Below are 55,033 nucleotides of genomic sequence, written 5' to 3' on the forward strand. Positions count from 1 at the left end.
GTGCCCTCGAAGTCGGTGTGCGGCGTGACCGAACCCGGCTTGACGATGACCTGACCGCGCTCGACGTCTTCACGCTTGGTACCGCGGAGCAGCAGACCACAGTTCTCGCCGGCCCAGGCCTCGTCGAGCTGCTTGTGGAACATCTCGATACCCGTGACCGTGGTCTTGACGGTCGGACGGAGTCCGACGATCTCGACCTCGGAGTTGATGGCCAGCGTGCCACGCTCGGCGCGACCCGTGACGACGGTTCCACGGCCGGTGATCGTGAAGACGTCCTCGACGGGCATCAGGAACGGCTTGTCGCGGTCACGCTCCGGGTCCGGAACGCTGTCGTCGACGGCCTGCATCAGGTCCAGGATCGCCTGGACCCACTTCTCGTCGCCCTCGAGGGCCTTGAGAGCGGAGACGCGGACGACAGGAGCGTCCTCGTCGAAGCCCTGGCCGGCGAGCAGCTCGCGGACCTCGAGCTCGACGAGCTCCAGGATCTCCTCGTCGTCGACCATGTCGGACTTGTTCAGCGCGACGAGCAGGTAGGGAACGCCGACCTGCTTGGCGAGCAGCACGTGCTCACGCGTCTGAGCCATCGGGCCGTCGGTGGCGGCGACCACGAGGATCGCGCCGTCCATCTGAGCCGCACCGGTGATCATGTTCTTGACGTAGTCGGCGTGGCCGGGAGCGTCGACGTGCGCGTAGTGGCGCTTCGGGGTCTCGTACTCGATGTGCGAGATGTTGATGGTGATACCACGCTGGCGCTCTTCCGGCGCCGAGTCGATGGAAGCGAAGTCACGCTGCACGTTGGTGTCGGACGGGTACTTGTCAGCAAGCACCTTCGAGATCGCTGCGGAGAGCGTGGTCTTGCCGTGGTCGACGTGACCGATCGTTCCGATGTTGACGTGCGGCTTGGTCCGCTCGAACTTGGCCTTAGCCACTGGGTCCTCCTCAGGACGTCGTTGTAGAGGTGACCGGGCACTGGTTTGCGACCGGTTCTCTACGGGTTAGGTTCTCAGTTTAGTAGAGAGGGAATGTGAAGTTGTAGGTGACCTGGGAACCCCGCGGCGCTTCGCCGTGCTCGGCGCCGCGGGGAACCCAGAAGGGTGATTACTCGCCCTTGGTCTTCTGGACGATCTCGTCCGCCACCGCGCGGGGAACCTCAGCGTAGCTGTGGAACTCCATCGAGTAGACGGCGCGGCCCGAGGTCTTCGAGCGCAGGTCGCCGATGTAGCCGAACATCTCGGACAGCGGCACCTGAGCGCGGACGACCTTGACGCCGGCGGCGTCTTCCATCGACTGGATCTGGCCACGGCGCGAGTTCAGGTCACCGATGACGTCGCCCATGTACTCCTCCGGAGTACGGACCTCGACGGCCATCAGCGGCTCGAGCAGCACGGGGTTGGCACGGCGAGCGGCCTCCTTGAAGCCCATGGAGCCCGCGATCTTGAACGCCATCTCCGAGGAGTCGACGTCGTGCGCTGCACCATCGACGATGGTCGCCTTGACGCCGACCATCGGGTAGCCCGCGAGCACACCGACGTTCATCGCGTCCTGGAAACCAGCATCGATCGAGCCGATGTACTCACGGGGGATGCGACCACCGGTGACGGCGTTCACGAACTCGTAAGTCGTCTCGGAGTCAAGCTCGAGCGGCTCGATGTTGAACTGGATCTTCGCGAACTGTCCAGAACCACCGGTCTGCTTCTTGTGCGTGTAGTCGTGCTTCTCGACGGTCTTGCGGATCGTCTCACGGTACGCGACCTGCGGCTTGCCGACGTTCGCCTCGACGCGGAACTCGCGCTTCATGCGGTCGACGAGGATGTCGAGGTGCAGCTCGCCCATGCCCTTGATGGTCGTCTGACCGGTCTCGGGGTTGAGCTCCGTGCGGAAGGTCGGGTCCTCCTCAGCGAGCTTCTGGATCGCGAGACCCAGCTTCTCCTGGTCGGCCTTGGTCTTCGGCTCGATCGCGACCTCGATCACGGGCTCCGGGAACGTCATCGACTCGAGGACGACCGGAGCTGCCGGGTCGGCGAGGGTGTCACCGGTGGTGGTGTCCTTCAGGCCGATGACCGCGTAGATGTTGCCGGCGGTCAGCGAGTCGACCGGGTTCTCCTTGTTGGCGTGCATCTGGAAGATCTTCCCGATGCGCTCCTTCTTGCCCTTGGTCGAGTTGACCACGGCGGAGCCCGAGTCGAGGTGACCCGAGTAGACGCGCACGTAGGTGAGGCGACCGAAGAACGGGTGCACGGCGACCTTGAAGGCCAGCGCCGAGAACGGGTCGTTGGCGTCGGGGTGACGCTCGATGATCGTGTCGTAGTCCTTCGGGTCGTGCGCCTCGATGGCACCGACGTCGAGGGGGTTCGGCAGGAAGTCGACGACCGCGTCGAGCATCGGCTGGACACCGCGGTTCTTGAACGCGGAGCCGCAGAGCACCGGGTAGATCTCGCTGGCGACGGTCAGCTTGCGGATCGCGCCCTTGATCTCGGCGACCGTGAGCTCCTCGCCGCCGAAGAACTTCTCGAGCAGCGCGTCGTCGGTCTCGGCGACGACCTCGAGGAGCTGCTGACGGTACTCGTCCGCCTTCTCCTTGAGGTCGGCGGGGATCTCCTGGACTTCGTACTTGGCGCCCATGGTGACATCACCCTTGGAGTCGCCGGGCCAGACCAGTGCACGCATCTCGATCAGGTCGATGACACCGATGAAGTCGTTCTCCGCACCGATGGGCAGCTGGATGACCAGCGGCTTGGCGCCGAGGCGGCTGACGATCGTGTCGACCGTGAAGTAGAAGTCGGCACCGAGCTTGTCCATCTTGTTGACGAAGCAGATGCGCGGCACGTTGTACTTGTCGGCCTGACGCCACACGGTCTCGGACTGGGGCTCGACGCCCTCCTTGCCGTCGAACACGGCGACAGCACCGTCGAGGACGCGGAGCGAGCGCTCCACCTCGACCGTGAAGTCCACGTGACCGGGGGTGTCGATGATGTTGATCTGGTTCTTGTTCCAGAAGCAGGTCACGGCGGCAGACGTGATCGTGATGCCGCGCTCCTTCTCCTGCTCCATCCAGTCGGTGGTCGAGGCGCCGTCGTGCGTCTCGCCGAGCTTGTGGTTGACGCCCGTGTAGAACAGGATGCGCTCGGTCGTCGTGGTCTTGCCGGCATCGATGTGCGCCATGATGCCGATGTTGCGGACCTTGCTCAGGTCCGTGAGCACGTCTTGTGCCACAGGAGTGTCCTTATCTTTTGGAGCAGTCTTACTGCGAAGAGGGGGTGCCCGTCCCCCGACGGGAGGCCGGGGGACGGGCGAAGCTGTTTACCAGCGGTAGTGAGCGAACGCGCGGTTCGACTCGGCCATCTTGTGCGTGTCCTCGCGGCGCTTGACCGCGGCACCCAGGCCGTTGGACGCGTCGAGGATCTCGTTCTGGAGACGCTCGGTCATCGTCTTCTCACGACGGCCCTTCGCGTAGCTCACGAGCCAGCGCAGAGCGAGCGTGTTGGCGCGGTGAGGCTTGACCTCGACCGGCACCTGGTAGGTCGAACCACCGACGCGGCGGCTGCGGACCTCGAGGGTCGGGCGCACGTTGTCGAGCGCCTTCTTGAGCGTGGCGACGGCGTCCTGGCCGTTCTTCGCCTCGACACCGCGGAGGGCGCCGTAGACGATCGACTCGGCCAGCGACTTCTTGCCGTCGACGAGGATCTTGTTCACCAGCGAGGTGACGATCGGTGCGCCGTATACCGGGTCGTTGACGACGGGGCGCTTCGGGGCGGGTCCCTTACGAGGCATCTAACTCAACCCTTCTTCGCGCCGTAGCGGGAACGAGCCTGCTTACGGTTCTTGACTGCCTGGGTGTCCAGGGCGCCACGGACGATCTTGTAACGCACACCGGGAAGGTCCTTGACTCGACCGCCGCGCACGAGCACGAGCGAGTGCTCCTGCAGGTTGTGGCCCTCACCGGGGATGTACGCGGTGACCTCGGTGCCGTTGCGGAGCTTCACACGAGCGACCTTGCGCATCGCCGAGTTCGGCTTCTTCGGGGTGGTGGTGTAGACGCGGGTGCAGACCCCGGCCTGCTGCGGGTTCGACTTGAGCGCCGGCGCCTTGGTCTTGGTGACCTTGGGCGAGCGACCCTTGCGAACCAACTGCTGAATGGTTGGCACGTTCTCTCCTCATAGTGCTGCACGGTGACAGCGTGATGGGTTTCACATCATGACCCACCGGCACGCCGGAATCGACGAGCTTTTGGTGTGGTGGGTATGCCGTGGGGGCGGACCGGCATGGTGCCGACGCCCAGCGCGCACGTCGAGACGTGCACACACCTGGTCAAGTGTAATGCCGCGTAACGTGGCGGTCAAATGAGTGTGCGTCCGCGAACCGTCGCGAGGATCAGGGGATGTCGGGATCGAAGGGCGAGTCCAGCGACTCGGTCAACTCCGCCAGCAGCGCCTCGATCTGAGGCTCGACATGCTGGGAGATCGCCGCCTGGATGACGATCCGGTGCCCGAGCAGCATGTTGCAGATCTCCCGGCCGACCATGTTGGCGTACTCGTCGGCGAGGGCGACTTCTTGGCGGAGGGCGATCTTCGCCTCCTCCGTGAGCGGCGGCAGCGCCGGGAGCTCTGCGGCGGAGTCGTCGGCGAGGCCGGCGATCGTGAACAGGAACGGTGCTCCGGGTACCGGCTCCGGATCGAGCGGGAGCCCGTCGAACTCGGGGTCGAGGTCTTCGGCCGGTCGGTAGCTGCGGGCGCGATTGCGTGCGGCCTGCTGGTCGAGCTCTCGCTGCAGCATCGGGAGGTTCTGCGCCGTGTACTCGGCGACCGCGTGGTCGACGATGGTCTTGATCCGGGTCGAGAGCCCATGCTGCACGCCGTGGGGCGCGTTCGCTCCGATCCCGGCGGCGGCGAGGATCGGAGACCCCAGACAACGGCGGCAGGGCGCGACGCGGCCTCGATGGGTCGCCGGCTCCCAGCGCGGCACCCAGCGCAACCAGGCCTCGACGGCTTGGTCCACCTGCGTCTCCAGTGAGCGCTCCACCCCACCAGCGTACGGCGCGTCGCCCTTCACCGCGTCGATTTCCCCTTCCGCGGCGGGGCGTGGAAGGTCACTCGTCCTCGTCGCGCTCCCAAGGCCAACGCGGATGCTCAGCACGAGTGCGTCGGAGAGCGACGCCACCCCACGCGGCGATCAGCGCCGCCACGAGCAGCACCGCGCTCACTCCACCCCGGACGAGGTCCCCGGCGACCGCCGTGGCGATCACGACGTCCGACGTTCCGAGGAGAACGGCGAACCACACGACCACGAGATGCGCGAGGACAGTGACGAGCGCGATCGTGATCGTGGAGACGAAGGACGGACGCCGGGTCCGGAGGGTCACCCCCAGGAGCACCGCGAAGGCGACGACCGCGGCGAGCATCCCCACCACCCCCGGAGCCTGACCGAGGTCGGGGGTCGAGATGATGTCGGTGTCGGTCGCCACGCTCAGGGCACCGAGCCCGAACACCGCGAGCGCGAAGAAGCTGATGGTGGCGAGCACCACCGCCAAGACAGCCGAAACCCCCGCGGACTCGGGCCCGCGGGGGTTCGGCGTGGTGGAGTTCGTGACTACCTCGACAGCGTCGGACCGGCTTCGAGGGTGCGCTCATACTCGCGCTGCGCCTCGGCGTTCAGCTCGGTCTTGCGCGCACCGCTGCGGGACACCCATGCGCCGAACCAGATGGTCAGCTCACGGGCGAACACGAACGCGGCGATCGCCAACGGCGCCAGCAGCTGTTCCCCGACGAGGTCGAGTCCCTGCGAGGCGGTGAGCTTCCAGAACGGCGCCTCGAACAGCTGCCCGAGGATATGGCCGGCGTACGCGATGACGCCGACGAGGAGACCGAACACGACCCAGAGGCCCCAGCGTCCGCGGTTGATGATCGCGCCGAGCAGCCAGAACCCGAGGAAGAACACGACGACGGGAGTCCAGTATCCCCACGTGAGCAGAGGCGCGAGCGCCGCTTCACCGATGTTCTCGCCCGTGACATCCCCGGCGACCGCGCCGAATCCCAGCGCCGCGCCCAGGTAGAGCACGGCGAAGACGAGGGTCGCGAGCAGACCGATGAGCCCGGCGGTTCCGCGGTTGCCGCGATCACGCGGCGGCTCCGGAGCCTGCACGAAGATCGGCTGCGGCTGGGCCGCGGCCGCACCCGCGCTCGCGGCGACCAGCGGCTCCGACGGGACGACACGGGTGTCGGCCTCATCGCCATACTGCGCGTAGGCACCCCCGGCCATGCCGGACTGTTCGTGGCCGAACGGTGCGGGCTCGGCCACGACCGGTTCAGGGAAGAAGGAAGCACTGTCGGCGTCGGCCTCAGAGCGGACATCGCGCACGTCGGGGTTCGAGGCGGCGGCCGGCGTCGCTGTCGCGGCGGGGGGCGGAGGAGCGAACGTGCCGGGGTGGTCCCGCTCGGCCTCTTCGAAGGCGGCGAGGTCGGGGTCGACGGGCGCGGCGACGGGGTCGACGGGACCGTCGTCCACGCTGTCGTTCGCGCCGGGAACATCCGCGCCCGCGGCGGCGGCGTCTGCGAGACCGGCGTTCGCGCTGCCGACGACGTCGTCGACGTCAGCCGGCTTCTCGGGCTGGGGGCCGTCGGGATCACTCATGGGGTGCGCCTCTCATCGGATATGTGCATTGCGAGGGTACCGCCGCGTGAACGGCCGCTCACGCAGGCGTGCCGACGTGTCGCCATGCGGGTGAAGACGGGCCGGTCGCCACCGCTCAGGGGAGGGCGGTGCGCAGGGCGTCGCCCGCGAACGCGGCCAGCACGGGAAGGATCGGGAGGGACAGCCAGACGAGCGCCCCGATGATCGCGGCACACACGACACCGGCGAACCAGCTCATCGCGATGCTGCGCCCAGCCACTCGTGCCATATCCTCACGCTACGACGGGCGGGGCGAACTCGCGGGCCGCAACGCCGAGCGATGACGCGGTCGCTGCACGGTCTCACGCGGCGGTGCGCCCCCGCAGCCTCCAGAGCAGCCAGAGGCCCGATGCGGGGATGAGGAGGAAGCCGAAGAGGAGCAGGAGGTGCCAGATGCTGAGACTCGGCACCAGCGGATTGTTCGTGACGTCGTCCGGCCCGGGACCGGACCCGGAGGAGCTTCCCGAGGAGGCGAACTCCACGAAGCTCATGAACTGCAGGAGCAGCAGCGACAGGGCGCCGAACACGAATGGCACGACGATCGAGACGACCTTCTCCCACGTCTTCCACAGGGCGCTCAGCGAGACGAGCACCGCTCCGACGAACCACCCGAGTACCGGGACGATGAATCCGCCGAAACTCAACGTCAGTGCCGCCGTGATCGCGAACCCTCGCGTCGACGTCGATGGGCGGCGCGGCGCCGGCGGGGCGGAGACCGGGGCGGCGACCACGATCCTCGGGCTGTCCGGGACTTCGTCCTGGGCCTCGCGCGCGATCGCGGCCGGATCCCCCAGCCGCGCGATCCGTGCGGCCATCGCTTCGGCGTCGAGCCCCTCGAGCTCTTCGACGATGCCGCCGCGGATGTCGGAGGCGACGCCGTGCGGGAGGTCTCGCATGGCCTCATCGAGCCGCGCGAGGTAGTCGTCGCGCAGTGCGTGTGCGTCTGTCTGTGTCATGGTCGTCCCTCTCCGACGATGCCCGTGACGACACGGGCGAACGGTGTCCATTGGGCGCGGAAGCGCTCGAGCTGCTGCACACCCGCCTCCGTGAGCCGGTAGTACTTGCGCACCGGACCGCTCTCGGACGGCTGGTCGAACGTGCTGACCCAGTCGGCGTCACGCAGCCGCCCCAGAAGCGGATACAACGTGCCGATGCTGGCGATCAGTCCGGCGCGTGTGAGTGCGTCCGCCAGCTGCCAGCCGTACATCGGCTCGCGCGCGAGCAGGCCGAGCACGCAGTACTCGACGACCCCCTTGCGCATCTGGGCGCCGACATCAGCTGTCATGCATCACAAGATAGCATGCGACACAAGCTACCGCGACCGGCGGATACGCGAGGCGGGCCGAAGGAGGTCAGCCCTTGGTCGCGCCCGCGGTCAGTCCGCCGACGATGTACTTCTGCAGGAACAGGAACAGGATCATCACCGGGATCGCCGCCATCACGGCACCGGCGGAGAACGCCGACCAATCCGCGTAGCGCGGGTTGGCCACGAGCTTGGTGAGCCCGACGACCAGGGTCTGCTGGTCGACGTCGACGAGCATCACACTCGCGATCACGTATTCGTTGACGGTGCCGATGAAGGACAGCAGCCCGACGACGGCGAGGATCGGCGCGACCAGGCGAAGGATGATCGTGAAGAAGATCCGGGCATGTCCGGCGCCGTCGATGCGGGCGGCCTCGTCGATCTCCTTGGGGATCGTATTGAAGAAGCCGTACATCAGATACGTGTTCACACCGAGCGCGCCCCCGAGGTACACCAGGATGAGTCCCGTGTGGGTGTTGAGCCCGATCGCCGGGAACCAGTCCCCCAGCGTCGACATGAGCAGGAAGATCGCGACGACGGCGAGCAGCTGCGGGAACATCTGCACCACGACGATCGTGACGAGTCCGACGCGGCGCCCGGCGAATCGCATGCGGGAGAACGCATATGCGGCGCACGCGCCGATGAAGACCGTGACGGCGCCCGTGACGACCGCGATGAGCAAGGTGTTCAGGAACCAGGTGCCGTAGGGGTTCTGCGGATCACTCAGGATGCGCACGTAGCTGTCGATCCCGATCGCCGAGAACAGCTGATTCGATCCGGTGAGCGTCCCCTTCGGGTTCAGCGAGGCCGACACGACGTACAGGAGGGGGAACAGGGCGAACACGCTGACGACGATCGCGACGAGGTGGCGCCACCCGGTGTCGGCGAACCAGGCGCCGAGAGTGCGTCGGCGCGCGGCGGGGGCGTGTGCGTCGGTGGCGGGACTGGCGGTGCTCATGTCAGTTCAGCTCCTCGAGGGCCTTGGTCTTGCGGAAGCTGATGATCGAGATGGTCGCGACCACGATGAAGATCAGGATGGTGAAGGCGGAGGCGAGGCCGTAGTCGCGCGTCTGCCCGGTGAAGGCCACCTTGTACACCATCGAGATCAGGATGTCGGTGTGTCCCACGGGGATCGACACGTCGCTGAATCGCGGCCCGCCCTTGGTGAGCATGTAGATCAGGTTGAAGTTGTTGAAGTTGAACGCGAAGGACGAGATCAGCAATGGCGCGACCGTGACGAGCAGCAGCGGGAGCTTGATGCGCCGGAACACCTGCCAGGGGTTCGCGCCGTCCATGACGGCCGCCTCGTTCACATCCTCCGGGATGCCCTGGAGGGCACCCATGCACACCAGGAACATGTACGGGAAGCCGAGCCACAGGTTGACCAGCAGGACCGACACCTTCGCGAGCGTCGGATCCGTCAGCCACGGGATCGCCGCACCTCCGAAGAGGACCTGGTTGATGAACCCGAAGCTCTCGTTCATCATCCCGGCCCAGACGAGTGCGGAGAGGAAGGCGGGGAACGCGTACGGCAGGATCAGGATGATCCGGTATCCGTTGCGGAAGCGCATCCGGGTGTTGTTGAACACCAGCGCGAGCAGGAGCCCGAGGAAGAACGTCGACGCGACCGAGATCACCGCGAACGCGAACGTCCACAGGGTGACCGAGATCAACGGCCCACGGATCGAGGAGTCGGTGACGGCACGGACGAAGTTGTCGAAGCCGACGGTCGTCTGCCACCCGGGCAGTAGCTGCTCCCCGTCCGCCGCGGTGAAGGCTCCGTCACCCTCGTCGGAGTAGACGGTGCCGGTGGTGGTGTCCGTGATCGTGTCGGCAGCCGCGTCGTACTCGAGCGTCGAGACGTACAGATACCCCTTCTGGCCGTCCGGAGCCCGCAGGCTGCCGTCGTTGGGGTCATCGCTGAACGGGACCGAGAGCTGCTCGAGCTCTTCCGAGAGTGTGAAGACGGTCGCGAGCGGGAGCGTCGTCCAGCCGTCGACGGCGATGGCCTGACCGCCCGCGAACTCGGCGTCGACCTCTTCGAGCGGCTGCTCGGACGTGCCGAGGAGGGCGTCGCCGGACTCCGGGTCCGTCACGAGGAACCCGTAGGTCCCGAACTGCTCGACGACGGTGACGGGGTAGGTGGGCGAGTCCTCGACCCGCTCCTGTGCCGAGGCGAGGAGCGAGGAGATCGCCTGCTCCTTGGTGCCGTTGTGGCCGGTGCCGTAGTTGGTGAAGCCGATGTACCCGGTGTAGAGGAGCGTGAACACCTGGAAGACGACCAGGAAGATGATGCCGGGGGTGAGGTACTTCGCTGCGATGCGCTTGCGCGAGAAGTAGATGTAGTTGACGAGGACGGCGACCGCGACGACGATGCCGAGGATCAGCCACTCCTGGTTCGCGAAGAGCACGAACGCGGCGTAGAGCGCGATCGCATCGACCACCGCCAGCAGGAGGATCTTCAGCAGCATCCAGCCGATCGGTCCGGATGCGGCCTCCGCGATCTTCGCGGCCTGGCGCTGACGTCGGGTCGGAGGAGCCGTGCGCTCGTCGGTGTCTGTCATGTCGTCCTCGTCATGATCCTGCCGGGGCGGGCGGTGGTCGCCGTCCGCCCCGGCAGGGCCCGTGTGATGGCTGTTACTTGATCGCTGCGGTGACGTCGTCGACGAGCTTCTGCCACGTCGTCGTCGGGTCCGCACCGTTGATGATCGCCGCCTCGGCGACACCCCAGAACTGCCAGACCGAGCCCATGGCCGGGATGGCCGGCATCGGGACGGCGTCGGCACCGACGGCCTGGAAGCCGGCGATGATCGGGTCGGATGCCGCCGTGTCGGCGGCCGCGGTGAGCGCGGGCAGGACGTTGCCGGCCTTGAACAGTTCGAGCTGGACGTCTTCCGTGCCGAGGTAGTTGACCAGGAAGTCGTTCGCCGCGACCTTGTTCTTGGACTCGGAGCTCACGAAGAAGCCCTTGACGCCGGCGAACGGCGATGCGGTCTCACCGGTCGGGCTCGGGATCGGGTCGATCGCGACGTTGATGCCGGCGTCGGTGGCCGCCCCCACGTTCCAGGGACCGGTCAGCCAGAAGGCCGCGGTGCCGTCGAGGAACTGCTGCTTGGCGATCTCACCGTCGATGTCGGTGTTCAGCACGCCGGCCGTGCCCTGCGCGCCGAGCCAGTCGGCGAAGGCGAAACCGCCCTCGCTGCCGAGCTGCAGGTCGGTGGCGTCGTAGCTGCCCGTGTCGTCCGTGCCGAAGACCGGAGCGCCGAAAGCCGTCTGGAAGGGGTACAGGTGGTACGGGTTGCCCTCGGCGCCCTGCTCCACGACGAACGTGCCCTGGGCGATCATGTCGTCGAAGCTGCTCGGGGCGGTCGGGACCAGGTCGGCGTTGCGCAGCACGGCGATGTTCTCGACGGCGTAGGGAAGCATGTAGACGGTGCCGTCATACGTCGCGGCCTGCAGCGCCACCGAGAGGTAGTCCCCCGCGCTGTCACCGAGCTCGATCGGAGCGACGACGCCGTTCGTCGACAGCTCCCCGAGCCAGTCGTGCGCGCCCATGACCACATCGGGTCCCTTGCCGGTCGGCACCTGCTGGATGAAGTCGTCCTTCATGTCGTCGACGGACTTGCCCAACAGCTCCACCGTGACCCCGGTCTTGTCCTCGTACGCGTCCGCCGCCCCCTGCAGGGCGTCGACGCGCTCGGCGTCGACCCAGACGACGAGCGTGCCGCTGTCCTCGGAGCCGGAGGTGTCATCGCCGCTGGTCCCCGTGGAGCAGCCGGCGAGCGTCAGAGTCGAAACGATGGCGATCGCGCCCGCGGCGGCGATGCTCCTCTTGTTCACCTTCATTGGTGTGTGCCTCTCTCAGTGCTGGGTGGCCTGCACAGACTGCAAGCGCTTACAGTATGCATCGAAGCAAGGGCGATTTGCAACGAAGATAGCGGGTGATATCAACCTGTGACCGGGGCGAACTCGCAATATCGGAGTGAAAACGCTTCCACGACGGCAGGAAACTGGGAGGTAGCGGCACGACGCGATACCGTCGAGAGATGCGGAAAATCCGACGCTCGTGGCTGCTCGGCGGTATCGGACTGATCTCGTGCGGCATCGTCGGCATCGCACGGAGCTCCGTATTGGGTGCTCCCGGAGCGGACGTCGTCCTCGCGCTCCTCAGCGACCTGCTCTGGGCCGGCGCGATCCTCCTCCTGTCCATCGGCCTGAGTCGCGAGGCGAGCGTCGTCGCACGAAGACCCTTGGGACTGACCGCCTCCGCGGTCGTCGCCCTCTGGCCGGTGACGGCCACAGTCCTCGGCCCGCTCGTCCTCCCCCAGGAGCCGACGGCGACGGAAGCATGGCAGACCTGGTCGTATCTGTCGGTGCTGATCCCGCTCATCTCCGGGGTGATCGCCGCGATGCAGGTGGCCCGCGCGCGTACGGTCCCGGCGCCCTGGAACGGGGCTCCGCTCTGGGCGCTCGGCGTTCAGACGATCGTCTGGGTGGTTCCGCAGGCCGTCGGCGCGAGCTCCCCGCGCGCGCTCATCGAGATGGCTGCCGTTCTTCCCGCGCTCGGGCTCCTCGGCTTCTTGGCAAGCACTCTCGGGCTCGGCATCGTGGCGGTGACGCTCGCCGGCCACCGTCGGGTCAACACCGTGCGTGTGTTCGAATCAGCGGGTCCCGACACACCCGTTGCCTAGAATTGCAGAATGGCAAACGACTCTAGCTTTGACATCGTCTCGAAAGTGGATCACCAGGAGGCTGAGAACGCCGTGAACCAGGCCCGCAAGGAGGTCGAGCAGCGCTACGACTTCAAGGGCACCGGAGCGTCGATCGCCTGGAGCGGCGAGCAGATCCTGATCACCGCGAACACCGAGGAGCGGGCGAAGGCCGTGCTCGACGTGTTCCAGTCCAAGCTCATCAAGCGCGGCATCTCCCTGAAGAGCCTCGAGTCGGGCGACCCCTTCGCCAGCGGCAAGGAGTTCCGCATCGTATCGACGCTCAAGGACGGCATCTCCTCGGAGAACGCGAAGAAGATCGGCAAGATCATCCGCGAAGAGGGCCCCAAGGGTGTCAAGAGCCAGATCCAGGGCGACGAGCTGCGCGTCCAGTCGAAGAGCCGCGACGACCTCCAGGAGGTCATCGCGCTTCTCAAGGGTGCCGATCTCGACCTCGATCTGCAGTTCATCAACTACCGGTAATCACCCCGTCTGACCAGGGGTTTCTAGGTGGGAGTCCGCGAGGAGTCCGCAGAACCTAGAACAGCACCCATGAATGTGGCCGTCGCGGAGCGCGTCTTGTCCTCCGCAGACGGCCACAAGTGGCTGTAGACGTTCAGGGTGATCGACGGCTGCGAGTGCCCCAACGCCCTCTGCACCGTCACGACATCGCACCCGGACGCGATCAGGTTCGACGCGAACGTGTGACGGAGCGTGTGAAGCGTCACGTCTTCACCGAGGCCCGCCGCCTTCCGAATGCGACGCCACTCCTCCCCCGCGCTGTTCCGGTTGTACAAGTGCCCCAACGGCGTGCGAAACAGGAACTGATCAGGTGTCAGATTCTTGACAGGTGTGTCAATTGCCACACCTGTCAACAGATCGACGAGCTCCGCCGGTACGAAGATCTCTCGCTCCGACCCTGCCTTCGGCGGGACGATCTTCGTCGTGGGAATCGACGTGCCCTGAACCTGCCGACGCACGAAGATCGTGTTTATATCCCGGTGTATGTCACCGGCTTGCAGTCCCGCCGCTTCTCCGAGCCGAAGTCCTGCGAAGACGCACACCTCGACGAATGGCCGGAAGTCGCCGGCGACCTCGAGCGCGGCGTTGACCTGTTCCGCGGTGAGGATCTTCATCGTCGCTTCACGCTTGCGGATCCGCGGTGTCTTTACACGCGATGCCGGGTTGCGAGAGATCACCTGGTTGTCGACGGCGGCGCGGAAAGCCATCTGCACATAGTTCAGCCGGGTACGGATCGTTGACGCCGCGAGGCCGCGCTCAGACTCCTTCGTGACCCACGTCTGCACATCACCGTGCTTCACGTCACGTATGGCCTTCAGACGCCACGGGACGGACTCTACAGCCGTCGTCGCCGCCGTCGCCGTCCCGTCTGCCCAGACCTGCATCGCGACCCAGCGAGACACCCACTCATCCCACGTGATGCGGCCAGCACCGGGGTCCGCCCACTGGCCGGTGACGATCGCGGCGGTCTGCTCATCAAGCCACTTCTGAGCCGCGCGCTTCGTCTTCTCGTGCTTGGTGTGCTCCTTGCCGTTCTGATCCCGGTAGCGAGCACGCCAGACGCCGTTAGCCCTCTGTTTGACGCTCGCCATCGCGTTCCCGTGCGGGTGTGTAGCGCGCAATCTCAGCACGCCAGAAGTCGATGAAGGCGTCGTACTCGGCGGAGTTGTCAAGCTCGTCTGATTCTTCCGGCTCGTCCACCTGATCAGAGGTTCTTCGCCAAGCGTCATGCTTTTCGATTGCTTCCACCATTCCGCTCCACGCCGAACGCAACGGCGAGTCTCGCAGCGAAAGGCGGCGCATCTCGTCGTCAAGGAGATGCGCCGCGAGCATCGCCATGTTCTTCTGCTCGCGGAACGCCTCTGCGGTCAGCGCCTCGATCTCATCAAGCGGGTCTCGCACCGCCCGGAAGAGCATCGTGAGGTCAAATCCCTCGCCGCTGGCAACCAGCATGTTGACACTCTCACCGAGAACCTCAGCGACCGCCTCGGCTTCAGTCAGTCGAAGGGGCCGCTCCCCCTTCTCGACACCCCAGACCGTTGCCTGCGACCACCGGAACCCACGCTTCCGCATCGCATCCGCGAGGTCTTTCTGGCTCAGATCGCCGCGGAGCTCCACGAGATTCTTGCCGATCTGTTCGTCGCTAGTCATACAAGAAACCCTAGTGGATCTCGACTACACATTCCTGAAGAATTCTCACTTCTAGTCGCGCACGACAAGAAAACCGTGTTACCTTGGCACTGTCGAACCGAGTCGTCCACGACTAGAAAAGGAAGTCACCAATGTCGATCACCGCCCCGCAGGCAGCCGCCATCAGCCTGCTCACCGTCGATGAGGTCGCCGAGCGCCTTCGTCGCACACCGACGTCCGTCCGTCACCTGATCGCGAGTGAGCAGCTCAAGTCGGGTCGTGTCGGCGGACGCCGGATGGTCCGCGAATCGGACCTGAACGAGTTCATCGAGGCCGCCTTCGCGGAGGCGTCCTGATGTCCACCCGTAAAGAAAAAGCCCCCGACGCCGGCCAGGGCGTCGAGGGGATCAGCTCCAGAAAGGAACTAGTAGATATGTCCATGATTGCACACCCCACAGGATGCGCAACCCTCTACGAAGCGGACGCGCACGGCTGGAGCCTCCAGGTCAGAACGAGCCGCACGGGGAAGAAGATGCACGTCGGCCGCTCTCAGAACGGGATCCTCGTGACGTTCTACTGCGCGCTCACCATCACGCCGGCAAGGAAGCACCTCGAGGTGATGATGTACGACGACACCCCGATCAGCCGGATCATGAAGACTATCCGGCTCGCTCACGCACTCGCTCTGCGCGACGGCGAGTGGCCCGGAACGGATTGGGGCCGCGGGCGGGAGAGCAACGGAGACGAGTGGCTGAGCATCAAGCTCGGTGACGAAGTTGACATCGACGAGGCGTTCGCACAGCTCACCGAGCACATTGACCTCAGCTCGGAGGTGACCGCATGACTGCCGAGACGATCACCGAGCTGTCCTGGGCCAAGGAGAACGCCGAAGAGCACGTCGTTCTCCTCTTCGACCCGGAGACCGGCGAGCAGCACTGCTTGGCAATCCTCGAGGACGGGATCCCCGTGCTCACCGACATCGACAAGAACTTCGCGCTCTCCCTCGCCGCGCGTCTCGTCGAGCTCGCGATTGAGCTCCCGGAGTCTCGCGTCATCCTGCCCGTGACGACCTTGCCACCAGAGGAGCGCCGCACCGTACGCCGGCTTAGCGCCGTTGACGATCATCTGCGAGCGCTTGACGACTGAAAGACCCGGTGGTGCCCGCCCCGGCCGGTGGGCACCACCGCTTCCAACTTCATACCGAAAGGGGGTGACACATGGTCACCACTGACGGATTCGTACGACTGCCGAACTGGTTGATCGACGACAGCAGCCTGTCACTGCACGAGATGGCCGTGTACACCGTCCTGCTCCGCTTCCGGGATCACAAGACAGGCAAGTGCTACCCCGGCATGGCGACGATCGCGGACTGCGCGCGTGTCTCTAGGGACACGGTGAAGCGAACCATTCCGACGCTTGAGGCCAAGGGAATGATCCGGGTCACTCGTCGGCGTGAGGGAACGAAGAATCTCCCGAACGTCTACGAGGTCGCGTTGGCTGCGGAGAACCCGGAGTTCGTGTGGGAGAAGAGCCAGCGCGGCCAGCGCATCCCGAAGCGGTCCAAGGGTAGGCGCTCCGAGCACCCACCTAGGGAGGCAGGGTCCAAGGGTAGGCGCTCCGAGCACCCAGGGTCGGTGCTGGGAGCTTCGAAAGTGGGTGCTCCCAGCACCTCGAACAAGACCTACAAGAACAAGAACCAAGAACAAGCTGTAACACCCACTTTCTCCGAAAGCGGGTCGGACCAATTCACTTTCGACGCTTCGGGAGACGACGGAGCCACCGAGAACCAGGTGGCCTATCTCAAGGATCTCGCCATCCACCTGGGGTACGAGAGCGGCGGCGGAGTACCGGACGATCTGCAGGTACAGCGGTGGCGGAAGCTCACCCGCGACGAAGCCGACACCAGGATCCGCGGATACCTCAAGGCGCTCGGTCGGCCCGACGAGATCGTGTACCCGCAAGCCGGCGATCCCGCGTTCCAGGCGCTCAGCACCAAGGGGAAGCACTTCGCCCAGTCGGCCGGCGACCCGGCGAGCGTCACAAAGAAGCGAGTAGGGGCAGGAAATCCATACCCCTAAATCACCTAATCCGAATTCACGATCACCAGATCAGGAATCCCAATACGTCGAAAGGAGTACCCCGTGATCGCACCACCACCCCTCAACCTCGCCGAGATGGCTGACGCCTGGTCCGACCCGATCGCGTTCGCCGCACAACTACAGACGTACTACACGCAATTGGAACGGGAGGGCTACCGACTCCCGACACCCGACATCACCACAGAACGGACACCCCAATGACTCAGGAGCTCTACCACCGTGCAGCGCAAGGCGTTGCCGCATGTTCTGAACACGGGCACCTCAATGACACCGAGTTCGCGGCAGTTGTCCGCGCGGCCGTCAAGCAAGCCCACATCAAGCAGAGCGCACCCGTGCTCCTGCTCCCCGCACACATGACCAAGGAGATCCAGTGACCGAAGACATCACCACCTACCGCGACCAGCTCGCCACCGAACGCGGCATCAGCGACGAAGACCGCGACCTGCTCATGACCGGCACCGACGAAGACACCCTCCTGCGGCAAGCGAACCTGCTCGAGCCCCTGCCCACCCTTACGGGCGGCAACATCGCCCGCAAGGAGGGCCAACACGTCACCGGGCGCACAGACGACAACCAGACCATGCGTGAGTTCGCCAAGGAACTCTTCGACCGCGCAGACGACTAAGGAGACAACCCCCATGACCAGCATGAGAAACCCGAACCTGACCTTCATCGTGAACGCGATCAAGGCGGCAGGCGGAAAGACCCCGAAGGCGATCACCGAAGCCGTCGACGCACAGGCCCGCATCCTCGAAGAAGCACGCAAAGCACGTGGCACAGTCCAGGGATACGAGGCGCTCGCGCTCGCATGGGCAAACGCCGTCCTCGAAGGACGAGACCCCGCCGACGACCGAGACGTGTTCCGCGCCATGCTCTCCAACTCCCTCGCAGACGGAGACATCGAGTACGCCGCGACGAACGCGGTCACCGCCCGGGCGATCGAAGGAATCACCAACTCCCAAGACGAGATCCTGGCTCTACTCAAGAAAGCCTTCGACGAAGCCGGTCGCACCCTGACGAACGCACACAGCATCCTCGGTGCCATCAGCCTCGACAACACCACCGCGATCTTCCAGCTCGGACCCGTCGCCGTACAGGCCTACCAGGACGCACAGGAAGCCCGACGCATCACCCGCCTCATCGACAACGGTTGGACCGGGATGAACAACATCACCCAGTTCGCCGGCTCATGCGAACACGTCACACGTTGGGCAGACACCGGCATCACCACCTGGGAACGGATGCGGCGAAGCAAAGACACATGGGACATGACCGTCGCCGGAGCCACCCTCAACCTCGCCATCGATCGCGCAACCATCCACCAGCGAACAGCACGCATCGCCAACGAACGAGAAGAGCGAGACACCGCACCCGAACGCACCGAGCGAGCCAAGCGCATCAACTACCTGACCGGCACAGCACTCAGCTGACACCGACGACAGGCAACACAACAGTGAGGGTTCCACGCACACACAACGTGGAGCCCTCACGCGCACACAAGGAGAGACACGATGACCAACCCGACAACGAACAGCGCATCAGCGACCAGGGGGACCGCCCCCCATGCCAGTTGCCTCACGGGTCTCCGGGGCTATGGACCGTCTCTCTCCGCTAAAAAAACGCTTGTCCTGAAAGGGGGCGGGGAATGGGTAAGAGCTTGCTGGAGGCGGCCCAGGAGGGCCGTACGGAGCTATTGAAAGCGGCGCGCGATCGTCTCGCTGAGGAGATCGACAAGGGCGTCCCAGCTCACGCGCTGCGGAATCTGATCGCAGAGCTGACACGGATCGATATCGAGTTGCGCGGGCAGTCCGACGACGACGAAGAGATCCCACTGGAAGACGGGCCATTCGACCCGTCGACGATTTAGGAGAAGACAGACATGCCAATTGATATTGATGCGTTGATCGCAGGCCAGAAGGCCTACTTGGAGAGCATCCAGCCGGTGGATGTGCCGGTGGCGGTCGGTGAGAAGAACCTGGTTGTCCGGGTGCCGTTCCTGATGCCGACCGAGTTCAGCAATCTCGCCGCGTTGCATCCGCCTCGGCCGGGCGTGGCCGCGGATCTCTCGCTGTGGTTCTCCCTGGATCGTCTGACCAGGGCGATGCCGAACATCACCCTGATCGACGGCGACGAGACCGACGACTTGTTCCGTCTGCGGGACAAGGAGGCGGTGTACGTGTGGTCGGAGATCTATGACGCGCTCGAGCCGGAGGACGCGCAGAACGTGCGCATGGCGGTGTGGGCGCTGCACATCTGGGAGCCGGAGCAGCGCCGCGCGGCGGTGCTGGAGAAGAAGGCGAAGAAGGAGGCCGACAATGGCTGATCGTGTGGTGAAGGTCCGCCTGTCGGCGGTCGTATCGGACTATGAGAAGTCGATGATGGATGCCGCCCGTGCGACAGCGACGGTCGGCACCGAAGCGGAGAAGCTGGCGCAGAAGAAACAAGCGTTTCAGCAACTCGGGACCACCGGGCTCGCGATGGGTGCCCTGCTCTCGGCGGGACTCGCCGTCGCCACGAAAGCGAGCATGGATTTCGACGCGGCGATGTCGAACGTGCAGGCGGCGACGCATGAATCCGCCGCGAACATGGACCTGCTCCGCCAGGCGGCGTTGGATGCGGGTGAGTCGACCGTGTTCTCCGCCACCGAGTCCGCGCAGGCAATCGAGGAGCTCGCGAAGGCGGGTGTCTCCACGTCCGACATTCTCGGCGGTGGTCTCACGGGTGCTCTCGACCTCGCTGCCGCGGGTGAGCTGGACGTCGCCACGGCGGCAGGAATCGCGGCGACCGCGCTGAAGCAGTTCAACCTCACCGGTTCCGACATGGCGCATGTTGCCGATCTCCTCGCTGCCGGCGCGGGCAAGGCGATGGGTGATGTGACGGATCTGTCGCAGGCGTTGAACCAGTCGGCGCTGGTGGCGAAGCAGACGGGTCTCTCGATCGAGGAGACCACCGCGGGACTGTCCGCGTTCGCCGCGTCCGGTCTGCTCGGCTCCGACGCCGGAACCAGCTTCAAGACCATGCTGCAGTCCCTCAACCCGACATCGGCGCAGGCCGCCGAGCTCATGCAGAAGTACAACCTCGAGGCGTATGACGCGCAGGGGAACTTCGTGGGATTGGCCGAGTACGCCGGCAAGCTCAAGACGGGCCTGTCGGGGCTGAGCACCGAGCAGCAGAACGCGACTCTGAAGACGATCTTCGGTGCCGACGCCGTGCGCGCGGCGACCGTGCTGTACCAGCAGGGGGCCGAGGGGATCAACGAGTGGACGCAGGCCGTCGATGACCAGGGCTACGCGGCCCAGACTGCCCGTCTGCGCCTCGATAACCTCAAGGGTGACGTGGAAGCCCTCGGAGGGGCGTTTGAGACCGCTCTGATCGACACAGGGTCCGCGGCGAACGACACGCTCCGCACGATGGTGCAGGCACTCACCGGCCTCATCGGCATGTACAACGATCTCCCTGCCCCGGTGCAGGGGACCGTGATGGCTCTCGGTGGTGCTGCCGCCGCGGTCGCTCTCACGGGTGGGGCCGCGTTCCTCGCCGTCCCGAAGTGGTTGGAGTTCAAGGCCACGGTGGAGGCGTCGACGTGGACGATGAAGGGGATCGGGTTCGCCGCGGGCGGGGCCGCTCTCGCACTCGGTGGCCTGTTCATGATCGTCGGGGAGCTCGCCGCACGCCACCAGCAGGCGCAGCAGCGGGCGCAGGCGTACGCGGACGCGATCGAGGACGGCACGAACAAGCTGACCGAGGCGGCACGGGCCACCGCGATCGACGAGCTGCAGAAGGGCGGGGAACTGCTCTCGTTTAACTGGCAGTCCGCCTACGATGCCGCCGAGAAGCTCGGTGTCGGCGCGGATGTCGTCACCGACGCGGCGCTCAAGAACGCCGACGCGATCGACCAGCTCAGCGCATACTACGGTGCCCTCAGCGGTGACCAGGAAGCGTTCAACCGCATCCAGGCCGAGACCGGGATGAACGCCTACGAGACACGCCTCGCACTGGAGGCGATGATCGGTGGCATCCAGGCGCAGAACGCCGCCATCGACGACGGGATCAAGCTCAAGGGCCAGGAGACCGAAGCGAACTCCACCGCCACGGCACAGTCCCAGGGAGCCGCCGAGGCATACCAGGAGCAGGCTGACGCCGTGCAGGATCTCAGCTCGCAGCTCGCCAGTCTCATCGACAGCATCAACGCCGCGAACGGTGTGGCCGTCGATGCGATCACCGCGAACGCGAACTACCTGTCCGCGATGGACGGCCTCGCCGCGCAGGCCGAGAAGCTCGGTGTATCCCTGGATGAGACCAGTGTGTCCGGGTCGGCGAACGCCGCCGCGATGGGCGAGATCGCCGAGAAGGCCCGTGCCGCCGCGGAAGCACAACTGCAGCAGGACATCACGACGATGAGTGCGGACGAGTCGGCGAAGAAGTACTCGGCCACGCTCGCCGCGCAAAAGCAGGCGTTCATCGACTCCGCGATCAGCGCCGGCTACAACGCCGACCAGGTGAAAGCCCTCGCCGACCGGATCTTCCAGATGCCGACCGAGAAAGAGTTCCAAGCACTCGTCGAGACCGCCACCGCACAGCTTCAGATCGACCAGTTCGTCACCCTCAACAACGGCCGCCGCGTGAAGGTGTTCGTCGACGCGGAAGGCGGCCAGTCCTACCGGGTGGGTTCCAAGACGATCGCCCCCGGCATGTCGACCGGTGGACCCGTCCACGGCCCCGGCCCGAAGGGCATCGACTCCGAGATCCGCAAACTCGCCCCCGGCGAACACGTCATCCCCGCCAACGAGGTCGACGCGGCCGGAGGACACAGCGCCATCGAAGCATGGCGGTCAATGCTCGCCGGCAACCACCCGGCCGCGTCCCTCGTGGATGCGGGGCGCACCGCCGAGGTGTTCGATGAGGTCATGGTCGAGGGAGGGTCTTTCGACTGGATCCGCGAGGCGGTGGAGGCCTGATGTCGCTCCTGATGTTCATCTGCCTCGATGACGCCGTGCAGGTCATCACCGACACCTTGGTGAGCGACGGGGAGACCCGCGAACCGGTCATGTACCACCACAAGGTCCGCGCGTTCCCCCAGCTCGACATGCTCGCCGTCGTCACCGGATTCGCCAACTTCGGAGATCACTGGTTCACCCGGCTCGGTCAGATCCCCGGCCTCCGAGACATCGAAGACGTCAACCGGGTCGCCGGCGCCGAGCTGCCGGAGATCTACCAGCAGTGGCAGGACTACTACGCACCGAAAGACATCGGCACCTCGACCGTCTACCTGTTCGGCTTCACTGCCGAGAGCGAGAAGATCGTCCGATACGTCTACAGGTCGCCGAAGGGATTCGACAGCGAACGGTCAGAAGGCATCTGTGACTTCGCGGTCAAGCCACCGCCTCAGCAGTTCGAGTTGGTGGCCCCCGAGGACGACCAGGCCATCATCGACCTCGCCGTCAAACTCCGCGACGAGAACGACAACGGGCGCACGGACGGCCCGGTCGCGATCGGCGGCGACCTCTACCGCACATTCATGATGCGCGGCCAAACCGTCACCGAACGCATGCACCGCTGGCCCGACCACAGCGACATGCTCGAGCAGATGAAGCACATCAACTACGTCTGACCAGTCGGACATACTGAGGGTGGGGATCGGAGCTACTTGTTCTAGTTCCGACACCCACCTTTTCTACAGCGGGAGAGCCAATGACCGATGAAGCGGTTTTCGAGCAACTAGCGCGTAGGCGAGCAGAGAAGTTCAAGCTTCCGGCCAAAGCCGCAGACGTCCTCATGTCGCTCGGAGCGGCGCTTGACGGACCTCTCGAGCCCCGCGAGATGCTCGTCATTCAAGACGCCTATATCGCCATGAACAAGTCCATCGACGAGGTCTACAAGCACCGTTCGGTCCTTGAGCAGCAGGTTGACCACGCACGCGCTAGGAGGGCGTTGCTCTCCCAGGAGGGCATCGACATCGGGGAGTGGTCACCGGAATGAATGGATCGCTGCTGAGGGGCGGTCTCTAGTGGGCTCCCCGATTCTCACGTCAAAGCAGGCCGCGGCATACTGCGGTATGAGCCGCCAGACGCTCTACAATCTCATCAGTCAAGGACTCGGCCCGACCTACTACAAGCAGGGCCGCTCGAACGCGTTCTACGAGACCGATCTCGATGAATGGAACCGCGCCCGACTTGTTCGAGTATCGGAGTCCGCAAACAGTCCGCATTAGGTGCGCTCACATACGACAACCACCCCGCACCCACGTTAATGCGATCCCAGTGTTCTCAACTCACGCGCGAACCCACGGCATCCCACGCGAAGCGCGGGGCTGTTCATCAACTACCGCTGACCCCGGCGGCGGGTACGCAAGAGGGGGCTGGATGCCACGGCATCCGGCCCCCTCTCTGCGTATGTCTCCGAATGGATGCAGATGTACTGCTCGTGTTGGCGCGAGGGTGGAGATCTTCGGGATCCACGCGACCTCCTGGTGCAGTGGCCCTCCGAGCCTGAACGTCGGGTGCTCGGGACACAAGCGTACGGGGAGCGCATCCATGCGGAACATCGGATCGACATCGACGGGCATCGGTGAGAGCAAGCAGCTTCTGGCGGAGGAGGTCTTCCGGCACATCGGCACGCAGATCGTCACGGGCACACTGACGGAGGGCGAACGCATCCGCGACGTCGACGTCGCCGAGGAACTGCACGTCTCGCGGACACCGGTGAGAGAGGCTCTGCAACGTCTCGAACGGCTCGGGATGGTGATGATGTATCCGAGCCGGTACACCGAGGTCACCTCCGTGACGGCGGAGACCGAGGCGCAGTCCCTCGTGTTCGCCGGCTGCCAGGCCGGCATCGCCGCGCGTCTGGCGGTCCCCCGGCTCACCGCGACGCAGCGCGCACACGTCGTCCGCCTCGTGGCGGCGATGTACGCCACACTCGACGACGGCGCGAAGACGTCCGACGCCCGCTGGGCGGTCTTCTCCTACCTGGGTGAGCATTGCGGCAACACCCAGCACCGGGCGCTGATGGAGGACGCGAGCATGGCTCTCCTCCGCAACCTCCGGAACTGGAAGATCACGCCGACGGACCGCGACCGCATGCGGCAGATCTACCTCGACTTCCGCGACGCCGTCCTCGACGGTGACGGGGGACGCGCCGAACAGCTCGTCCGGTCGATGCACTACCTCTGAGGAAACTCCGTACCTCTGAGGAAACTCAGTCGGCCGCTCGCCAGCCGGTGACCCATCGGTCCAGCCGCCGGTAGGCGTCTTCTCGCGCCTCGTGACGTGAGAGGAAGACATCGTGCAGAGCTCCGTCGATGCGCTCCACGGTGACCGTCGAGCCCAGGCGGAGAGCCGCACGGGCGATGTCGTCGACCACCAGCACGGAGTCCGCCGACGTCAGCTCCTCGGACCAACGGGTCGGAGGCACGAACCTCGCGGACAGCAGCACGCACACCGGAGCGGTGATCGAGAGTCCCCCGGCGACGGTCTTGTGACCCGAGAGGATCGCATGCAGCCATCCGGCGTAGACCGCCATGGTCTGCACCGGGCGCCAGAGGGGGTTCACCTCCATCGGGTCATCGGGATCGGCGACCTCCTGCTGTGCGCGGGTGTAGAACCCGAGATCGACCTGCGGTGCGGCCTCCAGCGGACGGATCCGTGCCTGCAACTCGACCATCGGCGCGATCGCCGCCCTGGCGGGGGCGAACTGGAACTCCAACCACGGGCTGTTCAGGATCACCGCATCGGCCACGCCCGGATGCCGCGACGCCCACAGGCTGAGCGTGAGACCGCCGGTGGAGTGCCCGAGCAGGACGAGGCGCCGGTCGGATTCACCCCCGCCTTTCCCGCGTCCCATCTCCGTCAGAGCCGCGGCGATGTCTTCGTCGTAGGTGGCCAGGTCGGCGACGTAGCCGGGCGTCTGCCCCTCGCGGAGGCTGCGCCCGTACTTGCGGAGATCGAGGGCGAAGAAGCGCGCACCCCGCGAGGTCCAGAAGCGCGCGAGTCGCTTCTGGAAGAAGTAGTCCGACCACCCGTGCACGTAGAGCACGTCGACGCCGTCGAGCTGCGGCGCACGGCGGCGCACCCGGTCCCACCACCCCGGCTCCGCGGGAAGGGCGCGCACCAGCGTCGCGACGACCGGCCCTTGGTCGTCCGCGCCGAGGTCGAGCGTGAGCTGCTCGAACTCGTCGCCGAGCACGTCGGGCGTCCAGTCGGCCATGCGGTCCTCCCCCGTCATCGCCAGGCTAGCCCAGGCGCGACGCCGGGACCGGTTCCGGCGCTACTCGCCCCGGGAGACGCGGACCATCTCGTCGCGCGGGACGACCTTGACGCGAGCGCGCTCCTGCGGCGCACCGAGGGCGATCTCGTGCTCGTCGAGGCGGTGCCAGCCGTCCAGGTCGGTCCACTGCACGCCGCGCTCCTGCAGGAGAGCGACGATCGCCTCCTCCGACGGGTCCTCCGGGTGCCACCAGGAGCCCTGATCGTTGATGATGTGCCGCACGGTCTCCATGGCGTCGGACTTCGTGTGGCCGATCAGACCCACCGGGCCGCGCTTGATCCACCCGGTCGCATAGATGCCGGACACGCGCTCGTTCGAATCCTTCGCGAGCACCTGGCCCTCGCGGTTCGGGATCACACCGTGCTTCTTGTCGAAGGGCACACCCGGCAGCGGCGAACCGAAGTAGCCGATGGCGCGGTACAGCGCCTGGAGCGGGACCTCGCGCATCTCGCCCGTGCCCACGGCGCCGCCCTGTCCGTCGGGCCGCGTGCGCTCGTACACCAGCGCCGCCACGCGACCGTTCTCGTCCTTGCGCACTTCGACGGGGCGCGCCCAGAAGTGCAGGTGGAGGCGCCGTGAGGCCGTGCCTCCCGCGTTGTTGACCGAGTCGCGCTTGCGCCAGGACTGCAGGATGCGGTCGATGACCATGACCTGCTTGTTGCTGGCGACCGCGTCCTTCGAGGCCTCGTCGTAGTCGAAGTCCTCGTCGTACACGACCATGTCGACGTCGCGCAGCTCTCCGAGTTCGCGGAGCTCGAGCGGCGTGAACTTGACCTGAGCGGGGCCGCGCCGGCCGAAGACGTGCACATCCGTGACCTCGCTGGCCTGGAGCCCCTCGTACACGTTCTGCGGAACCTCGGTGACGAGCAGGTCCTCCGCGTGCTTCGCGAGCATGCGGGCGACGTCGAGCGCGACGTTGCCGTTGCCGAGGACGCCGACGGACGCGGCGTCCAGCGGCCACTCGCGCGGAACATCGGGGTGACCGTCGAACCAGCTGACGTAGTCCGCCGCTCCGTAGGAGGCGACCGCATCGATGCCGGGGATGTCCAGCGAGGTGTCGCGGATCGCGCCGGTCGCGAAGATCACGGCGTTGTAGTGCTTCTTGAGGTCGTCGAGCGTGATGTCCTCGCCGAAGCGCACGTTGCCGAAGAGGCGGATGTCGCCGCGGTCGAGCACGTCACGCAGAGCCGTGATGATGCCCTTGATGCGAGGGTGATCGGGAGCCACGCCGTAGCGCACGAGACCGTACGGCGCCGGAAGCTGCTCGAAGAGGTCGATCGACACATCGAACTTGCGCTCGGCCTTCAGAAGGATGTCCGCGGCGTAGATGCCGGCGGGGCCCGCACCGACGATGGCCAGTCTGAGCTTGGTCATGGAGGTCCTTTCGTATGCCGTCGCAGCGGGCGCGCGGCCCGACGGGCCGCCCGCGCAGATCAGCTGGATCGTTCGGCGAGGGTCTCTGCGAATCGGGTCAAGGCCTCGCGCACCGTGCCGCGCGGCAACGGACCGAGGGCGTCGATGGCGTCCTGCGTCCAGGCGTGCGCGAGCTCGAGGGTCTTCTGCGTCACCGGGTGGTCGCGCAGCTCGTCCAGGGGCTCGTCGAGGATCGCCGGGTCCGCACCATCCGCGATCCGGGCGACCCCGTCATCGATGCGCGCAGCGAGGTCGGCGGACGCCTCGTCGGCTTCGGCCTTGAGCAGCAGATACGGCATGGTCGGGACGCCGGCGCGCAGGTCGGTTCCGGGCACCTTCCCCGTCTCCTCCGGCTTGGCCGAGAGGTCGATCACGTCGTCGAGCAGCTGGAAGGCGACGCCGATCTTCTCGCCGTACATCCGCAGCGGCTCCTCGTACTCGCTCGGGGCGTTGGAGAAGATCACACCGCCCTGCGTGGCTGCGGCGATCAGCGAACCGGTCTTGTCGGCGAGCACCTGGATGTAGAACGCGATCGGGTCGTCGTTCTCCTGCGGGCCGAGAGTCTCGTGCATCTGCCCGAGCACGAGCCGCTCGAACGTATCGGCCTGAAGCCGGATCGCGCGTTCGCCCAGTCGGGACATCAACTGGCTCGCGCGGGAGAACAGGATGTCCCCCGTGAGGATCGCGATGTTGTTCCCCCACACGGCGTGCGCGGCCGGGACGCCGCGTCGGCGGTCCGCCCCGTCCATGACGTCGTCGTGGTACAGCGAGCCGAGATGTGTGATCTCGAGCGCCTTGGCGACGTCGATGACCTCGCGGGTGTTGCCGTCGCCCAGCTGCGCGGCGAGCAGCGTGAGCACCGGTCGGATGCGCTTGCCGCCGGCCTCGTACAGGTAGCGGCTGGCCGCGTCGGCCAGCGGATCGGCGACGCGGACGTCCTCGGCGAGTCCGGTCTCGACCAGCTCCAACCCGTCTTCGATGGCGCGCGCGACGCGGCGGGCGGCGGGGCCGATGAAGACGCGATCGCTGAAGCCGAGACGGCTCGCCAGTCGCGAACCCGGGGCGATGGGGCTCGAAGTCACGTTCCCAGCCTACCTTCGTCGGGTGCCGCGGTTTCGCGCGGAGGAATCACTCCGGCTTGCGTGCTCTGTGCAGGGCGACGATGCCGAACGTGAGATTGCGGTACGCGACGTCCGTCCACCCCGCCTCACGGATCCAGGCCGACAGCTTCTTCTGGTCGGGCCACTCCCGGATCGACTCGTTGAGGTAGTCGTACGCGTCGCCGTTCGTGCCGGCCACGCGTGCGACGCGCGGCAGGACCTGATCGTTGTAGAGCCGGTAGGCGCCACGGAACAGCTTGCCCGGAGGGGTGGAGAACTCGTTGATCACGAGCCTTCCTCCCGGCTTGGTCACCCGGAACAGCTCCTGGAGGGCCTTCTTCGGGTCGTTCACGTTGCGCAGCGCATACGACATGGTGACGGCGTCGAACTCGGCATCCGCGAACGGCAGGGCCGTGGCGTCCGCCTGCACGAACGAGAGGTTTCGCATCGCCCCGTGGCGGCGCTGGCCCTCGGCGAGCATCCCCGGCGAGAAGTCGGCCGCGACCACGTCGGCGCCACTGCGGGCGAGAGAGGCCGACGAAGACGCGGTGCCCGCTCCGAGGTCGAGGATCCGCTCCCCCGGCTTCGGCGCGACCGCGCGGGTCGTCGCCGCCCGCCACAGGATGTCGTTGCCGAAGGTCATGGCCGTGTTGGTGCGGTCGTACCCTGCGGCGACCTGGTCGAACATGCCGCTGACGCGGGCGGGGTCCTTGCCGAGATCGGCGCGGTTGGCTTCGTTCGGGGTCACGGCTTCAGTCTAGGCGCGAGACCCAGGGCTTCGAGGCGGTCGAGCCAGGGATCGGCGGTGGCATCGTCGAACGGGGCGGTCTGCGCGCGCACCCGCTCCTCGAGGTCGAGGGCGAGCGCCTCGAGATGCGTCATCACGTCGACGGGATAGCCGTACCGGGCGCTGTGCTCGGCCCACTCGTCGCGGTCGTCGACCCAGGTCCCCCGCGCACCCGCCACCCGCACGACGTCGAGGTCCATGTCGATGCCGGTCGCGAGCAGCGGGTCGTCGGACCAGCGGATGTCCCACCCCAGGTCGATGTAGATGCGCATCCCGCGGCGGTGACGGCGGTTCACGGTCACCGCATGGTCTCCGCTGGCGGGGATGAGCGTCACGTTGGGGCCGCCCGCATGGAACGCGGCCCCGGGGCGCTCGCTGTGCCATCCCACGGGTTGCCCGAGCCAGTCCCCCCACTCGTCGGCCCCGAGGTAGACGCATTCGTGGCGCCAGTGCGGCGAGCCGTCCCACTTTCGCCACTGGAAGACCATCTCGGTGCCGGGTGCGGGGCGTGCATCACTCATCCGCTCACCCTACGACGGCGCGGATCCCTGCCCCCTGAGCGGCATAGGCTGGAACCGTGCACACCACCCCCCTGGTCGTGGAGACCCGAGAGATCGACCCGGTCGAAGATCTGCTCGCCTACACGGATCCCGCCCGCCCGCTCGCCTGGCTGCGGCGCGGGGACGGGATCGTCGCCGTCGGCGAGACGCTCGCGGAGATCCGCCCTCCGGCGCGTCCCGGCGGATCACGCGTCGAAGCCCTCGCGACGGCCTGGCGGGGGATGGCCGCCGAGGCCGAGATCACCGATCCGATCGGGCTCCCGGGCACCGGGCTGGTCGCCTTCGGTGCCTTCACCTTCGATGAGGAGTCGACGGCCGACAGCGTGCTCCTGGTGCCGACGCGCGTGCTCGGCCGACACGGCGACCGGTTCTGGGAGACCCGCATCCGCCTCGCCGACGCAGCGGTCCACGAGGATGCACTCGCCACGGAGCCGTACAGACCGCACTGGGCCGGCACGGTCGGACCGGGCGCGCAGACCCCTCAGCGCTACCAGGACGCGGTGCGCCGGGCCCTGACCCGCATCGCCGACGGCGAGCTGAGCAAGGTCGTGCTCGCGCGCGACCTGACCGGCAGCATCCCTGCGGGGTCCGACCTGCGTCGCCTCGTGCGCGCCCTCTCGACCGGCTATCCCGACACCTGGGCCTTCGCGGTCGACGGCCTGATCGGGGCGAGCCCCGAGACTCTGGTCACCGTGCACGACGGCACCGTCACGGCGCGTGTGCTCGCCGGCACGATCGGGCGCGGGGCCGACGCCGACGCCGACACCGCGGCATCCGCACACCTCGCTTCGAGCGTGAAAGACCTCGACGAGCACCAGTACGCGGTGCAGAGCGTGCTCGCGTCGCTGCGCTCCCACACCAGAGCCCTGGCCGCGAGCGAACAGCCCTTCCTGCTGAAACTGCCCAACCTCTTCCACCTGGCGACCGATGTCGAGGGCGAGTTGGCCGACGGCGAATCGGCCCTGGACCTGGTGCGCGTCCTGCACCCGACCGCAGCGGTCGCCGGTACCCCGACCCCGGCGGCGATCGCCGCGATCCGCGACCTGGAGCCCTTCGATCGCGGACGCTACGCCGGGCCGGTGGGCTGGGTGGACGCGGCAGGCAACGGAGAATGGGCGATCGCCCTCCGGTGCGCGCAGTTCACGGCAGGCACCGACGCGATCAGGGTGACCGCCTACGCGGGTGCCGGGATCGTGGCCGGCTCCGACCCGGAGAGCGAGTTGCTCGAGACCCGGGTCAAGTTCCGCCCGCTCGTCGACGCCCTGGCCTAGCTCGCGGCGAGGCGCTCCTTCTCGGCCTCGACGTCGAAGTCGGCGACCGGCCACTGCGGATCGATGTCCTCGAGGGCCGCGAGCAGCAGCTCCTGCACCGCGAGGCGCGCATACCACTTGGCGTTCGCCGGGATCGCGTGCCACGGGGCGACCTCCGTCGAGGTGCGGTCGAAGACCCTCTGGTACGCCTCCATGTACTGCGACCACAGGAGCCGTTCATCCACATCGCCGGGGTTGTACTTCCAGTGCTTGTCCGGCCGGTCGAGTCGCTCCATGAGCCGCGCCTTCTGCTCTTCCGGCGAGATGTGCAGCATGACCTTGATGATGCGGGTGCCCGACGCCGCCACCCGCGCCTCGAACTCGTTGATCGCGTCATAGCGGCGCTCGATCTCCGCGGCGTCCGCGAGCCCGCGCACCCGTCCGATCAGGACGTCCTCGTAGTGGGAGCGGTCGAAGACGCCGATGAACCCCGGCTCGGGCAGGCGCTTCTCGACGCGCCACAGGAAGTCGTGGGCGAGCTCTTCCGGAGTCGGGGCCTTGAACGCGGCGAGCGCGACCCCCTGCGGATCGACACCCCCCACGACATGCCGCACGATCCCGCCCTTGCCGGCGGAGTCCATCGCCTGCAGCACCAGCAGCACCGCGTCCTTCGTCACGCCCACCCGGCTTTCGGCGAACAACCGCTCCTGCAGATCGTTGAGCGCGTCGAGCCCGGCCGCGAGATCGCGTACCCCGTGCGACTTGCCGCCGACATAGCCGGGCTTGGTGTCGGGGTCGAGGTCAGCGAGACGGAAACCCTCGTCGACGCGGAGCCGCTGCGTCCAGGTGTGCGCGTTCATACGCACATCCTGCCAGTCAACGCGGCAGCGGCACCTCGATGATCTGACGTCCGCCTCGCGGCGTGGTGAGCGCCTGATCCAGCGCGGTGCGGGTCGTGACCCGCTGGTACTCCCAGCCGTACGCCGACGCCAGGTGTTCCAGTCGCACGGTGTGCGGGGTGTAGAAGGCGCGATCGAGGTCGGCCGGGGGTGCGGAGGCGGCGACTTCCAGCGCGTCGAAGATCGTCCCACCGCCGTCGTTGCCGACGATGACCTGGAGACGCGGTTCCGCCTCATCCGGCGGCAGCAGCAGGGCACCGACGTCATGCAGGAAGGCGAGGTCGCCCAGCAGCACCCTGGTCACGCCGGGAGCGCCCGCGGCCTGGCTGGCGAGCGCGATACCGGTCGCGGTCGCGATCGTGCCGTCGATCCCAGCGAGACCGCGGTTCGCGTGGACGGGCACCTTCTTGCCTCCGAGCACCTGGTCGGCCACGCGCACCAGCCGCGACGAGCCGAAGACGAGCCGATCGTGCGGCCAGGTGGCCCGCCACACGGCATCGACGAGCAGCTCGCGATCGAGCGGGCGCCGGACCGCGTCGAGTTCGGCCTTCACGGCTTCCCGACGGGCGGCGAAGTCCGTGGAGGCGAGGCCTTCCGGATCCGGGGCGCTCTCGCTCAGGTCGACGGTCTCGGCGGCGGAGGCCTGGAGCCACGCACCGAGCCACGCACGATCGGCGGCACCGGGGGCGACCGTGACGGCCCCGACGGCGCGCGTGCGGTGGTTCAGGTTGAGCTCCTCCCCTCCGCGACGGACGGCCACCACGTCGACATCCTGGCGCGAGAGCAGGGCCGTCGCTTCCCGGCTGAGGGTCGGGTGACCCAGCACGACCACGCGCTCGATACGTCCACCGAGCTCTTCCTGCGCGAGGAGGCGGCGATACCCGTGCACGATCTGCCGACCGAACCGGGCCCCGCTCACGATCTCGGCGATCAGCGGCCACCCACCGGCGTAGGCGATCTCCTCGGCGTCCGGCCCGGCATCGGCACCGGCCAGCACGACGGTGCGCGGACCCCGGGCGAGCTCGAACGAGTCGGCCGCACGCCGGACGGGCGTATCGCCGGGAGCAACCCTGACTTCGGGGAATGCGCCGGAGAGCGGCTCACGCGACGGCAGGTTCACGTGGACGGGTCCTGCGACGCCGGGAAGCGCATCGACGTCGCGCACGCCCATCGCCGCGGCCACCGCACGCTCGGCGAGCCCTGCCCACTCGCCGTCTCCCGGAACCGGCGCGTCGACCTGATCGCGCACCCAGGGGTGGAACAGACCGTTCTGCAGCGTCGCCTGATTGGCACCGACGCCCCGCAACTCGGGTGGGCGATCAGCGGTGAGCAGCAGCAGCGGCACGCCCGAGTGGAACGCCTCCATCACCGCGGGCAGCAGATTCGCGACGGCCGTCCCCGAGGTGCAGATCACCGCGGCAGGGACCTGCGTCTCCCTGGCGATGCCGAGCGCGGTGAAACCGGCGACCCGCTCATCGATGCGCACATGCACACGGAGGTGACCCTCATCCGCCAGACGCACCGCGGCGAGCGCGAGGGCCTGCGAACGCGAACCCGGGGAGACGACGACGTCGCGGACTCCATGGGCGACGAGATCGGCGAGCAGGGACGCCGCCGCATCCATCGCCGGCGACGAGCTCACGGGCGCGGGTCCGAGGCGGGAGGCTCGTCGGTCTCCTCGTCCAGGCGTGCGAGCTCCTCTTCGAGCCGGCGGATGCGCGCATCCTGCTCGGTCTTGTCGATGCTGCGCAGGAAGGCGGGATCGTCATCCGGGGCGATCACCGGGCGAGCACCGGAACCGTTGGCCCGCCGACGACCGATCACGAACCAGAGGATCCCCCCGATCACGGGGAGGAGCACCACGATGGCGATCCAGGCGGCCTTGGGCACGCCCCGGTGCCGCGTCGCCGGCTGCACAGCGCAGTCGACGATGCTGAACACCCAGAACACGGCGGCGAGGAAGCCGCCGATGATCAGTAGTCTCGCCACCCCTCCAGTGTAGGCATGTCCTCAGCGTCCGGGGTTCGGAGGAGGCAGAGGCGCCGTTGCTAGACTGCGCGGGAAATGCTGCCCTCATCGCCGGATCGGATGCCGCGAGCACGGGCCGAGCGGACGATGATCGCGCGTGTGGTCCTCGCCGTCGGTCTCGCGCTCCTGCTCGTCGTCGGCGCGTGGTCGACGTCGCGCGGCTCCGCCGAGGTGCACGCCACGCTCTGCCTCGCCTCCGGCACCACGGCGTCGACGGGCACGGAATCCGGCACCGCCGTGGTCGACGGCGCGACCGCGGTCGACGTCCTCACCGCCGACGCCGGGGTCTGCCTGGTCGTCGCGCTCTGCTGCGTCGCACTGGTGCTGCTGTTCCGGCGTCTCCGCGGTCGCGGCACACAGCTGCTCGTCTCGCGCGCCCCGCGCACAGCACCGCCGGCGCGCGCCGGACCGCGTCCTCTCCTCTCCGCACTCTCGCTCACACAGCTCTCGATCTCCCGCACCTGAACACCGACGCGTCCCTCGGGCCGCCTTCGCGCGGCATCCCCTTTCCCGTCGTACCCGTGTGTCTGGAGACCCCATGAAGAACTCTGTCAAAGCGACCCTGATCGCCATCGCCGTCGCCATCGTCCTGCTGATCGTCGCCCTCGTGTTCGCGCTCAACCAGCGCGCAGCCCCCACGCCGCCCGAAGGCGCGGAGCAGCAGACCGTCCGCACCGACTCGCACGTACTCGACGACGGGGGCGAGGGCGCCGTGACCGTCGTCGAGTTCCTCGACTTCGAGTGCGAGGCCTGCGGGGCGTTCTATCCCGTCGTCGAAGAGCTCCGGGAGAAGTACGACGGCGAGATCACCTACGTCGTCCGCTACTTCCCGCTCCCGGGTCACATCAACTCCACCCAGGCCGCCCTCGCCGCCGAGGCGGCGGCGCAGCAGGACCGATTCGAGGACATGTACCACCGACTGTTCGAGACGCAGGCGCAGTGGGGAGAGCAGGGTGAGGAGACACCCGAGGTGTTCCGCGCCTTCGCCGAGGAGCTCGGACTCGACATGGCCGCCTACGACGCGGCGATCGCGGATCCGGCGACGGCCGAGCGCGTGCAGGCGGACAAGGCCGACGGGGAGAAGCTCGGCGTGACCAGCACCCCGACCTTCTTCGTGGACGGCGAGAAGGTCGTGCTCGAGACCTGGGACGACCCGGAGCAGGCGATCGAGAAGGCCCTGAACGGCTGAGTCCTGGCGCCCGTCACGGCAGCCACGCCGAGGGTGAAGGCCGGACACGAACCCCGATACTCTGAGATCAGATTCAGGGAGAGGGCCCGGACGACGATGGAACTGACTTCGCTTCTGCAGGGGACGCACAACGCCCGGGAACTCACCGGGTTGCCGGTCTCGGGAGGCGGGACCATCGCGTCCGGGCTCTTGTTCCGTGCCGATGCTCTCGCCGGACTGACCGACGATGGACTGCAGGCTCTGACGGATCTCGGCATCGGCACCGTGATCGATCTGCGTACGGATGCCGAGCGATCCCGTGCAGCCGACCGTCTCCCCGCGGACGGCAGCGTGACGCTTCTGCCGTTGCCCATGCAGGGCGGAGCGATGGACGAGATGGTGAAGCATCTGCTCCCTGCGGCCGGAAGCAAGAGCCTGTCGGTGACCCAGGTCGCCCAGCTCCTGAAGCAGGTGCCGACCCTGGAGGAGCTGTACATCGCGATCCTCACGGACAGCGCCGCGCAGTTCGCGACCGTGGCGCGCACGGTGCTCGACGCTGCGCGCACCCCCCGCCCCGGCGTCCTGTTCCACTGCACCGCGGGCAAGGATCGGACGGGTCTCGCTGCGGCGATCCTGCTCTCCGTCGCAGGCGTGCCGCGTGAGGCGATCGTCGGCGACTACACGGAGACCGAGAAGAACCTTGCGCTCGGATTCGCGGAAGCACTCACCGGCCTCATCACCTCGCTCGGCGTTCCCCTGACCCCCGGACTCAAGACGCTGGCGACCGAATCACCCGCCTCGGCCATCGAGGCGGCGCTGGACTGGATCGACGCGACTCACGGTGACGCCGCGGGCTACCTCCGCAGCGGCGGTCTGACGGACGACGAGGTCGCCGACCTGCGGCGGGTGCTACGCGGCGAGTAGTCCCGCCCCCGTATCTCCCCGCATCACCGGAGCCGTCGCTACGCTGATCGCATGACTGAGGAGCGCTCCCCCTCGCTGCACCCGCTGCCGGCGTTCGCGCGGCGGATCCCCGCGACGCTGACGATGGTGGTGCTGATCCTCGCCGTCGGGGTCATCTGGCGCGGCCTGTGGACACCGTTCGAGGACAGCGACCTGTTCCCTACCGTCGCCTACGGATTGCCCAATCTCGCCGAGGGGAAGTGGTGGACGCCGCTGACGGGCACGTTCTTCGTGAACCAGCCGTGGGTCTACGTGTTCACGATCGCCGGGTTCTGGGGCATGGCCTACCTGGAGTTCCGGCGCGGAACGCGCGTCGCCATCGCGTACTACGCGGTCGGCCAGCTGTTCGCGATCTTCGCCACCGCCCTGGTGCTCCTCGTGCTCTCCTCGTTCCCGTGGGCGTGGGCGACCACGCAGGCACAGGCGCTCGATGTCGGGGCCTCCGGAGGCACCATGGCCTGCATCGCTGCGGCGGTGGGCCTGTTCCGGCCACCGTGGCGGGTGCGCGGGTGGCTCATCCTGCTCGGCTTCGTCTTCATCGCGATGCTGTTCTGGGGCAAGCTCGCCGACCTCGAGCATCTGCTCGCCGTGCTGCTGATCCTCGTGGTGGATCGCACCCTGCGCGTGCGTCACACGACCGTCCGCGAGCAGAGGCTGATCGCGGTGATGGCGATCCTCGTGCTCGGTGCGGTCGAGATCATCACCACCCTCCTGCCGACCGACGGTCCGTTCGGTCCGACCGAGCCCGCCTCGGGCGGCTTCATCGACCTCGCCATCGACCTGGTCGTGATCCTGGTGCTCGTGAACGGGCTGCGTCGCGGACGACGCTGGACCTGGGTGCTCGCCCTCCTGCTCGGGATCCTCAACATCGTCACGGCCGCGCTCGTGCTGACGCTGATCACCGTCTTCAGCCAGGCCCAGGTCGACGTCCGCTGGGACGGCGAGACCGAGCTCGCCCTCGCGAACGGCTTCCTCTGGCTGATCATGCTCGTGTACCTGATCTGGGTACGCCGCGCGTTCCATGCCCGTCGGAAGTCGAAGCTCGGCATGCAGCCCTCCCCCACCGCGGACGACATGAAGCACGAACTGCGCACGCACGGCGGCGGCACCCTCTCGTGGATGACGACCTGGGACGGCAACAGCTACGCGCGTGTGCCCGGCGGCATCGTGGCGTACCAAAGGCGCAACGGCGTCGCGCTCGCGCTCGCCGACCCGATCGGCCCGGCGCATGCCCGTGCCGAGGCGGTGCAGGAGTTCATCCGCACGGCGGAGCTCGCCGGTCTCGTCCCGTGCTTCTTCAGCGCGGACGAGGCCACCCGCGCCGCGGTCCCCTCGACCTGGCGGAGCATCGTCGTCGCGGACGACACGATCGTCGATCTGCCGGGACTCGAGTTCACGGGAAAACGGTGGAACTCCGTGCGCACCTCGCTCAACAAGGCCGGGCGCGAGGACATGACCTTCCGGATGACCCACTTCAAGGCGGAACCGTGGGGGGTGCAGCAGCAGCTGCGGGCGATCTCGGAGGCATGGGTCGGCGACAAGGATCTGCCCGAGATGCGCTTCACCCTCGGCACGCTCGACGAGGCCGAGGATCCCGAAGTGCGGCTCGCCCTCGCGCTCGCCCCGAACGGCGACGTCGACGGCTTCCTCTCCTGGCTGCCCGTGTACGGCGACGACGGCGAAGTACGGGGCTGGACCCTCGACCTCATGCGCCGCCGCGAGGGCGGGTTCGGCCCGGTGATGGAGTTCCTGATCGGCTCCTCCGCCCGGCAGTTCTCCGACGAGGGCGCACAGATCATGTCACTCTCCGGAGCGCCCCTCGCCCACGACTATCCCCCGGATGCCGGTGTGATCGCCGCGCTGAGCGACCGCCTCGCTGAGGCCCTGGAACCGGTGTACGGCTTCGGTTCGCTGCACCGGTTCAAGCAGAAGTTCCATCCCCGCTACGAGACCATGTACCTGCTCTTCCGCGACGAGAGCGACCTCACCCGCATCGGCGGTGCCCTCACCAGGGCGTTCCTGCCGGATGCGACTCTGCGGCAGTTCGCCGGCGCGGGGCTCGAACTCGTCCGCGGCGGCGGGAAGGACTGAGCCCGTGCTCGATGAAGGCCGCCTCCGCTCCATGGCCGACGACCTGGGCCGCGTCCCCGGCGTGCGCGCGGTCGCGCTGGGCGGGAGCCGCGCCCGCGGGACCCATCGCCCGGACTCCGACATCGACCTGGGACTGTACGTGGATGCGGACGTCGACCGCGCCGGTATCGCCCGCGTCGCGAGCAGCTGGACGGGCGAACACGTCGAGGTCGCCGAGCGCGGCGGATGGGGCCCCTGGGTCGACGGCGGTGCCTGGCTGATCGTGGACGGCGTGCCCGTGGACCTCATCCTCCGAGACGTGGAGCGGGTGACGGAGCAGTGCGCCCGCGCCGTCCGGGGCCAGTTCGCCTTCCATCCCCAGCCCGGGCACCCGCTCGGCTTCCTCGACGTCGCCTACGCGGGTGAGGTCGCGACGAGTGTGCCGCTGCGTGATCCGGACGGGCTGCTGGTCACTCTCGCGCGCGGGGTGACCCCGTACCCCGACGCGCTGCGGGAGGCGCTCCTCGCGAACCTCTGGCAGGTCGATTTCCTGCTGAATGCCGCGGTGAAGGGCGCGAAGGCCGGCGATGTCGCCTACGTGTCGCTGTGCGGCACCACGACGACCATGCTCACCGCGCACGGGTGGCATGCTGCCGCCGGCACCTGGGTCACGAACGAGAAGGGTCTCGTCCCGAACGTGGCCCGCCTTCCGATCGACACCGGCGGGTTCAGCGCGGCCGCAGCTGCCGCTCTCGGGAATCTGGGCTCCTCCGCCGAGGAGTTGCTCGCGGCGGTCGGCCGGTTGCGGGAGCTCCCGCGCCCCGGCGGCTCTGCAGCCGGCTGACCGGCAGAGGGGCGGTCACCCCCGGGCGCGCTCCTCGAGGTAGCGCTTCTCGACCTCATTGGCGGAACTCGCGGCGGCCTCCGCGAAGCCGGCCCGCGCCGCCGCATGCTCGCCGACCTCATCGAGCAGGTGCGCACGCACGATCCGCGCCCTGCTGGCCGTCAGCGGATCGGAGGACAGCGCGTGCTTCCGGTCGAGCTCGTCGAGCAGGGCCAGCCCCCGCCGCGCGCCGAAGGCACGGGAGACGGCGACCACACGACTGAGCCGGACGACGCCGGTCGGTTCGAGCCGTTCGAGCCAGAGGTAGAGCGCGGCGATCTGCGGCCAGTCCGTGTCGGCCGCGGTCGCGGCGTTCACGTGCACCGCACTGATCGCCGCTTGGAGCTGGAACGGACCGACCTGGCCCCGCTCCCACACGGCCTCGATCAGCCGCGACCCCTCCTCGATGAGCGTGCGATCCCAGGACGCCCGATCCTGATCGTCGAGCACGACCAGGACGTCGTCGATCTCGCGGGCCTCCCTTCGCGCCTCGGTCAGGAGCATGAAGGCGAGGAGCCCCTGCGCCTCCGGATCGTCGTCGCGTGCGGCCACGAGCATGCGAGCGAGACGGATCGCCTCGCTCGTCAGATCGACGCGGACGAGCGAGGGGCCCGCCGTCGCCGTGTACCCCTCGTTGAAGATGAGATAGAGGACGCGCTCGACCGCGGTGAGACGGGCATCGAGGTCATCGACACCGGCGAGCTCGAAGCGCGCACCCGCCCTGCGCAGTGTCTGCTTCGCCCGGCTGATCCGGGTGGCCATGGTCGCTTCCGGTACTCCGTAGGCGTGTGCGATCTCTGCGGTCGTCAAGCCGCCGACCGCGCGCAGGGTGAGCGCGATCTGCGACGACCCGGTCAGCGCGGGATGGCAGCACAGCACCAGCAGCTCGAGGCTGTCGTCTCGCGCGACGGGCGTGACGAACGCTCCGGCGACGTCACGGCGACGGGGATCGGACGCCAGCCACTCGTACTCGCGACGCCGATCCGCGTCCTCCGCGCGCAGGAGATCGATCAGCTTGCGGTAGCCCACCCGGATCAGCCAACCCCGCGGTTCCGCGGGGATGGCCTCGGCCTGCCACGTCCCGTGCGCTGCCAGCAGCGCCTCCTGCGTCGCATCCTCCGCCAGATCGAAACGTCCGAACCGACGGACCAGGGCACCGAGGACCTGCGGCGCCTCCTGTCGAAGGATCTCCTCGATCCGCCGACGGACGGTCGGTGACGTCACGCGAAGTCGTCACCCATGATCGGGCGGATCTCCATCGGCTCCCCGAGGACCGACACCATCTCCGCGACGATCTCCCGCGCCCGCTCGATGCCCGTGCACTCGATCACGGCGAAGCTCGCGAGCACCTCCTTCAGCTCGGCGAACGGACCGTCGGTCGCGACCGCACCCGATCCGGTCGGACGCACGGTGGTGGTCACGGCGGGATGCCCCAGCCCCTCGCTGAGGACGAACTCGCCCGAAGCGCGCAGCGACTCCTCGAAACGCTGATAGGCCGCGAAGGCATCCAGCGCCTCCTGGCTCGGGGTATCCGCCGTCTCGGCGTCCCAGGCGTCGGCGGGTGTATAGCTCAGCAGCAGGAACTTCACTGTTCTCCTCCGGGGTCTCATGTCATCCGATGATGTCCGATACGTCTCTCCCACCGTACGGGTCATGCCGACCGCCGCACCCGAAGCGCCATCACACTCACCCATCCGAAGGCCACAGCACCGGTGATCGCGATCTGGATGCTGGACTCGGTGGGCGACATCGGCAGCAGGAGCACGACGGCGACCACCCCGTGACCGACCGCCGCTGCCCCATGACGCGCGCGGATCTCGCGGATCAGGAGTGTGATGGCGGCACCCGCGAGCGCGAGGAACGACAGCGCTGCGGCGGAGGTGTGCACGATCGAATGCCACGACATCGCGACGACGCCCTCCGGGGCGCCGACCGGGAATCCGTTCTGCGGATCCATCGGGAAGAGCCCGGCGAGGAGGAACGCCGCGCCGAAGATCCCGACGAAGATCGGTACCAGGCGTCGTCCGATGCCCTCGGTCCGCACCCGCCGGTAGGCGATGGCGAGCGCGATCCCGCCGAGGCCGGCGACGGCGAAGGTGAGCATCTGCACCCAGCCGACGGAGCCCGTCGCGAGTTGGCTCAGGGGATGGATGCGGATGTCGAAGCCCTCCCTGGCGATCCCCTGGATGATCGACGACGCATAGAACACAGGACCGGCGACAGCAGCGAACAGCAGCAGCCGTCGCGTCGACGCCTTTCGCGGCGGGCGGACCTGCTCCGGAGCGGGCGCGGAATGGGTGGTCATGGTGGTTTCCTCTCCGATGCCCCGGGCGGCGCATCTGAAGACACCACGGTGCCGACCCGCAGATCTCGACATCCTCGCCGAGGACTTCTCGCCCACCGCCGTGTCGAGATTCCGAAGTCGGCTCCGTCGTGTCTGTGAGCGCGGCATCCGCCGGGCCGATTTCGAACAGGAGAGAATCATGACGGACCAGACGCAGACCGACAGCACACAGCTCGGCGACGATGAGGTCATGGGCGAGCAACCCCAGCCCGATCCCCGGCTGCGCGCCCTCGACCGGCTCGTCGGCGAGTGGGTGGTCGAGGGCGGGGCCCCCGGCACCGTGCGCTACGAGTGGATGCCCGGTGGGTACTTCCTCCTCCAGCACGTCGACCTCGAGCAGTTCGGCCAGCGGATCACCGGATTCGAGGTGATCGGCAACCTGCACCCGTTCGGCGAACCCGTCGGCGAGGACGTCGTCTCCCGCTTCTACGACTCGCTCGGCAACACCCTCGACTATGTGTACGAGCTCGAGGGCGACACGCTCACGATCTGGGGCGGGGTCAAGGGGAGCCCGGCGTACTTCCGCGGGACGTTCACGGCGGACGACCGGGTCATGGCCGGCGAGTGGGTCTATCCCGGTGGTGGCGGCTACCCCTCGACGATGACCAGGAAGTGAGCGCAGGCGTTCCCGTCGCACTTTCGATGGCTATCGGGCCGTTTGCGGGCAAAGTGCGACGGGAGCGCGGAAAGGAACCGCGCAGGTCGCTCCGCGCTCAGGAGTCGCGAGGGGGTCGACGCAGGTTCTTGGTCTCGGTGCGGCGCTGCTTCGCCTTCAGCCGACGCTCCTTCGAACCGCGAGTGGGTGCGGTCGGGCGACGCGGAGGAGCCGGCGGGCGCAGCGCCTCGGCCACCAGCGCGACGAGCCGATCCCGCGCGGCGTCTCGATTGCGCAGCTGTGCACGGTGCTCGGATGCCGCGATCGTGAGCACCCCGTCGACCAGACGCCCGCTGAGCCGGTCGAGCAGCCGATTCCGCTGATGCGGGGAGAGCACCGCCGAGTTCGCCGCATCCCAGACGAGCTCCGCCCGCGAATCCGCGGTGTTGACACCCTGCCCGCCGGGTCCCGACGACCGCGAGAAGCGCCACGACAGCTCGGACTCGGGGATGGTGAGGCCCGACGAGACCCGCAGACCGGGCGATGGGCAGAAGGCATACCTCCATCATCGGCCCTTGCGAGGCCGCACTCGACGACGACCGCTGTCCGGTTGCTCTGCGGCACCCCCGTCCGCCAGTGTGGAAGCACACCGACCCGTCCTGCTCACCGAGAGACCCTTCGTGTCTGCCCCCGTCTCGCCCCTCACCAGCCCCACACCGCGACGCCTGCAGGGCGGCCGCACGGGGTCGCTCGAACTCGCCCTGATGGTCGTCGCCGTCTTCACGGCCCTGCTCGGAATCATCGTGATCGCCGTCGGCTCCGAGCAGAGTGGCGAGCCGTTCGCCGTGCTGGCTTTCGTCGCACTCGCGTGGATCTGGGCGGGCGCGGGGATCTGCGCGTGGTGGCGGCGGCCGACCAACGGCATCGGTGGTCTGCTCCTGGTCGGTTCCCTTTCGATCTTCCTCATGAGCACCGGCGTTCTCGGCCCTCCCTCGATGAACTGGCTCAACGCGATCTTCGCGACGACACCGCTCGGCGTGGCGATCCATCTGCTGCTCGCGTTCCCTTCCGGGCGCGTCCGTGGCCGACTCTCGGCGACCGCGGTCGTGCTCGGCTACGTGACCTGCATCGTCTTCGACACGGCACGTGCGCTCACGACCGGCACCCCGGCGTTCGAACCGCTGTCATTCGTGCAGAGCGTGCTCGGCGTCACGGCCATGGCCATGACCGCGGTGGTGCTCGCCCAGCGCTTGCGGTCCGCGGATGCGGCGCATCGGCGACGCCTGCTCCCTCTCTACACGTACGGACTTCTCGCGGTGATCTGCCTGCCGCTCATCCCGAACGTCCTGTTGCCGATGGGACTCGACTTCGACATCGTCATCTCCTTGCAGTGCGTGCTTCTCGCGGGGCTGCCGATCGCGTTCCTCTTCGGGGTCCTCCGCGGCGGTTTCTCCCGCACGGCTCCCCTCGAAGCACTGAGCGAATGGCTTGCGATCCGAGGAGCGAGCCGTCCGGCCGTCGCGCAGGCGCTGGCGACGACGGTCGGGGATGACACCCTGCGGGTCTCCTACTGGGATGCCGCGAAAGGACAGTATGTCGACGAACGCGGTGAGCAGGTGCGCCGTGACCAGCTGCTCTCCGACCGCGACCGCGCATGGCTTCAGGTGAGAGTGGATGACGACGTCGTCGGGGCGGTCGACTACGACGCCCGGATGATCGCCGAGCCAGGACCCGTGCGTCGCGCCGCCGAGGTCCTCGCCATCGCCCTCGATCGCGAACGCCTGACCACGCAGCTCCTCGTCAGCAACGAAGCTCTCAGCCGGTCGCGGGTCCGCCTCGTCGAAGCAGCCGACCGTGAACGCTCGCGCATCGCGCGCGATCTGCACGACGGGTTGCAGATGCAGCTCGTCCTCCTCGCCATCGAAGCACAGACCATCGCGAACACAGCAGGCGGATCCGCCGTGACCGGTGACATCGAGAAGCTGCGTCGGGGGATCGACCTCGCCGCCGCCGACCTGCGTCGCCTCGTCCACGACGTGCTTCCGGCCGCCCTGCTCGAGCGGGGTCTCCTCGCCGCCACCGAAGACCTGATGGACCGGTTGTCGGTGCCGACGACGCTCGAGGCGGACGTCGACGAGACGATGATCTCGACGTCCACCGCCCACACCGCGTACTTCATCATCGCGGAGGCCTTGGCCAACACCGTCAAGCACGCCGGAGCCTCCCGGGTCCGCATCGCCCTGACACAGCGCGACGGGCGGATCTCGCTCGACGTGGAGGATGACGGGGTCGGCGGCGCGCGGATCGGCGCAGGAGCGGGCCTGCGCGGCCTCGCCGACCGGGTGGACGCGCTCAGCGGCACGATCTCGATCCGCTCGGAGCCGTTGCGCGGCACCCGCGTCCGCGTGGAGCTGCCATGCGCGTCGTGATCGGCGAGGACGAAGTGCTGCTGCGCACCGGCATCGCCCACATCCTCTCGAACGACGGGTTCGATGTGCTCGCCACCGTCGGCGACGCGTTCCACCTCGAACAGGAGGTGGAACGACACCGCCCCGACCTCGTCCTCACCGACATCCGGATGCCGCCGACGCACACCGACGAGGGACTGCTCGCCGCCGTACGGATACGTCGCGCCCGTCCGAACCTCGGCGTGGTCGTGGTCTCCCAGCACGTGCAACGCCGGTACGCCACCGAGCTCCTCGAGGGCGGCGGCGGTTTCGGGTACCTGCTCAAACAACGGATCGCCGATGTCCACACGTTCACGGCCGATCTCCGTCGTGTCGCCGCCGGTGGCACCGCCCTCGATCCCGAGGTCGTCTCGGTGCTGGTGGCACGCGCGAGCCGCGGCGCATCGGCCGTCGCGCGTCTCACGCCGCGTCAGGTCGAAGTGCTCGAGTTGATGGCGCAGGGACGCAGCAACGCGGCCATCGCCGCACAACTCGTGTTGAGCGAGAAGGCCGTCGTGCAGCACACCTCCAGAATCTACGACGCGCTCGGCCTCCCCGTCGACGCGGACGATCATCGTCGCGTGCTCGCCGTCCTCCGCCATCTCCAGGCGGCGCCCCCGCCCGCGACCTGAGACACTGAGCGCGGGCGGACCGAACGGTCCCCTCCCTGCCAGGCCCCAGCCTCACCGGCGCGTTCCCCGGCGGCCATAGACCTGAGTCGCCATTCCGAAGAGGCGACCGGGGTCCATTGCTGCGGGCGCCGCTGTGCACCACAGTGGCTGGGGTGGGCCATCGCCCGCCGAATCTCACGCTGGGAGACCCATGACGCACCGCACCCGACGCCCGCTGCTCACGTCTGCGCGCACGCGCGCACGCACGCGGGCTCCCCGGACCGACGCTGACGGTGCCCGCGCGCGGGCCGTCACCGGTCTCGCCACAGTCGCGATCTTCGCCGTGCTGCTGGCGGGGTGCAGCGGGGCACCGACACCGGCAGCGAGCACCAGCGGCGGTTCCGAGACCTCCGGCACGCTCCGCCCCGCGGCGCCCGAGGGTACGCTGCCCGACGAGACGCAGACCGCGCTGCAGCAGATCGTCGACCAAGCGATGGCCGAGTACGCGGTGCCCGGCGCCGCCGTCGGCGTATGGATTCCGGGCGAGGGCTCGTGGACCTCGGCCTTCGGCCTCGCCGACATCGAGGGCGAGGTGCCGGTATCGCTCGACATGACCTGGCCCCTGCGAAGCGTCACCAAGACGTACACCGTGACCCTGATCCTCCAGCTCGTCGACGCGGGAGAGATCAGCCTCGACGACACGATCGACCAGTACGTCGACGGCATCACGAACGGTGACAGCATCACGATCCGCCAGCTCGCCGACATGTCGAGCGGCAACGCGGATTACACCACGACCGAGGGCTTCGGCGCGGCCTACAGCGCCGACGAGTCGACGATCTTCACCCTCGACCAGCTCAACGGATTCCTCGTCGACCAGCCTGCGCAGTTCGCACCGGGCACGCAGCGGATCTACACGAATGCGAACACCAACCTCCTCGGTGCGGTCGTCGAGCAGGTCGCAGGACAACCGTTCGAGGCGGCACTCGACGAGCGGATCCTGGAGCCGCTCGGACAGAACGGCACGCGGTACACCCTGGATGCCACGACGTGGACCGAGCATCCGCTCGGCTACGTGATGCTGGACGGCGAGCAGGTCGTGCAGAACGACAACCTGTCGATCTACGGACCGGCCGGGTCGATGGTGTCCACGCTCGACGACGCCCGTGTCTGGGCGGAAGCGCTGGGCTCCGGCCTCCTCCTCGAGCCCTCCACACAAGCCGAACGCCAAGACGGGGCACCCCTCGACCAGGGACCTCCCTACGATCGATACGCTCTGGGCATCGGTGAGACGAAGGGCTGGTGGGGGCACAACGGCGAGGGTTTGGGCTTCACCGCTGCGGTGTTCCACGACCCCGAGACGGGCACGAACGTCGCCGTGTTCATGAACGAATCGAACGTGGTTCCGAAGGCGCATCCTGCGGATCAGACGTTCCGCCGGATCGCCGATCTCCTCGCCGATCGGAACGCCGAATGAACGCGGCGGTCTTCCTCCGGCGCGGCGCCACGGTCGCGGCGGTGTCGGCACTCGTCCTCGCCGGCACGACCGCGTGCACCACGGAGGCCCCCACCGACCCCTGGGCCGTCGACGGCCTTCCGGACGCCGCGCTGGACGTGATGAACCAGGACCGGTACGAGCACGCCACCTGGTCGATCGCCGTGCACGACCTCGAGACCGGAGAGGTGCTCATCGATCTCGGCGCGGACCGGATGGTGGAGCCCGGCTCCTTCGCCAAGACCTACAGCGCCGGAGCCGCATGGCTCGAGTGGGGTCCTGACCACACCATCACGACACCGGTCAAGCGCACCGGCGAGGTCACGGCTGGTGTCCTCGCCGGCGATCTCGTGCTCGTGGGGATGGGCGACCTCACGATGGGTGGACGCACGAAGGACGACGGAGGCGTGGACTTCACGAACCTCGACCACAACGACGCGAACTTCCTCCCCGGCTCGACGCTCACGCCCCAGGATCCCCTCGCCGGGCTGAACGATCTCGCCGCGCAGGTGAAGGCGTCGGGCATCGATTCGGTCGTCGGTGACGTGGTGGTGGACGACCGTCTCTTCACGGGCACGCTCGGCGGGCAAGCGGTGACCCCGACCATCATCAACCAGAATCTGGTCGACGTGATGGTGCAGCCGACGGAGCCCGGAGAGCCGGCCGGCACGACGTTGACCCCCGCCGTCTCACCGTGGACCGTCACCTCGACCGTCAAGACCGTGGAGGCCGGGGGCACGACCGACATCACCATCGACGAGTCCTCGCACGACGGCGAAGTCGTCCTGTCGGGCACCATCGCGGCCGACAGCGAGCCGCAGCTCAAGGTCTATGCGTTCGACGACCCCGCCACCTTCGCACGCACGGCGTTCATCGAAGCCCTCGGGCGCGCCGACGTCGCGGTGGCCGCCGATCCGCTCGCCACGAACCCCGGGACGGGACTCGCCGAGCGCGCGGAGGTCGACACCATGCCGACGGTCGCGGAGCTGGAGTCGCTCCCCCTCGCGGAGGAGGTCACGTATGTCATGAAGATCAGCTACAACCGCGGTGCGCAGACGCTCATCTGCCGTCTCGCGGTGGAGCGCGGCGACTCGGAATGCGACGCGGGCATGCCGATCGCCGGCGAGATCTGGAAGGACGCCGGGCTCGACGTCACCGGAGCAGCGCTCATCGACGGCTCGGGTCTCGAGGGGAACTACGTGACACCGGCGAATGCCCTGCAGATCCAGACGTTGATGGCCCAGCGCCCCGACGCCGAGCGCTGGAAGGCCACGCTGCCGGTGCTCGGCGTCGACGGCTCGCTCGCGATGGTCGAGGCCGACGGTCCGGCCGCCGGCAAGGTGTTCGCGAAGACCGGCACCCTCCTCAACTGGGACGCCTTCAACCAGCGCTTCCGACTCGCCACCAAGACACTCGGCGGCGTCATGGAAACGGCGTCCGGACGCGACCTCGCTTTCACGATCATCGTCACCCAGGGGTTCTTCGACGACCTGGACGGCATCCTCGACGCGAATGACGACGTCGGCGCCGTGACCGCGATCATCCAGCAGGCCTTCTGACGTCGCGCGGTCGTTCCCGACGGATGGGGGTGCTCACTGCACGACGAGCTCGGTCCCCTGACCCGCGTCGACGACGACCCCGATGTACGAGGGCACGGTCTTGGCGATCTCCTCCTGAAGGTCGTCCAGCGGCGGAGTCGAGCCGTCCGGGGTGGTGAGGGAGACCGTGGCCGTCAGCCCGCTCCACTGCACCGGCCCGTGGATGTGCCCGCCGCTCTCGTCTCCGAGCCAGTCGGCCGTCACATTCCGGATGCTGACCGACCAGCGGGCGACCGCGATCGAGGCGATCGAGTTCGCCGCCAGCGGGAGAGCGATGATCAGGGCCAGCGTCACGACGATCGCATAGGCCCGGCGCCGATCGGCGGTGGGCGATGACCCGGGGTCCCGCGCGTACCCTGCCACCGTGAACACGATGCTGCCCGCGATCACCAGCGCGAACACGTTCGAGAGGAAGAGGACGAGAGCACCGAGCGCCTCGGGCCACTGCCCCTGCCCCGCGCACACGCCGACCACGCCGAGCGGCGGCACGAGGGAGATCGCGATCGCGACGCCCGGCATCACCGCGCTCAGGTCCTTGCGGCACATCGCGAATCCGCCGGCGAACCCGGTCGCCAGCGCGGCCATCAGATCCATCAGGCTCGGCGAGGTGCGTCCGATCACCTGCGAGTTGGTGGACAGGCTCTCCGGGGTCGCGACGAAGACCGCGAACACCAATCCGAGCGCGATGACGATGACGACCCCGCTGAGGACCCACAGGATTGACGAGAGGACCCTCCGCGGATGGCCGGTGACGATCCCCCAGGCGATGCCGAGGATCGGTGTGCCCAGCGGGGCGATGATCATCGCCCCGATCACGGTCGCCGTCGAGTCGGTCAGCACTCCCGCGATCGCGATCACGCCGGAGAGCGTGAGCATGATGAGGAATCCCGTCCGCTTGCTGAGGGCGTCTCCGGCGCCCAGGTTCAGCGCATCGTCCAGGGCCTCGGCTGACAGCCGCTGCGACGGCGGGATCAGAGTCTGCGTCAGTCTCGACATGCCGCGGACCCCGTCTCCGCGCCTCGTGTTCTCGTCATGACCGAAAGCTAGGCACGCGGACCCCTGCGCGCAAGATCCCCTCGCCCGCACGGGAGGAGGAGTGGCGGACCGTCAGGAAGAAGTGGACGCGACGGCGGGAGTCGAACCCGCAACGCCGTCAGGTATGAGCTGAGGCCCGGGACCACCCGGATCGCCGCGATGCGAACGACGTTACCCGGCCGTGATCTTCCTCGCTAGAACCGTTTCCTGGGATGACGCTCCGAGTCTTCGGATGACCGGCCCGTCACTCGAGTTCATCCGGCGCAGCGGCGTCGAGGGCGCGCAGCAGCCGTCCGACGGCCTCGCGCAGCTCGCTGCGATGCGGCTCGGACAGCGCCACCGTGTACTCGACCCCCTCGGGGATCCAGAGCAGTCCATACATGGCCTCCCGCCAATCGGAGCCGCCGACCGGCCAGTGCGTGCGGTCGTCGCCCACGGGCGTCGCCCCCTCCCACCACGGCCCGAAACGCTCCTGCACCTCGGCGAGCGGCAGCTCCATCACGGCCGCTGCCGTGACGTTCTGCGGCGACCAGGACGCCGCCACGAGCACGCGCTCTTCGATCTCCTGTTCGGTGATCTCGTGCCGGCTGAACAGCACGCGGGTGTGCTCGACCGACACGATGCGGTCCACTCGGAAAGTGCGCCAATCGTCACGATCGAGATCCCAACACAGCAGGAACCACTTGCGGCCGGCCGGTGCGAGAGCATGTGGCTCGACCCGGCGGACGCTCTCCTGCCCTTCCCCGTCCACGTAGCGCAGCCGCAACCGTTCTGTGTCGCGCGTGGCGAGGGCGATCTCTCCGAGCACCTCCGGCGAGACCACCGGAGCATCGCCGATACGGGGCGCCTGCACCGACGCGGCGAGCGCGTTGACCCGCTGTCGCAATGCCGAAGGCAGCACCTGTTCGAGCTTCGCGAGCGCCGTGAGCGTGACATCCGGCCCCCCGACCAGCTGCTGAGTGGCAGCCACCCGCAGCCCGATGGCCATGGTCACCGCCTCATCGTCGTTGAGCAGCAGTGGCGGCACGGCGCTCCCGGCCTCCAATCGATAACCACCCGCAGCCCCGGGCGTCGACTCCACCCGGTAACCGAGCTCCCGCAGACGATCGACGTCGCGACGCACCGTGCGCTCGGTGACGCCCAGGCGTGTCGCGAGCTCGGCTCCCGGCCAATGTCTGTGCGTCTGCAGCAGATTGAGCAGAGCGAGGGCGCGGGTGGTCGTGTCGGTCATGCGTCACAGATTGCCAGACAACGAGGACGAGATCTGTCCGCATTTCTTTCTACGCTCCCCCTCATGAACGAATCCCTCATCGAGACCGAAGGCCTGACCAAGGTCTTCACCGTCAAGAAGACACCGGTGCACGCGGTGACCGATGTCTCCTTCACCGCCGTGCGCGGCGAGCTCGTCGCCTTCCTCGGCCCGAACGGCGCAGGCAAATCGACCACCCTCCGGATGCTGACCACTCTGATCCCGCCGACCTCCGGTCGCGCGACGATCGTCGGACACGACATCCGCACGGACGCAGCCGGGGTGCGCGCGCGCATCGGCTACGTCGGGCAGCTGACGAGCGGCAGCTTCTCACAACGCGTTCGGGATGAGCTGCTGAGCCAGGGCGCGTTCTACGGGATGACTCGCCGGGACAGCGCACGGCGGGCGAGCGAGCTCATCGAATCGCTCGATCTCACCTCTTTCGCGAACCGCAGCGTGCAGCAACTCAGCGGCGGGCAGAAGCGTCGACTCGACATCGCGCTGGGGCTCATGCACGCTCCGCCCCTGATCTTCCTCGACGAGCCCTCCACCGGACTCGACCCGCAGAGCAGGGCCAACCTCTGGGAGCACATCCTCGACCTGCGCACCCAGCACGGCACAACCGTCTTCCTCACCACGCACTACTTGGAGGAGGCCGACCGTTACGCCGAACGAGTGATGGTCATGGACAAGGGCCGCATCATCGCGGACGACGACGCCACCTCCCTCAAGGCGAAGCTCGCCGGAGACGTGCTGACGTTCGGATTCGCGGATGCTGCCGACGCGGCGAGCGCGCGGGGCGTGGTCGCTCGTCTCAGCGCGGCTGAGGTCACGGTCGAAGACTCCGAGATCTCGCTCGCGGTCCCGGCGGGCGACAGGCTGCTCCCGGTGGTCGTGCGAGAACTCGACGCCGCCGGCATCACCGTCCATCGGGCGACCGGAGTGCCACCCACCCTCGACGACGTGTTCCTCGCTCTCACCGGACGCACCCTGCGCGAGGCCGGAGAGGGCGCCGAGGCCGCCGTCGACTCGCCCGATCCCGCACCCTCCCTCTCGGGGAACGACATGACAGGAGTCCACTCATGACCGACAACGACACACGCGTGCGCCCGAACCTCGCGCGCGACACCGGCAATGTGCTGAGCCGGGAGCTCAAGCCCGTTCTGCGCGACCCGTTCACGCTGATCTTCAGCCTCTTGCAGCCGCTCATCTTCCTGGGACTGTTCGCCCCGCTGTTGATCGGCGACTCCGGGCGACCGGCCGGCGAGACCCTGGCCTGGTTCGTGCCGGGCGTGCTAGTGATGATCGTGCTGTTCGGCACCGGGTCCACAGGATCGAACCTGCAGTACGAGATGATGACCGGCTCGCACGAGCGCACACTGGTCGCCCCGCTCGCCCGCTCCTCGCTGCTGATCGGCCGTGCACTCAAGGAGATCGCGCCCATCGTCGTGCAGGCACTCGTGATCGTCCTGATCGCGTGGCCCTTCGGATTCACGGTCGACGTCCCCGGCCTGCTCATCGGGCTGGCCTTGCTGGCCGTGTTCGGGGTAGGCCTCGGCTCACTGTCGTACTCGCTCGCGCTGGCGACGAAGGACCGGGAGTGGCTCTTCTGGGGGGTGCAGCAATCGTTGATCTTCCCGCTCCTGATCCTGTCGGGGATGCTGTTGCCGCTGGACGCGGCGCCTGGATGGATGCGAGTGGTCGCCTCGTTCAACCCGGTGAACTGGGTCGTGCAGGCTGAGCGCGCACTCTTCGCAGGCGACCTCGGGGATGAGACAGTGATGTGGGGCTGGCTCTCGGCGCTCGCGGTCGCGGTCGTCGGACTGGCCGTCGGCGTACGCGCCATCCGTCGCAGCAGTTGACGCGAGTGCGAAACCCCGGACGCGGCGTCGGCCCGTCAGCATGTCGTCCCGCGACACACCGACAACCGCACGACGCGTCTGGGTTTCGGCAACGCCCTCGGATCAGGGACGATGAGGAGCATGCTCTGGCCCTTCGGATCGACCTGGCGCCCGGTGCGGTGGAGACGGCGCGACGCCCTCGAGCTGCGCTGGCTCTCGGCCCGCACGTGGACCCGCCGCTGGTACCCCCAGGGCGTCGACCTCGGCAGCTGGCGCGACCGCCCCACGATTGCCGTGAGCTGGTTCCGGCAGCGCCTTGACGGCGTCCATCTCGCCTCCCGCGTCACCCTCGTCGACCGGGAACGCGCGCGACACCTGGACATCATCCTCGCGGTCACCGGGGACGACGGCGAGCTCGAGCCGGCGCCGATCCACGCCGGTGGTCTCGCCTGGTTCGGGGATCGATTGTTCGTCGCGGCGACGGGACGCGGCATCTGGGAGTTCGATCTCTCCGACATCCGCCAGGTCCGCGGCGCCGACGCCCGACGACTCGCCGGAGCGCGCGCCCGTAGGAGCCGTGCCACCGCGCTCGTGGCCGTGCGCACCGCCGTGCATCCGGTCGCTCTGCGCTGCTCCTTCCTCGGCCGGGTGTTCGACGACGACGGCTCTCCCCTCCGACGCGTGCTCATCGGCGAGCACCGCACCGACGGCAGCGGCCGGATCGGCGAGTTCTCCATCCCCGAGGACCCTGAGGACGCCTTCCTCGAAACGGACCGCTTCGCCCCCGACATCGCCCGCATGCAGGGGGCGGTGCGGTGGGGCGACCGCTACTTCGTGTCACAGTCCGACCAGTTGCACCCCGGCGTGCTGTGGAGCGGTCCGCAGTCCGCGCTCACCCGAGATCGCGCGGCACTGCCGGTCGGCTGCGAGGACCTCGCACTCGACCTCGACGCCGAGCTGCTGTGGACGCTGGGCGAACACCCCTGGCGGCGCGTGGTGCGTGGCATCCCCTTCGCTCACCTGGGCATCGGCGACGGAGGCAAAGCACAGCGAACGTAGACTGAAGGGGTGAAGAAGCCCGCCCCTTTCCTCGTCTACACCGTGCTGCGGCTGCTGGCATTCCTGGTGCCGCTCGCCATCCTGTGGTTCTTCCTCCCGATCTTCCGCGAGTTCTGGTGGCTCGCGGCGATCTTCGCCGCCCTCATCGGGATGAGCATCTCGATGCTGTTCCTGCGCACGCCCCTCACCGACGTCTCCGCCCGCTTGCAGGAGCGTCGGGAGAGCCGCTCCTCCGGTGGTCAGGCCGACGCGGAGGCCGAGGACCGGGCCATCGACGATGCGAACGAATCCGTCGACGACGACCCGCGGGTCTGACTCTCGCGCGCCGGGTCAGCCGACGAACGCCCAGAAGAGAGCGCCCGCGTAGAGCAGCGCGGTGAGAGAGGTGAGCGCCAGCGCGGTCACCAGCTCCTTCGGCTGCCGGTACGACCAGACGATCGCGATGGCGGGGAGACCTGCGAGCAACGCCAGCAGCGAGATCCACGCGATCGGGAACAGCAGCGCCAGCACGGCCGCGATGCCGAACGGCACCAGGACGAACAGCGTGAACAGCACCTGGGTGGCCCGGCGCCCGATCAGCACGGTGAGCGTGCGCTTGCCGACCTCGCGGTCCTGATCGATGTCTCTCAGGTTGTTGGCCAGCAGGACGGCGCATGCGAACAGGCCGGCGGCGATCGCCCCGAGCCAGGCTTGCTGCGGCAGGTCGAACACCTGCACCCACGTGGTGCCGAGCGTCGCCACGAGCCCGAAGAACACGAACACGAAGACCTCGCCCAGGCCGTAATAGCCGTAGGGACGCTTGCCCCCGGTGTAGAACCACGCTGCGATGATGCACGCGGCACCGACGGCGAGCATCCACCACTGCCCCGTGCGGATCACGATCGCCAGCCCGACGGCTGCGGCGAGCGCGAAGAAGCCGAGACCGATGATCAGCACGGTGCGGGGCTTCACCCGTCCGGAGGCGGTGAGACGGGCCGGGCCGACGCGGTGGGCGTCCGTCCCGCGGATGCCGTCGCTGTAGTCGTTCGTGAAGTTCACGCCGATCTGCAGCAGCACCGCGACGGCGAGACAGGCGAGCGCGATGACCCAGTGGAACTCGGGACCGGTGCTGCGCGCCGCCCCCGTGCCGATGACCACCGGCGCGATCGCGAGCGGCAACGTGCGCAGCCGTGCAGCCCCGATCCAGTCGGATGCCGTCACCGGCCCCGCTTCGACGACCGGACGCTTCGCCGGGTTGCCGCTTCTGCGGGTCGGCGTGCGCTGGGCACTCGGGGCCTTCTTCTTGCGCTGGGAGGATGCTGCCACGCAGGGAATCCTACTGGCCGGGGCGATGCGCGGCCTGCGCGTGCGGAGGGATCAGGCGTTCGGATTGCTGTCCTTGCCGTCGAGCCACAGGGTGTCGGAGGCGTCCCCGTGGGCGCCGCCCTTGCCCACGTGCTTGTCGCTGATCTGTGGACCCTTCGTGATCACGTGCACGAGCGCCATCGCGTGGCCCTGTCCCAGCTGATAGTCCTCTTTGAGCCACGCGACGATGGGCGCGGCCTTGGTCGTCTGGTCGAAGCCCTTCTCCGTGGCGCGTTCGATGAACTGTCGCGGGGTGAGGCCGGTCTTGGTCTCGATGTTGTCGAGGTATGCCTGGAAGGACATGGGGTCTCCTACGGTGTGTCAGTCCTCGTCGAGGAACGTCTGGATGATGGTGGCGGAGGCGTGGATGCCGATGATCTTGAGAACCCCGTCACCCGCATTGATGAAGCGGTGCGGGGTGAAAGCGGGGCCGGTGACCGTGTCTCCGGCCTCGGCGACGAACGTCTCCTCGCCCACCGTGATCGAGGCGACGCCCTCGATCACGACCCAGGTCTCAGGATAGGGATGCCAGTGCAGCCCCGGCCCCTCGCCCGGCTGATTCTCGACGAAGAAGTACGACACTTCGGCGCCGTGTTCGACCCCGACGAATCGGCGGCTGCGACCCGAGCCGATGCGGATGTCGGCGCCGGCGACGACCGCCACGGGAAGAGATGTGCTGTTCATGATCCCAGTCTCGACAGCGAAGGACTCACCCCCTAGAGTTTCGATGTGCATCGAAACTCCGGTCCGATCGAGGGCATTGAGCATCCCGATCATCGGGTCGAGTTCCACCTCACCCCCGGCGACGTCGAGGCGGTGCGGTTCGGCATCTCGCCCGGTCACGAATTGGCTCACGCGGTACGTGTGCTGCGGCGTCCGGCCGCGCATCCGCTGCAGTGGGGATGGCTGCGGGCCGTTCGCGATCGTCTTCCGCGCGACGACTTCGCCCTGCTCACCACCGTGATCGGAGATGACGGCTACCTGCCCGACTTCCTGACCACCGCTCCACGGTGGGATCTGACGCCCGAGGTCGAGCTCGAGGAGCTGCGCGGCGCACCGCTCGAGCCGATGCGCGTCGACTTCGGGAAGATGGTGGTGCGT

Annotated in this window: 64 protein-coding genes and 1 pseudogene (2 of these 65 running past the window's edge); 32 read left to right on the forward strand and 33 right to left on the reverse strand. The window is 67.8% G+C overall.

Translation table 11 applies throughout. The features are described 5' to 3' along the window. The 13 genes from tuf to E0W80_RS10365 all read right to left on the reverse strand — a co-directional run. Positions 1-929, reverse strand: the 5' portion of a protein-coding gene (gene tuf / locus E0W80_RS10310) for an elongation factor Tu (protein ID WP_047524110.1). 262 nt of this gene lie to the left of the window's left edge; 929 of the gene's 1,191 nt are visible here — the first part of the coding sequence; its start codon is at positions 927-929; its stop codon lies off the left edge, out of view. Positions 930-1,098: 169 nt separating this feature from the next. Next, complete coding sequence (fusA, locus tag E0W80_RS10315) at positions 1,099-3,213, reverse strand: elongation factor G (protein WP_047524111.1); 2,115 nt, start codon at positions 3,211-3,213, stop codon at positions 1,099-1,101. A gap of 87 nt (positions 3,214-3,300) precedes the next feature. Then, positions 3,301-3,771: a 30S ribosomal protein S7 gene (gene rpsG / locus E0W80_RS10320; RefSeq protein ID WP_017201608.1), complete on the reverse strand. Its 471-nt coding sequence runs from the start codon at positions 3,769-3,771 to the stop codon at positions 3,301-3,303. A gap of 5 nt (positions 3,772-3,776) precedes the next feature. After that, positions 3,777-4,145, reverse strand: coding sequence for a 30S ribosomal protein S12 (gene rpsL, locus E0W80_RS10325; protein WP_017201609.1), 369 nt, complete (start codon positions 4,143-4,145; stop codon positions 3,777-3,779). A 226-nt stretch (positions 4,146-4,371) separates the two neighbouring features. After that, positions 4,372-5,019, reverse strand: coding sequence for a spermidine/putrescine ABC transporter substrate-binding protein (locus tag E0W80_RS10330; RefSeq protein WP_194239285.1), 648 nt, complete (start codon positions 5,017-5,019; stop codon positions 4,372-4,374). A gap of 67 nt (positions 5,020-5,086) precedes the next feature. After that, a complete protein-coding gene (locus tag E0W80_RS10335) occupies positions 5,087-5,518 on the reverse strand; it encodes a hypothetical protein (protein ID WP_131492369.1) in 432 nt (143 codons plus the stop codon). 68 nt (positions 5,519-5,586) lie between these two features. Beyond that, the gene (locus E0W80_RS10340; RefSeq protein WP_131492370.1) at positions 5,587-6,627 is read right to left on the reverse strand and encodes an ABC transporter; all 1,041 of its coding nucleotides are present in this window, start codon (positions 6,625-6,627) and stop codon (positions 5,587-5,589) included. A 115-nt stretch (positions 6,628-6,742) separates the two neighbouring features. After that, a complete protein-coding gene (locus E0W80_RS19145) occupies positions 6,743-6,895 on the reverse strand; it encodes a hypothetical protein (protein ID WP_153242816.1) in 153 nt (50 codons plus the stop codon). Positions 6,896-6,968: 73 nt separating this feature from the next. Further along, positions 6,969-7,622 (reverse strand): hypothetical protein, encoded by a 654-nt coding sequence (locus tag E0W80_RS10345; protein ID WP_131492371.1) that lies wholly within the window; start codon positions 7,620-7,622, stop codon positions 6,969-6,971. Continuing rightward, positions 7,619-7,951 carry a PadR family transcriptional regulator gene (locus E0W80_RS10350; RefSeq protein ID WP_047524115.1) on the reverse strand — a complete coding sequence of 111 codons (333 nt, stop codon included), beginning with the start codon at positions 7,949-7,951 and terminating at the stop codon, positions 7,619-7,621. Before E0W80_RS10350 ends, E0W80_RS10345 begins: the two co-directional genes overlap by 4 nt. 67 nt (positions 7,952-8,018) lie before the next feature. Then, positions 8,019-8,927: a sugar ABC transporter permease gene (locus E0W80_RS10355; protein WP_131492372.1), complete on the reverse strand. Its 909-nt coding sequence runs from the start codon at positions 8,925-8,927 to the stop codon at positions 8,019-8,021. A gap of 1 nt (position 8,928) precedes the next feature. Beyond that, positions 8,929-10,533 carry an ABC transporter permease subunit gene (locus E0W80_RS10360; RefSeq protein WP_131492373.1) on the reverse strand — a complete coding sequence of 535 codons (1,605 nt, stop codon included), beginning with the start codon at positions 10,531-10,533 and terminating at the stop codon, positions 8,929-8,931. Between the two features lie 73 nt (positions 10,534-10,606). Beyond that, positions 10,607-11,815, reverse strand: a complete 1,209-nt coding sequence (locus tag E0W80_RS10365) for a maltose ABC transporter substrate-binding protein (RefSeq protein ID WP_131492374.1) — start codon at positions 11,813-11,815, stop codon at positions 10,607-10,609. A 200-nt stretch (positions 11,816-12,015) separates the two neighbouring features. On the opposite strand from E0W80_RS10365, the gene E0W80_RS10370 reads away from it, so the two are divergent. Then, positions 12,016-12,660, forward strand: coding sequence for a hypothetical protein (locus tag E0W80_RS10370; protein ID WP_131492375.1), 645 nt, complete (start codon positions 12,016-12,018; stop codon positions 12,658-12,660). Between the two features lie 9 nt (positions 12,661-12,669). After that, positions 12,670-13,161: a YajQ family cyclic di-GMP-binding protein gene (locus E0W80_RS10375; RefSeq protein ID WP_131492376.1), complete on the forward strand. Its 492-nt coding sequence runs from the start codon at positions 12,670-12,672 to the stop codon at positions 13,159-13,161. Between the two features lie 23 nt (positions 13,162-13,184). Here the strand turns inward: E0W80_RS10375 and E0W80_RS10380 are convergent, their stop codons facing one another. Both E0W80_RS10380 and E0W80_RS10385 read right to left on the reverse strand, forming a co-directional pair. Continuing rightward, entirely contained in the window at positions 13,185-14,291 is a 1,107-nt protein-coding gene (locus tag E0W80_RS10380) for a site-specific integrase (protein WP_131492377.1), read from the reverse strand. Next, complete coding sequence (locus E0W80_RS10385; RefSeq protein ID WP_131492378.1) at positions 14,266-14,850, reverse strand: helix-turn-helix transcriptional regulator; 585 nt, start codon at positions 14,848-14,850, stop codon at positions 14,266-14,268. The genes E0W80_RS10380 and E0W80_RS10385 overlap by 26 nt, the downstream gene beginning before the upstream one ends. Positions 14,851-14,981: 131 nt before the next feature. Between E0W80_RS10385 and E0W80_RS10390 the strand changes: the two genes are divergently transcribed. From E0W80_RS10390 to E0W80_RS10445, 14 genes are all read left to right on the forward strand, one after another. Continuing rightward, a complete protein-coding gene (locus tag E0W80_RS10390) occupies positions 14,982-15,185 on the forward strand; it encodes a helix-turn-helix domain-containing protein (RefSeq protein ID WP_240740507.1) in 204 nt (67 codons plus the stop codon). Continuing rightward, on the forward strand, positions 15,185-15,673 hold the full coding sequence (locus tag E0W80_RS10395; RefSeq protein ID WP_131492379.1) for a hypothetical protein: 489 nt from the start codon (positions 15,185-15,187) through the stop codon (positions 15,671-15,673). The genes E0W80_RS10390 and E0W80_RS10395 overlap by 1 nt, the downstream gene beginning before the upstream one ends. Further along, positions 15,670-15,975 (forward strand): hypothetical protein, encoded by a 306-nt coding sequence (locus E0W80_RS10400; RefSeq protein ID WP_131492380.1) that lies wholly within the window; start codon positions 15,670-15,672, stop codon positions 15,973-15,975. The genes E0W80_RS10395 and E0W80_RS10400 overlap by 4 nt, the downstream gene beginning before the upstream one ends. A gap of 71 nt (positions 15,976-16,046) precedes the next feature. Next, complete coding sequence (locus tag E0W80_RS10405; protein ID WP_131492381.1) at positions 16,047-16,907, forward strand: helix-turn-helix domain-containing protein; 861 nt, start codon at positions 16,047-16,049, stop codon at positions 16,905-16,907. A 63-nt stretch (positions 16,908-16,970) separates the two neighbouring features. Further along, positions 16,971-17,129 carry a hypothetical protein gene (locus tag E0W80_RS19150; RefSeq protein ID WP_165875435.1) on the forward strand — a complete coding sequence of 53 codons (159 nt, stop codon included), beginning with the start codon at positions 16,971-16,973 and terminating at the stop codon, positions 17,127-17,129. Then, positions 17,126-17,302 carry a hypothetical protein gene (locus tag E0W80_RS19155; RefSeq protein WP_165875436.1) on the forward strand — a complete coding sequence of 59 codons (177 nt, stop codon included), beginning with the start codon at positions 17,126-17,128 and terminating at the stop codon, positions 17,300-17,302. Before E0W80_RS19150 ends, E0W80_RS19155 begins: the two co-directional genes overlap by 4 nt. Further along, positions 17,299-17,553 carry a hypothetical protein gene (locus E0W80_RS10410; RefSeq protein ID WP_131492382.1) on the forward strand — a complete coding sequence of 85 codons (255 nt, stop codon included), beginning with the start codon at positions 17,299-17,301 and terminating at the stop codon, positions 17,551-17,553. Before E0W80_RS19155 ends, E0W80_RS10410 begins: the two co-directional genes overlap by 4 nt. A 13-nt stretch (positions 17,554-17,566) precedes the next feature. Next, positions 17,567-18,358 carry a hypothetical protein gene (locus E0W80_RS10415; protein ID WP_131492383.1) on the forward strand — a complete coding sequence of 264 codons (792 nt, stop codon included), beginning with the start codon at positions 17,567-17,569 and terminating at the stop codon, positions 18,356-18,358. A gap of 215 nt (positions 18,359-18,573) precedes the next feature. Further along, positions 18,574-18,795: a hypothetical protein gene (locus E0W80_RS10420; RefSeq protein WP_131492384.1), complete on the forward strand. Its 222-nt coding sequence runs from the start codon at positions 18,574-18,576 to the stop codon at positions 18,793-18,795. Between the two features lie 12 nt (positions 18,796-18,807). Next, on the forward strand, positions 18,808-19,251 hold the full coding sequence (locus E0W80_RS19160) for a hypothetical protein (RefSeq protein ID WP_165875437.1): 444 nt from the start codon (positions 18,808-18,810) through the stop codon (positions 19,249-19,251). After that, positions 19,244-21,886, forward strand: coding sequence for a phage tail tape measure protein (locus E0W80_RS10425; protein WP_165875438.1), 2,643 nt, complete (start codon positions 19,244-19,246; stop codon positions 21,884-21,886). Before E0W80_RS19160 ends, E0W80_RS10425 begins: the two co-directional genes overlap by 8 nt. Next, positions 21,886-22,539, forward strand: a complete 654-nt coding sequence (locus tag E0W80_RS10430; protein WP_131492386.1) for a hypothetical protein — start codon at positions 21,886-21,888, stop codon at positions 22,537-22,539. Before E0W80_RS10425 ends, E0W80_RS10430 begins: the two co-directional genes overlap by 1 nt. A gap of 80 nt (positions 22,540-22,619) precedes the next feature. Then, positions 22,620-22,907 (forward strand): hypothetical protein, encoded by a 288-nt coding sequence (locus tag E0W80_RS10435; RefSeq protein ID WP_131492387.1) that lies wholly within the window; start codon positions 22,620-22,622, stop codon positions 22,905-22,907. A gap of 554 nt (positions 22,908-23,461) precedes the next feature. Continuing rightward, the gene (locus tag E0W80_RS10445; RefSeq protein ID WP_047524138.1) at positions 23,462-24,100 is read left to right on the forward strand and encodes a GntR family transcriptional regulator; all 639 of its coding nucleotides are present in this window, start codon (positions 23,462-23,464) and stop codon (positions 24,098-24,100) included. Positions 24,101-24,125: 25 nt separating this feature from the next. Here E0W80_RS10445 and E0W80_RS10450 read toward each other — a convergent pair whose 3' ends face one another. The 5 genes from E0W80_RS10450 to E0W80_RS10470 are packed head-to-tail and all read right to left on the reverse strand — an operon-like array spanning position 24,126 to position 29,014. Next, entirely contained in the window at positions 24,126-25,133 is a 1,008-nt protein-coding gene (locus E0W80_RS10450; RefSeq protein WP_131492389.1) for an alpha/beta hydrolase, read from the reverse strand. A gap of 60 nt (positions 25,134-25,193) precedes the next feature. Beyond that, positions 25,194-26,567 carry an FAD-dependent oxidoreductase gene (locus tag E0W80_RS10455; protein ID WP_047524122.1) on the reverse strand — a complete coding sequence of 458 codons (1,374 nt, stop codon included), beginning with the start codon at positions 26,565-26,567 and terminating at the stop codon, positions 25,194-25,196. Between the two features lie 59 nt (positions 26,568-26,626). Beyond that, positions 26,627-27,688, reverse strand: coding sequence for a polyprenyl synthetase family protein (locus E0W80_RS10460; RefSeq protein WP_047524123.1), 1,062 nt, complete (start codon positions 27,686-27,688; stop codon positions 26,627-26,629). A gap of 46 nt (positions 27,689-27,734) precedes the next feature. Beyond that, positions 27,735-28,454, reverse strand: coding sequence for a class I SAM-dependent methyltransferase (locus E0W80_RS10465; protein WP_047524124.1), 720 nt, complete (start codon positions 28,452-28,454; stop codon positions 27,735-27,737). Further along, positions 28,451-29,014, reverse strand: a complete 564-nt coding sequence (locus E0W80_RS10470; protein WP_131492390.1) for a DUF402 domain-containing protein — start codon at positions 29,012-29,014, stop codon at positions 28,451-28,453. The genes E0W80_RS10465 and E0W80_RS10470 overlap by 4 nt, the downstream gene beginning before the upstream one ends. Positions 29,015-29,070: 56 nt before the next feature. Here E0W80_RS10470 and E0W80_RS10475 point away from each other — a divergent pair, with 56 nt between their 5' ends. After that, positions 29,071-30,324, forward strand: a complete 1,254-nt coding sequence (locus E0W80_RS10475; RefSeq protein ID WP_131492391.1) for an isochorismate synthase — start codon at positions 29,071-29,073, stop codon at positions 30,322-30,324. On the opposite strand, the gene E0W80_RS10480 is transcribed toward E0W80_RS10475, so the two are convergent. From E0W80_RS10480 to E0W80_RS10490, 3 genes are read right to left on the reverse strand one after another with little or no spacing between them, the layout of a single operon-like run. Further along, positions 30,321-31,163 (reverse strand): PPK2 family polyphosphate kinase, encoded by an 843-nt coding sequence (locus E0W80_RS10480; RefSeq protein ID WP_131492392.1) that lies wholly within the window; start codon positions 31,161-31,163, stop codon positions 30,321-30,323. The two genes, E0W80_RS10475 and E0W80_RS10480, sit on opposite strands and share 4 nt — an antisense overlap. 16 nt (positions 31,164-31,179) lie before the next feature. After that, positions 31,180-32,826: a 2-succinyl-5-enolpyruvyl-6-hydroxy-3-cyclohexene-1-carboxylic-acid synthase gene (menD, locus tag E0W80_RS10485; protein ID WP_131492435.1), complete on the reverse strand. Its 1,647-nt coding sequence runs from the start codon at positions 32,824-32,826 to the stop codon at positions 31,180-31,182. 14 nt (positions 32,827-32,840) lie between these two features. Further along, positions 32,841-33,191 carry a PLD nuclease N-terminal domain-containing protein gene (locus E0W80_RS10490; RefSeq protein ID WP_047524129.1) on the reverse strand — a complete coding sequence of 117 codons (351 nt, stop codon included), beginning with the start codon at positions 33,189-33,191 and terminating at the stop codon, positions 32,841-32,843. 75 nt (positions 33,192-33,266) lie between these two features. On the opposite strand from E0W80_RS10490, the gene E0W80_RS10495 reads away from it, so the two are divergent. The 5 genes from E0W80_RS10495 to E0W80_RS10515 all read left to right on the forward strand — a co-directional run bounded on the left by E0W80_RS10495 (position 33,267) and on the right by E0W80_RS10515 (position 38,275). Then, on the forward strand, positions 33,267-33,695 hold the full coding sequence (locus E0W80_RS10495; RefSeq protein ID WP_227991784.1) for a hypothetical protein: 429 nt from the start codon (positions 33,267-33,269) through the stop codon (positions 33,693-33,695). A gap of 73 nt (positions 33,696-33,768) precedes the next feature. Then, a complete protein-coding gene (locus tag E0W80_RS10500) occupies positions 33,769-34,419 on the forward strand; it encodes a thioredoxin domain-containing protein (protein WP_131492393.1) in 651 nt (216 codons plus the stop codon). A gap of 96 nt (positions 34,420-34,515) precedes the next feature. Further along, complete coding sequence (locus E0W80_RS10505) at positions 34,516-35,322, forward strand: tyrosine-protein phosphatase (RefSeq protein ID WP_131492394.1); 807 nt, start codon at positions 34,516-34,518, stop codon at positions 35,320-35,322. 51 nt (positions 35,323-35,373) lie between these two features. Then, positions 35,374-37,452 (forward strand): DUF2156 domain-containing protein, encoded by a 2,079-nt coding sequence (locus tag E0W80_RS10510; RefSeq protein WP_131492395.1) that lies wholly within the window; start codon positions 35,374-35,376, stop codon positions 37,450-37,452. 4 nt (positions 37,453-37,456) lie between these two features. Beyond that, the gene (locus tag E0W80_RS10515) at positions 37,457-38,275 is read left to right on the forward strand and encodes a nucleotidyltransferase domain-containing protein (protein WP_227991786.1); all 819 of its coding nucleotides are present in this window, start codon (positions 37,457-37,459) and stop codon (positions 38,273-38,275) included. 15 nt (positions 38,276-38,290) lie between these two features. Here E0W80_RS10515 and E0W80_RS10520 read toward each other — a convergent pair whose 3' ends face one another. The 3 genes from E0W80_RS10520 to E0W80_RS10530 form a co-directional block, all read right to left on the reverse strand. After that, positions 38,291-39,538, reverse strand: coding sequence for a DUF6596 domain-containing protein (locus E0W80_RS10520; RefSeq protein WP_131492397.1), 1,248 nt, complete (start codon positions 39,536-39,538; stop codon positions 38,291-38,293). Then, positions 39,535-39,903 carry a YciI family protein gene (locus E0W80_RS10525; protein WP_131492398.1) on the reverse strand — a complete coding sequence of 123 codons (369 nt, stop codon included), beginning with the start codon at positions 39,901-39,903 and terminating at the stop codon, positions 39,535-39,537. The genes E0W80_RS10520 and E0W80_RS10525 overlap by 4 nt, the downstream gene beginning before the upstream one ends. Before the next feature lie 62 nt (positions 39,904-39,965). Next, positions 39,966-40,619, reverse strand: coding sequence for a DUF998 domain-containing protein (locus E0W80_RS10530; RefSeq protein WP_131492399.1), 654 nt, complete (start codon positions 40,617-40,619; stop codon positions 39,966-39,968). A 178-nt stretch (positions 40,620-40,797) separates the two neighbouring features. On the opposite strand from E0W80_RS10530, the gene E0W80_RS10535 reads away from it, so the two are divergent. Beyond that, complete coding sequence (locus E0W80_RS10535; protein ID WP_165875439.1) at positions 40,798-41,274, forward strand: hypothetical protein; 477 nt, start codon at positions 40,798-40,800, stop codon at positions 41,272-41,274. Between the two features lie 97 nt (positions 41,275-41,371). Here the strand turns inward: E0W80_RS10535 and arfB are convergent, their stop codons facing one another. After that, a complete protein-coding gene (gene arfB, locus E0W80_RS10540; RefSeq protein WP_131492400.1) occupies positions 41,372-41,788 on the reverse strand; it encodes an alternative ribosome rescue aminoacyl-tRNA hydrolase ArfB in 417 nt (138 codons plus the stop codon). Between the two features lie 145 nt (positions 41,789-41,933). Between arfB and E0W80_RS10545 the strand changes: the two genes are divergently transcribed. From E0W80_RS10545 to dacB, 4 genes are all read left to right on the forward strand, one after another. Then, positions 41,934-43,682 carry an ATP-binding protein gene (locus E0W80_RS10545; protein ID WP_165875440.1) on the forward strand — a complete coding sequence of 583 codons (1,749 nt, stop codon included), beginning with the start codon at positions 41,934-41,936 and terminating at the stop codon, positions 43,680-43,682. Further along, the gene (locus E0W80_RS10550; RefSeq protein ID WP_131492402.1) at positions 43,670-44,332 is read left to right on the forward strand and encodes a response regulator transcription factor; all 663 of its coding nucleotides are present in this window, start codon (positions 43,670-43,672) and stop codon (positions 44,330-44,332) included. Before E0W80_RS10545 ends, E0W80_RS10550 begins: the two co-directional genes overlap by 13 nt. Positions 44,333-44,522: 190 nt before the next feature. Beyond that, positions 44,523-45,788 (forward strand): serine hydrolase domain-containing protein, encoded by a 1,266-nt coding sequence (locus E0W80_RS10555; RefSeq protein WP_131492403.1) that lies wholly within the window; start codon positions 44,523-44,525, stop codon positions 45,786-45,788. Then, on the forward strand, positions 45,785-47,365 hold the full coding sequence (gene dacB, locus E0W80_RS10560; RefSeq protein WP_131492404.1) for a D-alanyl-D-alanine carboxypeptidase/D-alanyl-D-alanine-endopeptidase: 1,581 nt from the start codon (positions 45,785-45,787) through the stop codon (positions 47,363-47,365). Before E0W80_RS10555 ends, dacB begins: the two co-directional genes overlap by 4 nt. 33 nt (positions 47,366-47,398) lie before the next feature. Here dacB and E0W80_RS10565 read toward each other — a convergent pair whose 3' ends face one another. From E0W80_RS10565 to E0W80_RS10570, 3 genes and pseudogenes are all read right to left on the reverse strand, one after another. Next, a complete protein-coding gene (locus E0W80_RS10565; RefSeq protein WP_047520937.1) occupies positions 47,399-48,400 on the reverse strand; it encodes a TIGR00341 family protein in 1,002 nt (333 codons plus the stop codon). Positions 48,401-48,522: 122 nt separating this feature from the next. After that, positions 48,523-48,598: pseudogene (locus E0W80_RS19165) on the reverse strand. Positions 48,599-48,683: 85 nt separating this feature from the next. Further along, positions 48,684-49,670, reverse strand: a complete 987-nt coding sequence (locus tag E0W80_RS10570) for a WYL domain-containing protein (protein WP_131492405.1) — start codon at positions 49,668-49,670, stop codon at positions 48,684-48,686. A 63-nt stretch (positions 49,671-49,733) separates the two neighbouring features. Here E0W80_RS10570 and E0W80_RS10575 point away from each other — a divergent pair, with 63 nt between their 5' ends. The 4 genes from E0W80_RS10575 to E0W80_RS10590 all read left to right on the forward strand — a co-directional run bounded on the left by E0W80_RS10575 (position 49,734) and on the right by E0W80_RS10590 (position 52,903). Then, the gene (locus tag E0W80_RS10575; RefSeq protein WP_131492406.1) at positions 49,734-50,774 is read left to right on the forward strand and encodes an ATP-binding cassette domain-containing protein; all 1,041 of its coding nucleotides are present in this window, start codon (positions 49,734-49,736) and stop codon (positions 50,772-50,774) included. Then, the gene (locus tag E0W80_RS10580) at positions 50,771-51,550 is read left to right on the forward strand and encodes an ABC transporter permease (protein ID WP_131492407.1); all 780 of its coding nucleotides are present in this window, start codon (positions 50,771-50,773) and stop codon (positions 51,548-51,550) included. Before E0W80_RS10575 ends, E0W80_RS10580 begins: the two co-directional genes overlap by 4 nt. A 120-nt stretch (positions 51,551-51,670) precedes the next feature. Continuing rightward, positions 51,671-52,588 carry a hypothetical protein gene (locus E0W80_RS10585; protein ID WP_131492408.1) on the forward strand — a complete coding sequence of 306 codons (918 nt, stop codon included), beginning with the start codon at positions 51,671-51,673 and terminating at the stop codon, positions 52,586-52,588. A gap of 9 nt (positions 52,589-52,597) precedes the next feature. Next, entirely contained in the window at positions 52,598-52,903 is a 306-nt protein-coding gene (locus E0W80_RS10590; RefSeq protein WP_047520932.1) for a DUF4229 domain-containing protein, read from the forward strand. A gap of 15 nt (positions 52,904-52,918) precedes the next feature. On the opposite strand, the gene E0W80_RS10595 is transcribed toward E0W80_RS10590, so the two are convergent. Genes E0W80_RS10595 through E0W80_RS10605 form a run of 3 tightly spaced genes read right to left on the reverse strand, consistent with a single transcriptional unit; the run spans position 52,919 to position 54,616 of the window. Further along, on the reverse strand, positions 52,919-53,893 hold the full coding sequence (locus tag E0W80_RS10595) for a 1,4-dihydroxy-2-naphthoate polyprenyltransferase (RefSeq protein ID WP_131492409.1): 975 nt from the start codon (positions 53,891-53,893) through the stop codon (positions 52,919-52,921). A gap of 51 nt (positions 53,894-53,944) precedes the next feature. After that, positions 53,945-54,235, reverse strand: a complete 291-nt coding sequence (locus tag E0W80_RS10600; RefSeq protein WP_047520928.1) for a DUF4287 domain-containing protein — start codon at positions 54,233-54,235, stop codon at positions 53,945-53,947. 18 nt (positions 54,236-54,253) lie between these two features. Next, positions 54,254-54,616, reverse strand: coding sequence for a cupin domain-containing protein (locus E0W80_RS10605; protein WP_131492410.1), 363 nt, complete (start codon positions 54,614-54,616; stop codon positions 54,254-54,256). Positions 54,617-54,661: 45 nt separating this feature from the next. Here E0W80_RS10605 and E0W80_RS10610 point away from each other — a divergent pair, with 45 nt between their 5' ends. Next, positions 54,662-55,033 carry the 5' portion of a DUF5937 family protein gene (locus E0W80_RS10610; RefSeq protein WP_131492411.1) on the forward strand. 654 nt of this gene lie beyond the right edge of the window, so only the first 372 of its 1,026 coding nucleotides appear in the window; it begins with the start codon at positions 54,662-54,664; its stop codon lies beyond the right edge, outside the window.

The organism is Microbacterium sp. PI-1, assembly GCF_004337555.1.
Classification (GTDB): Bacteria; Actinomycetota; Actinomycetes; order Actinomycetales; family Microbacteriaceae; genus Microbacterium; species Microbacterium aurugineum.

Coding starts and splice junctions, on each gene's coding strand:
- E0W80_RS10580 (WP_131492407.1), top strand. CDS start 50,771: ATGACCGACAACGACACACGCGTGCGCCCGAACCTCGCGCGCGACACC.
- E0W80_RS10375 (WP_131492376.1), top strand. CDS start 12,670: ATGGCAAACGACTCTAGCTTTGACATCGTCTCGAAAGTGGATCACCAG.
- E0W80_RS10500 (WP_131492393.1), top strand. CDS start 33,769: ATGAAGAACTCTGTCAAAGCGACCCTGATCGCCATCGCCGTCGCCATC.
- E0W80_RS10565 (WP_047520937.1), bottom strand. CDS start 48,400: ATGTCGAGACTGACGCAGACTCTGATCCCGCCGTCGCAGCGGCTGTCA.
- dacB (WP_131492404.1), top strand. CDS start 45,785: ATGAACGCGGCGGTCTTCCTCCGGCGCGGCGCCACGGTCGCGGCGGTG.
- E0W80_RS10600 (WP_047520928.1), bottom strand. CDS start 54,235: ATGTCCTTCCAGGCATACCTCGACAACATCGAGACCAAGACCGGCCTC.
- menD (WP_131492435.1), bottom strand. CDS start 32,826: ATGGATGCGGCGGCGTCCCTGCTCGCCGATCTCGTCGCCCATGGAGTC.
- E0W80_RS10575 (WP_131492406.1), top strand. CDS start 49,734: ATGAACGAATCCCTCATCGAGACCGAAGGCCTGACCAAGGTCTTCACC.
- E0W80_RS10445 (WP_047524138.1), top strand. CDS start 23,462: ATGCGGAACATCGGATCGACATCGACGGGCATCGGTGAGAGCAAGCAG.
- E0W80_RS10380 (WP_131492377.1), bottom strand. CDS start 14,291: ATGGCGAGCGTCAAACAGAGGGCTAACGGCGTCTGGCGTGCTCGCTAC.
- E0W80_RS10435 (WP_131492387.1), top strand. CDS start 22,620: ATGACCGATGAAGCGGTTTTCGAGCAACTAGCGCGTAGGCGAGCAGAG.
- E0W80_RS10420 (WP_131492384.1), top strand. CDS start 18,574: ATGGGTAAGAGCTTGCTGGAGGCGGCCCAGGAGGGCCGTACGGAGCTA.
- E0W80_RS10365 (WP_131492374.1), bottom strand. CDS start 11,815: ATGAAGGTGAACAAGAGGAGCATCGCCGCCGCGGGCGCGATCGCCATC.
- E0W80_RS10370 (WP_131492375.1), top strand. CDS start 12,016: ATGCGGAAAATCCGACGCTCGTGGCTGCTCGGCGGTATCGGACTGATC.
- E0W80_RS10555 (WP_131492403.1), top strand. CDS start 44,523: ATGACGCACCGCACCCGACGCCCGCTGCTCACGTCTGCGCGCACGCGC.
- E0W80_RS10495 (WP_227991784.1), top strand. CDS start 33,267: ATGCTGCCCTCATCGCCGGATCGGATGCCGCGAGCACGGGCCGAGCGG.
- E0W80_RS10470 (WP_131492390.1), bottom strand. CDS start 29,014: ATGAGTGATGCACGCCCCGCACCCGGCACCGAGATGGTCTTCCAGTGG.
- E0W80_RS10425 (WP_165875438.1), top strand. CDS start 19,244: ATGGCTGATCGTGTGGTGAAGGTCCGCCTGTCGGCGGTCGTATCGGAC.
- E0W80_RS10430 (WP_131492386.1), top strand. CDS start 21,886: ATGTCGCTCCTGATGTTCATCTGCCTCGATGACGCCGTGCAGGTCATC.
- E0W80_RS10390 (WP_240740507.1), top strand. CDS start 14,982: ATGTCGATCACCGCCCCGCAGGCAGCCGCCATCAGCCTGCTCACCGTC.
- E0W80_RS10345 (WP_131492371.1), bottom strand. CDS start 7,622: ATGACACAGACAGACGCACACGCACTGCGCGACGACTACCTCGCGCGG.
- rpsG (WP_017201608.1), bottom strand. CDS start 3,771: ATGCCTCGTAAGGGACCCGCCCCGAAGCGCCCCGTCGTCAACGACCCG.
- E0W80_RS10455 (WP_047524122.1), bottom strand. CDS start 26,567: ATGACCAAGCTCAGACTGGCCATCGTCGGTGCGGGCCCCGCCGGCATC.
- E0W80_RS10450 (WP_131492389.1), bottom strand. CDS start 25,133: ATGGCCGACTGGACGCCCGACGTGCTCGGCGACGAGTTCGAGCAGCTC.
- E0W80_RS10415 (WP_131492383.1), top strand. CDS start 17,567: ATGACCAGCATGAGAAACCCGAACCTGACCTTCATCGTGAACGCGATC.
- E0W80_RS10360 (WP_131492373.1), bottom strand. CDS start 10,533: ATGACAGACACCGACGAGCGCACGGCTCCTCCGACCCGACGTCAGCGC.
- E0W80_RS10355 (WP_131492372.1), bottom strand. CDS start 8,927: ATGAGCACCGCCAGTCCCGCCACCGACGCACACGCCCCCGCCGCGCGC.
- E0W80_RS10530 (WP_131492399.1), bottom strand. CDS start 40,619: ATGACCACCCATTCCGCGCCCGCTCCGGAGCAGGTCCGCCCGCCGCGA.
- E0W80_RS19145 (WP_153242816.1), bottom strand. CDS start 6,895: ATGGCACGAGTGGCTGGGCGCAGCATCGCGATGAGCTGGTTCGCCGGT.
- E0W80_RS10505 (WP_131492394.1), top strand. CDS start 34,516: ATGGAACTGACTTCGCTTCTGCAGGGGACGCACAACGCCCGGGAACTC.
- E0W80_RS10400 (WP_131492380.1), top strand. CDS start 15,670: ATGACTGCCGAGACGATCACCGAGCTGTCCTGGGCCAAGGAGAACGCC.
- E0W80_RS10395 (WP_131492379.1), top strand. CDS start 15,185: ATGTCCACCCGTAAAGAAAAAGCCCCCGACGCCGGCCAGGGCGTCGAG.
- E0W80_RS10605 (WP_131492410.1), bottom strand. CDS start 54,616: ATGAACAGCACATCTCTTCCCGTGGCGGTCGTCGCCGGCGCCGACATC.
- E0W80_RS19155 (WP_165875436.1), top strand. CDS start 17,126: ATGACTCAGGAGCTCTACCACCGTGCAGCGCAAGGCGTTGCCGCATGT.
- E0W80_RS10385 (WP_131492378.1), bottom strand. CDS start 14,850: ATGACTAGCGACGAACAGATCGGCAAGAATCTCGTGGAGCTCCGCGGC.
- E0W80_RS10585 (WP_131492408.1), top strand. CDS start 51,671: ATGCTCTGGCCCTTCGGATCGACCTGGCGCCCGGTGCGGTGGAGACGG.
- E0W80_RS10480 (WP_131492392.1), bottom strand. CDS start 31,163: ATGAACGCGCACACCTGGACGCAGCGGCTCCGCGTCGACGAGGGTTTC.
- E0W80_RS10535 (WP_165875439.1), top strand. CDS start 40,798: ATGACGGACCAGACGCAGACCGACAGCACACAGCTCGGCGACGATGAG.
- E0W80_RS10340 (WP_131492370.1), bottom strand. CDS start 6,627: ATGAGTGATCCCGACGGCCCCCAGCCCGAGAAGCCGGCTGACGTCGAC.
- E0W80_RS10350 (WP_047524115.1), bottom strand. CDS start 7,951: ATGACAGCTGATGTCGGCGCCCAGATGCGCAAGGGGGTCGTCGAGTAC.
- E0W80_RS19160 (WP_165875437.1), top strand. CDS start 18,808: ATGCCAATTGATATTGATGCGTTGATCGCAGGCCAGAAGGCCTACTTG.
- E0W80_RS10570 (WP_131492405.1), bottom strand. CDS start 49,670: ATGACCGACACGACCACCCGCGCCCTCGCTCTGCTCAATCTGCTGCAG.
- E0W80_RS10550 (WP_131492402.1), top strand. CDS start 43,670: ATGCGCGTCGTGATCGGCGAGGACGAAGTGCTGCTGCGCACCGGCATC.
- E0W80_RS10510 (WP_131492395.1), top strand. CDS start 35,374: ATGACTGAGGAGCGCTCCCCCTCGCTGCACCCGCTGCCGGCGTTCGCG.
- E0W80_RS10405 (WP_131492381.1), top strand. CDS start 16,047: ATGGTCACCACTGACGGATTCGTACGACTGCCGAACTGGTTGATCGAC.